The organism is endosymbiont of unidentified scaly snail isolate Monju (genome assembly GCF_000801295.1).
Taxonomy (GTDB): domain Bacteria; phylum Pseudomonadota; class Gammaproteobacteria; order Chromatiales; family Chromatiaceae; genus MONJU.
On record NZ_AP012978.1, the window covers coordinates 1 to 55645 of the forward strand.

Consider the following 55645-nt stretch of genomic DNA (forward strand, 5'->3'; position numbering starts at 1 on the left):
AAGTAGGTGCTCACTCCTTCTTGTACGGTTCAACAACCTGTATCACGCACCAGACGCTACCTGTGGATAACTCAGGCTTCTGGCGCTAGAATCGGACACCGTTCAGACCCATGCCATGGGCTGTTTCCATCACGACAAGACGACCGGCGGCACGCCCGACCGGACGCGCGAACAGGCACGCTTCGGATCTTGACCATCGATACCTGGAACAATCTTCTGGAACGGCTGAGCAGGGACATCCCCGAACAGCAGTTCAACACCTGGATCCGCCCCTTGCAATGCGTGCAACAGGATGGCAAGTTGCGCTTGATGGCACCCAATGCCTTCGTGCTCGACTGGGTACGCAAGCACTACCTGGCACAGCTGCAGGCCCATCTTGACGAGCTGAGCAACGGCGAGCCGATGGAGATACACCTGGAAATCGGCAGCGCACCCAGGCAAACCCCGATCGTTGCCGGTTCGGTACGAGAGACACCACGACCAGGCTCCGGCGGCGCGACGGGCGCGCGCACTCCCCCAAGGGAACGCCCGTTAGACGACGATCTGCCGACCACCAACCGCGACTTCACCTTCGACACCTTCGTCGAGGGCAAGTCCAACCAGCTCGCACGCACCGCGGGTATCCAGGTGGGCGAGAACCCGGGTCGCATGTACAACCCCCTGTTCATCTACGGCGGGGTCGGCCTCGGCAAGACCCACCTGATGCACGCGGTCGGCAATCTGATCAAGCAGAACGACCCATCCGCACGTGTGCTCTACATGCACTCGGAAGGCTTCGTGGCCGAGATGGTCAAGGCCTTGCAACACGGCACCATCGAGCAGTTCAAGCGGCGCATGCGCGGGGTCAATGCGTTGCTGATCGACGACGTGCAGTTCTTTGCCGGCAAGGAGCGTTCGCAGGAAGAGTTCTTCCATACCTTCAACGCCCTGTTCGAGACCCGCCAGCAGATCGTGCTTACCAGCGACCGCTTTCCCAAGGAAGTCGATGGCTTGGAAGACCGTCTCAAATCACGCTTTGGTTGCGGATTGACGGTGCACATAGAACCCCCCGACCTGGAAACCCGGGTCGCCATCCTGATGAGCAAGTCGCAGCAGCTGTTCGATACGGAGCTGCCCAGCGAGGTGGCCTTCTTCATTGGCAAGCACGTGCGCTCCAACATCCGTGAACTGGAAGGTGCGCTGCGGCGCATCAACGCCAATGCCCAGTTCACGGGGCAATCCATCACCCTGGACTTCGCGCGCGAGGCCCTGCGCGACATGATCGACGCCCAGGCACGCATGGTGACGCTGGAGAACATTCAGAAAACGGTGGCGGAATACTTCAAGATCCGGGTATCCGACCTGCTCTCGAGCAAACGCAGTCGGACCATCGCCCGGCCGCGCCAGATCGCCATGGCACTGGCCAAGGAACTGACCAACCACAGCCTGCCCGAGATCGGTGAGGCCTTCGGGGGTCGCGATCACACCACAGTGTTGTACGCTACCCGCAAGGTGGCCGAATTACGCGAGTCGGATGTGCATGTGGCCGAAGACTACAACAACCTGTTGAGAACCCTGAGCAGTTGATGGGGACAAAACCGAGAGTGGCGCGACATGGAGTCACCGAAGCGATTTATCCACAGGCCGCCAACAGGAGAAAAGGGCTTCCATACCGAATTGACTGACAAGGCAAATCGATGGCAAAGTACCGTCCTGAAAGGAATTTTTTTTGAAGCCAGGACTTATCCCCTGTGCTAATCACAATAATAAGTGAATTAAATAAAAACTTTATTTATAGATAGCGGAGCGTCGGACATGAAGATCAACGCCAACAGAGACGAGCTGCTCGGTCCCCTGCTGAAGGTCGGCAGCGTGGTCGAAAGACGCCAGACCCTGCCCATCCTGGCCAATGTGCTGATCTCGGCCGCACCTGGACGACTACAGTTCACAGCCACTGATCTCGAGGTGGAACTGACCACCTCGGCGAACGCAGACATGGACGGGGAGATGGAATTCACCCTGCCGGCGCGCAAGCTGATCGATATTTGCAAGGCGCTGCCCGAGGGGGCGGCAGTGACCCTGGAAGTCGAGGGCGACAAGGCCACACTGCGCTCCGGTCGTGGTCGTTTCACCATGGGGATGTTACCCGCGCAGGACTACCCGGCCATCGAACCTGCCGCTGCCAGCGAACAGCTGAACCTGCCAGAATCGGTGCTCAAGCGGTTGATTGACAAGACCGCCTTTGCCATGGCGCACCAGGATGTGCGCTATTACCTCAACGGCCTGCTGCTCGAGATCACCGCCAACCGGGTGCGTGCAGTGGCTACCGACGGACACCGGCTGGCCCTCTGCGACGCCGAACTGGACACCGGCGTGGGCGGAGACATTCAGGTCATCCTCCCGCGCAAGGCGGTACTCGAACTGGGGCGGCTGTTGAGCGACGACGACGGAGCATTGCAACTGGAGATCAGCAACAGTCATGCGCGGGTACGCTTTGGCGATACGATCTTTACCACCAAGCTGATCGACGGACGCTTCCCCGACTATGAACGGGTGATGCCCTCGGGCGATACCCAGGAACTACTGGCCGATCGCGATGGTCTGCGCCAGTCGCTGACCCGGACTTCGATCCTTTCCAACGAAAAATACCGCGGCATCCGTTTTCGCCTGGCACCGGGATTGTTGCACCTCCAGGCACACAACCCCGAACAGGACGAGGCCGAAGAGGAGCTGGAGATCGACTATCAGGGCAACGAAATCACCATCGGTTTCAATGTGGGTTATCTGCTCGATGTGCTCAACGTGCTGGATACGGATCAGGTGAGCATGTCGCTGGTCGATTCCAACTCGAGCACGCTGATGACGCTTGCCGGCTCCACGGAGTGCCGTTACGTGGTCATGCCCATGCGGCTGTAGAGCGGCCTGGGCAAGAACATTGCCATTGAAAGAATAAAGGGGCGTTCAGCCCCTTTTTTCTATACTGCGCGTCATGTTTTCGGAACTCTCGATAAGGGACCTGCGCATCATTCGTGATCTGCGGCTTGCATTTTCTCCGGGTATCAACCTGGTGATCGGGCCGAACGGTGCCGGCAAGACCTCGGTTATAGAGGCGTTGTACCTGCTTTCCGTCGGGCGGTCGTTCAGGCACCGGGAGCCGGCACCGCTGATCCGCGAAGGAGCCGAGGCGGCACAAGTGTTCGCGCGTTTCCAAGACCCGGGTGGGGTGCCGCATGCGCTGGGCATGCGTCGTGAACGTCAACAGCTGGTGGTTCGGCTCGATGGGCGCTCCAGCGTGCGACGCTCGGAGGTGCTGCGCTTGCTCCCGGTGCAGTTCATCGGCCCAGACCCTCAGCAAATGGTTCAGGGACCGCCCGAGTATCGCAGGCAGGTGCTCGATACCGGATTGTTCCACGTGGAACCGGAGTACCTCTCGTTGATGCAGCGCTACAGCCGGGCGTTGCAACAACGTAATGCCGCCTTGCGACAGGGCGGTGTACTGGCCCCACAGTGGGATCACGCGCTGGGGGAAGCAGGTACCGCCATCGATACCATCCGGCGTTCCTATGTCGAGCGCGTGATTACCGGGACTGAGGCCCGGCTTGCGGATTGGAAGCTGAATTTGTCCGTGAGTTTTCACTATCGGTCCGGATGGCGTGCGGGATTTTCGTTGCAGGAGAGTCTCGAGGCCCATCGCGAGATCGACGCTCGCCAAGGCTACATGGGTGTCGGTCCCCATCGGGCGGACCTCGTCATCGACACCAATGCCGGGCGGGGAGGCAAGGTCTTGTCGCGGGGGCAGCTGAAAATGCTGGTGGCAGCGTTAATGATCGCTCAGGCGGAGATTCACCGGGAGCGGCTGGGCCGGGCGCCTGTCCTGCTTTTCGATGATCTCCCGGCAGAACTGGACCGCGCCAACCGCGACAAGCTCCTCGCTGGATTGGGCAGTGTCTATCCGCAAATGGTGGTCACATCTTTGGAACTCGATGGCTTGGGGGCCCTCGACGAGGCCAGGGTGTTTCACGTGGAACAGGGGGTGCTGTCCAGGCCCGCGGTCGGTTGAGGCTTTCATGTATAATGATGGCCTGTCCCGCAGCCTGTCTCCGCTTTCATGAACGATTCCAAGATCTACGATTCGTCTTCCATCAAGGTACTCAAGGGCCTGGATGCAGTGCGCAAGCGGCCTGGTATGTACATTGGCGATACCGACGACGGTACCGGCCTGCACCACATGGTGTTCGAGGTGGTAGACAACTCCATCGACGAGGCGTTGGCCGGTCACTGCAAGGAGATTCAGGTCATCATTCATGACGACGGATCGGTCACCGTCGCCGACGATGGCCGAGGCATCCCGGTCGGTATACACGAGGAAGAGGGACGCTCGGCAGCCGAGGTCATCCTTACCGTGCTGCATGCGGGTGGCAAGTTCGACGACAATTCCTACAAGGTCTCCGGCGGTCTGCACGGGGTCGGTGTCTCGGTGGTCAACGCCCTGTCCGAGACCCTGGACCTGGAGATCCACCGCGATGGCCATGTCCACCGGCAGGTCTATCACATGGGGGAGCCCGAAGCGCCGCTGGCGGTGGTCGGCGAGTCCGACCGCACCGGGACCATCATCCGCTTCAAGCCCAGTGCCGAGATCTTTACCAATACCGAATTCCATTACGAAATCCTCGCCAAGCGCCTGCGCGAGCTGTCATTCCTGAACTCGGGAGTGCGTATCTCTCTGCGCGACGAGCGTAACGAAAAGTCCGATGTCTTCGAATACGAAGGCGGCATTCGCGCCTTTGTCGAGCACCTCAACCGCAAGAAAACCCCGCTGAACGAAAAGGTCTTTCACTTTTCGGCCGAGCGCAATGGCATCGTGGTCGAGGTGGCCTTGCAATGGAACGAGTCTTACCAGGAAAACATCTTCTGTTTCACCAACAACATCCCGCAGCGTGATGGTGGCACCCACCTGGCCGGCCTGCGCGCGGGCCTGACCCGTACCCTCAACAACTACATCGAGAGTGAGGGGCTGGCCAAAAAGCAGAAGGTCCACACCACCGGCGACGATGCCCGCGAGGGCCTGACCGCGGTGCTGTCGGTGAAGGTGCCCGACCCCAAGTTTTCTTCGCAGACCAAGGAAAAGCTGGTTTCCTCCGAAGTCAAGTCGGTGGTGGAATCCCTGGTGGTGGAGAAGCTCGGCGAGTTCCTCATCGAGAACCCGACCGAAGCGAAGATCATCGCCGGCAAGATGATCGACGCGGCGCGCGCCCGGGAGGCGGCGCGCAAGGCCCGCGAGATGACCCGGCGCAAGGGTGTGCTGGATGTCGCCGGTCTGCCTGGCAAGCTGGCCGATTGTCAGGAGAAGGATCCGGCACAATCGGAGCTCTACCTGGTAGAGGGCGATTCCGCTGGCGGTTCGGCCAAGCAGGGGCGTGATCGCCGCACCCAGGCCATCCTGCCGCTGAAGGGCAAGATCCTCAACGTAGAGAAGGCGCGCTTCGACAAGATGCTGGCGTCCGCCGAAGTCGGCACTCTGGTCACCGCCCTGGGTTGCGGTATCGGGCGCGAGGAGTTCGACCCGGACAAGCTGCGCTATCACCGCATCATCATCATGACCGATGCCGACGTGGATGGTGCGCATATCCGCACCTTGCTGCTGACCTTCTTCTACCGGCAGATGCCCGAGCTGATCGAGCGCGGTCACATCTACATCGCCCAGCCGCCGCTGTACAAGGTCAAGAAGGGCAAGCAGGAGACCTACCTGAAGGACGATCTGGCACTCAACGCCTATCTCTTGCGCACCGCGCTGGACAATGCCGCACTGCACGTGAATGCCGAGGCGCCGCCGCTGTCGGCGACTGCGCTCGAGGCTCTGTCCAACGACTATGTGACGGTGGCCGTCATCCTCAAGCGCCTGAGCCGGCGTTATGACGAGCGCTTCATGCAGCGGCTGCTGTACATGCCGCGGGTGGACGATGGCTTGCTGAACGATCGCGCGGCCTTCCAGGAATGGATCGACGAACTGCAATTGCGCTTGCAGGCCGACAGCGGGGTATCCGACCAGTTCAAGCTGCGCCTGGTCGAAGGCGAAGAAGAGGGGCAGGGCGAGGCCCTGTTGCTGGAGCGCTGGACTCACGGCATTACCAACGAGCGCCGGGTGCCGCTGGAATTCTTCCGCAGCGCTGACTATCGCAAGATTGCTGACCTGGGCGAGCAATTGATCGGCTTGATCGGCGAGGGCGCCTTCGTGCGTCGCGGCGAACGCAAGAAGCCGATTGCCAGCTTCGAGGAGGCCTTTGCCTGGTTGATGGAGGAGGCGCGCCGTGGCCAGCACATCCAGCGCTACAAGGGCCTGGGCGAGATGAATCCCGAGCAGCTCTGGGAAACCACCATGAACCCGGAGACTCGCCGCCTGCTGCAGGTGAGCATCGAGGACGCCGTCAGTTCCGACGAGATCTTCACCACCCTGATGGGCGACCTGGTGGAACCGCGCCGTGAGTTCATCGAGCGCAATGCCCTGACTGTCGAGAACCTCGATATCTAGCCCGAATATTTCACCGGCCGAACAAGGCTCCACCTCCAAGAGGTTGAATGATCGGACAAAAATGGCAAAAAAGAGGCCAATCCTTTGTCCCCCCGCGTTGTTCTATCCCGATTCCGGCGGGTTCTCGCTCACTGTGGCTTGGTTTTCACTCAAGCGATAGCTTGGGCTATCGCTTTCGTACCAAACCGGTGCCACAGCGGCTGCGAATTCCGCCGGCCATCGGGATGCCGGTGAAACATCCGGGCTAGTCCGAAGGCCGGTGAGCCCCACCGGCCTTATCCCCAGAGTTATCCCCAGAGTTATCCACAGTTCGTTCCACAAGCCAGCGTCGGGTCAGCCTGGTGTACCCGTGCTGTTGCGCGACGGATGAAAATTACCGGAGAGTATCGAAAGTGAGTGATCGCATCGCTATCGAGGTAATTGCGAAGGGAGTTTTTCTACCTCGCCTTCGATCCAATCCTCGACCTCGGCGATGATCTGCTGGGCCTTCTTGCCGGTACTGGCGATGGGCGCGCCGACACGCACCTCGATGGTGCCGGGGTACTTTTTCACACCCCGTCGTTTCCAGTAGACACCGGCATTGTGCGCCACCGGCACCACCGGATAGCCGGACTTCTCGGCGAGGATGGCGCCGCCGATACCGTACCGGCGCCGCTCGCCCGGTGCGGTGCGGGTGCCCTCGGGGAAGATCACCACGACGCGACCGTCGTCCAGAGCTCGCTTGCCCTCCTTGACCACCTGCAGCACGGCCTTGCGCCCGGCCTTGCGGTCGATGGGGATGGCGCGGCAGAAACCCAGGGCCCAGCCGAAGAAGGGGATTTTCAGCAGCTCCTGTTTCAGCACCCAGGACTGGTGCGGCGCCAGCAGACCGCGCAGGGCGATCGTCTCCCAGGTGGATTGGTGCTTGGCCATGAGAATGGCGCCACCCTGGGGCAGGTGCTCCGCGCCCTCGATGTGGACACGCAGGCAGCAGATCCAGCGTTGCAGGCTGATGTTGAGCCGGCCCCAGTGTGTGGCCACCCGGTCGCTGAAGCGGGTACCGAGGAAACGGCCCAGTATCGCGATAGTCAGGCCGTGGCTGACCACGGTCAGCGACATGAGCACGAAATAGATCAGGGAACGTGACAGGATCATCGTTGTGTGAGTATCCAGGAAACGGCATGATCGAGGTCGTCGAAGGCCGGGACCTCGGGATAATCTGCCCGAGTCGCTATCCCGTGGCCTGTGAGCACCAGCAGCGGCATGGCGTTCGCGGCGCGAGCCGCCTCGATATCGGCGGTGTCGTCGCCGATCACCGTGACCGTCTCGAGCGGGGTGTCCAGCCGATCTGCGATCTCGCGCAACATCCCGGTACCGGGCTTGCGGCAGTCACAGTTGCTCGCCTCGGTATGTGGACAGGTGAGCAGGGCGTCCAGGTGCCCGCCGACGCGTGCCAGACCCTCGGCCAGGCGCGCGTGAATGGCGTTCAGTGTCTCGATGTTCAAGCGTCCCTCGCCAAGGGCCGGCTGGTTGGTCGTCAGCGCTACCCGATAGCCGGCGTGGTTGAGTCGGGAGACGGCCTCCAGGCTGCCGGGAATGATGCACAGCCCGCTGACCGACAGCAGGCCGCCGGCGACAGGCTCCAGCAAGACGCCATCACGACCCAGGATGATCAGTGGCTGCATGGCTGTCGTTCACTCCATGTCGCGAAACTCGGAGACGCGAATACGCCCGTTGACCATGCGTGACTCGCGCTGCATCAGCTTGTCCATCTTCTCCCAGAAGGCCTGCTTGAGATCGAAGTCGGCCGCGATGCCGGTGCCCATCAGCAGGATCAGAAGGTCGGCGACCTCCTCGGCCAGGGCCGCAGTGCTCTTGCCCTTGGTCACGCAACTGGAGATCTCGCCCAGTTCCTCGGCCATCAAGGCCACCCGGTAGCCGAGTTCCTCGCCCCCGGTGTTGCGGAAATCATGCTTGTCGTGAAACGCCTGTACGGCCGCCAGCATGGCGTCCCAGGAATCGCGATCCATCGTGTTCATGCGGATTCGCCTCCACCGGCCTGCAAGCGCCCGATGTCGGCCACCTGGAGGAACAATTCCCGCGCGCGTCGCAACAGGGCAAGCCGGTTGTTGCGCACCAGCGGGTCTTCGGCCATCACCATCACCTCGTCGAAGAACCGGTCGGTCGGTTCGCGCAGGCGGGCCAGGGTCTCGAGCTGCTTGATGTAATCGTCGGTGCGCAGGAGCAGGCCGCCTTCGACCGTCTTGATCTCGTCGAGCAGCACCTGTTCCGCCGTTTCTTCGAAGCGCTCGGGATCGACGGTCCGGGGGATGTTCTCACCGGCCTTTTTCAGGATGTTGCCGATGCGCTTGTTGGCGGCGATCAGGGCCTCGGCCTCGGGCAGTTTCAGGAAGGCCTGCACCGCCCGGATGCGTTGCTCGATATCGGCCAGGTCCGGCGGCGCCACCGTGATCACGGCCTCGAAGATGTCGGCCGAGACGCCGGCGTCGGCATACAGCCGCCGCAGACGGTCGCGCATGAACTGCCATACCGTCTCCACGACGCCATTGTCATCCAGGCGGTCACCGAGTTGCTCCCGGGCCTGATCCAGGAGCTCCAGTACATTCAATGAAAGTGAATGCTCACGCAAGATGCGCAGGGCGCCGAGTGCGGCACGCCGCAGTGCGTAGGGATCCTTGTCGCCGGTGGGTTTCATGCCGATGCCGAAGATGCCGACCAGGGTGTCCAGGCGCTCGGCCAGGGCCACCGCGATGCCGGTGCGGGTCTCGGGCAGACGGTCGCCGGAGAAGCGCGGCATGTAGAACTCGTCCAGCGCATGCGCCAGCTCGGGGTCCTCGCCGTCGCGCAGTGCCTGGTAGCGGCCCATGATGCCCTGCATGTCCGGAAATTCGTAGACCATCTCGGTCATCAGGTCGCAGCGACTGAGCATGCCGGCGCGCCTTGCCTTCTCGACATCACCTCCGATCTGTTCCGCGATGCGCGCGGCCAGCGCTGCCACCCGCTCGGACTTCTCGTACATGGAGCCCAGGCGCTTCTCGAACACCACGTCTCTGAGCGAGTCGATGTGATCCTCGAGGCGCTTCTTGCCATCCTGCTCCCAGAAGAAGCGGGCGTCGGCCAGGCGCGGGCGGATCACCCGTTCGTTGCCGGCACGGACCATCTCGGGCTCGCGGCTTTCGATGTTGGCGATGGTAATGAAGTGGTTCAGCAAGCGGCCCTCGGCGTCGAACACCGGGAAATACTTCTGGTTGCCCTTCATGGTGCTCACCAGCGCCTCGTGCGGTACCTCGAGGAAGTCCGCATCGAAGCTGCCGGCAACCGGTACCGGCCACTCGTTGAGCGCGGTCACCTCGTCGAGCAGGGCCTCGTCGATGTCGGCTACCCCGCCGAGTTTCTTTGCGGTGGCCTCGACCTGCGCACGAATGCGTGAGCGACGATCCGGAAAGTAAGCGATCACTTTTCCCACATTCTCGAGAATGGCGGCATAGTCGGCCGGGTCATAGAGGGTGATGCCCTCGGGATGATGGAAACGGTGGCCGCGGGTGACGCGGCCGGCCGGGGTATCCAGCAGGGTGCACTCGACCACGGCGTCACCATGCAGAAACACCAGCCAGTGTACCGGGCGCACGAACTGGGCCTCGGAGTCGCCCCAGCGCATGCGCTTGGGGATGGGCAGGCGCTCGAGCGCACGCTCGGCAATCGCCGGCAGCAGCTCGGCCGCGGGCTGGCCGGGCTGGTGCGAACGGAACACCAGCCATTCACCCTTGTCGGTCTCCAGGCGCTCGAGCTGGTCCACGGTGGTCCCGCAGGAGCGCGCGAAACCCTCGGCGGCCTTGGTGGGCCGGCCCTCGGCATCGAAGGCGGCCTTCACCGCGGGCCCGCGGCGTTCCACGTCGCGGTCGGGCTGGCGTTGCTCGAGATCGCGCACCAGCAGCGCCAGGCGGCGGGGCGTGGCATAGGCGATCACTTCGCCGTGTGCCAGTTGTGCCTCGGACAGGCCGGTCAGGAAACCTTCCTCGAGGGCGCTGGACAGGCGCTTGAGGGCGGTCGGCGGCAGTTCCTCGGTGCCCAGTTCGAACAACAGATCGGCGCGATCACTCATGCGCTGGCCTCCTTCGCTTGACGCTCGCGGAGCATGGGGAAGCCCAGGCGCTCGCGGGCTTCGTAATAGGCCTGGGCCACGGCTCGGGCCAGGGCGCGTACGCGCAGGATGTAGCGCTGGCGTTCGGTCACCGAGATGGCATGCCGGGCATCCAGCAGGTTGAAGGCGTGTGAGGCCTCGAGCACCCGTTCATAGACGGGCAGGGGCAGTCCCAGTTCGATCAGGCGTTGCGATGCCTTTTCGCACTGGTCGAACAGGCCGAACAGGAATTCCACGTCGGCGTGTTCGAAGTTGTAGGCCGATTGTTCGACCTCGTTCTGGTGGAACACGTCGCCATAGGTCACGGTGCCCTGCGGGCCGCGGGTCCAGACCAGGTCGTAGACCGATTCCACGCCCTGCAGATACATGGCGATGCGCTCCAGTCCGTAGGTGATCTCGCCGGTCACCGGTCGGCAGTCGAGCCCGCCAACCTGCTGGAAATAGGTGAACTGGGTGACCTCCATGCCGTTCAGCCAGACCTCCCAGCCCAGGCCCCAGGCGCCCAGGGTGGGCGATTCCCAGTTGTCCTCGACGAAGCGGATGTCGTGCACCAGTGGGTCGATGCCCAGCAGTTGCAGCGAACCCAGGTACAGCTCCTGGATGTCCTTGGGTGAGGGCTTCATCACCACCTGGAACTGGTAGTAGTGCTGCAGGCGGTTGGGATTCTCCCCGTAGCGCCCGTCAGTGGGACGGCGCGACGGCTGTACATAGGCGGCGTTCCACGGCTCGGGACCGATGGAACGCAGGAAGGTCGCGGTGTGGAAGGTGCCCGCGCCCATCTCCATGTCGTAGGGCTGCAGGATCACGCAGCCCTGATCCGCCCAGTAGCGTTGCAGGGCGAAGATCAGCCCCTGGAAGGTCGATACGTCCGTATCCTGGCTCATGTCTGATGTTTCTCCGCCGGCCGGCGCCGGACCCCGGATAAAAACCGGGGATTATACAGCCTCTGTGTCTGTCCACTCCTTATAATGTCCCGTTTCACGACATCGACAGGCATCTCCATGACCCGGCAACGCAAGGCACTGGCGCTCATCTCCGGCGGACTCGATTCGCTGCTCGCGGCGAAGGTGATCCAGGAACAGGGCATCCACGTGGAAGGCGTGAATTTCTTCACCGGCTTCTGTGTGGAGGGGCACACCCATGCCATCCGCAAGAAGGACCGGGCGAAGCCGAAACGCAACAACGCCCTCTGGGTGGCCGAGCAGCTGGGGATCAAGCTGCATATCATCGACATCGTCGAGGAATACAAGGACGTGGTGTTCAATCCGAAGTACGGCTACGGTGCCCATCTCAATCCGTGCCTGGACTGCAAGATCTTCATGGTGCGCAAGGCCGCGGAGTGGATCGAGGAGCACGGCTTCGATTTTGTCATCACCGGTGAGGTGGTCGGCCAGCGACCCAAGTCACAGCGCAAGGACACCATGCCGGTGGTGCAGCGTGACTCCGGCATTGGTGACCGCCTGCTGCGCCCGCTGTGCGCGAAGAACCTGCCCCCCACCCTGCCCGAGCGCGAGGGGTGGGTCGACCGCGAGAAGCTGTTCGATTTCTCCGGCCGTTCGCGCAAGCCGCAGATGGCACTGGCAGCCAGGTATGGCTTCACCGACTATGCCCAGCCGGCTGGCGGCTGCTGTTTCCTGACTGACGAACAATACTCGGTAAAGCTGGCCGACCTGTGGAAGGCCCGAGGTGATCGCCAGTACGAGCTCGACGACATCCTGTTGCTCAAGGTCGGCCGGCACATCCGCCCTGCCCCACACTATAAATTGATCGTGGCACGCGAGGAGGGTGAGGGGAATTTCCTGCAGGGTTACCGCAAGCAGTACCCCCACCTGCGCACCGTCAGCCATGGTGGTCCCTTCACCCTCATCGACGGCGAGCCCGGTGAGGAAGACATCGAGCTGGCCGCGCGCATTGTCGCCCGTTACAGCCAGGGCAAGCAGGCCGATGTGGTGGAGGTGGAGTACACCGATCGCCAGGGTGTGGCTCACACCCTGCAGGTGAAGCCGTTGGCAGCCCACGAGATCCCCAGGGCCTGGATACTGTGACAATTTCCCACCTTTGCTAGACTGCCTGCATGCAGGAAGCCCTGGATCGTCTGCCGACCGTCGTGATGGGCGCCGTCAGGCGTTTGTTGCGTCCGCTCGTGCGCCTGATGATCCGTCATGGCATCACCCTGCCTTCCATCGTCGAACTGCTGAAGCAGGTGATGGTGGAGGTTGCCATCGAGGATTTCCCGGTAGAAGGCAAGCGCACCACCGACAGCCGGGTCAGCGTGCTTACCGGGGTTCACCGCAAGGATGTCAAGCGTTTCCGTGAACAGGGATTTCAGCGCAACGACGTGCCCAAGAAGGTCTCGCTGGGCATGCAGCTGGTCAACGCCTGGATGACCGAACCGCGCTGGCTGGACGAACAGGGCCGGCCCAGGGTATTGCTGCGACTGGCCGACGGAAGCGGTCGGCCCGATTTCGAGACCCTGGCCAACCACATCAGCAGCGATGTGCGTCCACGTGCGATCCTCGACGAACTGGTCCGCGTGGGTGTGGTGGAAGAGCGCGACAATCGTGTCGCCCTGCACACCGAGGCCTTCGTGCCAAGATTGTCCGAGGAAGAGAAGCTCTATTATTTCGAGCGTTCCGGCCATGCACACTTGATGGCAGGCGTGCGTAACCTGGAAGGTACCGAGCCACCCTTCTTCGACCGCGTGGTGCAGTACCACAATATTCCGGAGACTGCCCTGCCCCGCTTGCGTCAGATGGTGGAAGAACAAGGCATGACGCTGTTGCGCGAGATCAACCGTGCGGCACGCGAGGTCAACGATTCGCAGGCATCGAAGCGGCACTCCTTTCTGGTCGGGCTCTACTGTTACCACGAACCTTCGATGGGTAACGATGACTAGACCGGAGATGTCGCGCGTCGAACAGCGCCGGGATAGCAGGCGCTTGGCTGCTCGAGGGCAAACCTCGGGCACGCGCGGCAGTGGCCGGCTACCGTTTGTACCTGGTGTACCTGGCGCTGTTCTCTCCCGATTCCGCCGGCTGTCGGGATCCAGGCGACATCTCCGGGCTGGGATCTGGCGTCGTTGCGTCCTGGTCTGCTGCCTGGCGTTCTGGCCTCTGCTGGTCGATGGTGCAGCTGCCGCGCGCAATGTCTGTGCCCTGCCCGGCCTGGCACCGATCCACGACGGTCTGGGTGGGACCGGTCACACGGGTGGCGACGGGGAAGAAGGTCTGGGTGGCACGGGGCTGGTACCCGGCGATGGTGTCGGTGGAACCGGTCGTCCCTTGGCCGGCCTGCACGATGGTTTGGGCGGAACCGGGCACAGCGGCGATGGCCTGGGCGGGACCGGCCGTCCATACGAGACCTTGCGTATTCGCGGTGTGGTCACCGGCTTCGGCAGTGTCTGTGTGGATGGTCTCGAAGTGCAGTATTCGCCGGCAACCCCGGTGCATATCGACGGCATGGAGGCCACCGCCGGCGCCCTGGCCGTCGGTCAGGTCGTGGATATCGAGGCCCGTCTGCAGGGCGGCAGCATTCATGCCGAGCAGATGCGGGTATTGCGTCAGCTCGTGGGCACGGTGGAACAGGTCGATGTCTTCGGCGGGCGTGTGCGTGTGGCCGGTACCCTGGTCGACATACCGGAGCGTGTTGCCGGACTGCGGATCCCGGATCTGCGTTCCGGCCAGCCGGTGATGGTCAGCGGCGTGTGGCGTGCGGATGGCGCCCTGCACGCCACGCGCATCGAAGCGGCTCCACGGCACGACATGGTGACCGAGCCGCCACGGCCATTGCGCCATGGCCTGGCGGTACTCCAGGGCGTGGTGGCACAGGTACGGGAAGGATACATTCGACTGGTGGATGGACCCTCGATTCGCCTGCCGGGCGAGGTTCCGGCCCTGTCCCGGGGTTCCCTGGCCACGGTGGTGGTCGAGGTGAATGGGCGGCCGGACGTCGTGTCGCGCGCCCTGGCGGTCACCGACATTGACGATCTGCACCACCTGACGGGACGCCCCGAGCCCGAAGTCCCGACCCTGGCCGACCAGCCGGGCCGGGCCGGTGACGACGAACGGGGGACTCCGTCACATACAGAGTACAATGCGGCAGACACGGCAGGGATGCACCTCGACACCGAGTCTGGTTCACACGAGGTGGAACTCGCCGACCAACCGGATTCCACCGAAACACCCGAGATCCCGGAACTGCAGGATGAACCCGATGAGCCGGATTTTCCCCAGGCCCCGGAGCCCCCGGAGTCACCAGATGAACCCGAGGTGCCCGAGGCACCCGATCTTCCGGAGCAGCCCGAAGTACCCGATGTACCGGAGCCTCCGGACGAAGTGGACTAGTCAGGATGTTTCACCGGCCGAACAGCGTTTGAAGTCCGGGCTGTTGCGTGATCGAACAAGAATGGCAAAAAGGGACGCCAAGCGACGGTCACGGTTTGTACTCCACGTTGCTCTATCCCGATGCCAGCGGTTTATCACTCGTTGTGGCCTGTTTTTCACTCGAGCGATAGCTCCGCTATCGCTTCCGCTCCAAATCGGCGCCGAAGCGGCCGCGAATACCGCCGGCTCTCGGGATGCCGGCGAAACATCCGCACTGGCCGGACGATTCCCGAGGGAACAAGCCCGCTTTCTTCTCCCGGATGGCAACAAGTAGAACCTCCCATGCGAATCGCCTTGCCACTGATGCTGTTGTCTCTGCCGCTGGTTGCCGTGGCGAAAGACGGTACCCGCCTGTCGTTGAGCGTCTACGAGGCCACCGGCCACTATGGAAGTCCCGTCCGGACCACGATCCAGAGTGTGGCACTGGGTCTGCGTCATCGCACGGGACACTGGACCTTGCGGGCCAGCATCCCCTGGCTGTACATCCGTGGTGCGGCCAACGTCCTGCCTGACGGAGCGACCACCGCGGGGAGCACGACACGCCGCTCGCGCAGAGGCCTGGGAGACGTGAACCTCTCGGTAGCTCGCCGCCTGTTCTACTACGACCAGGAACTGCGAGCCGGCCTTTCGGCCCGGGTCGCCGTGAAGCTGCCGACCGCCAGTCGCAATCAGGGCCTGGGTACTGGGGAACCGGATTTCACCATGGAGCTGGCACCTTATGGTTATCTGGGCAGCCATACCTGGTTCGCGGCCCTCGGCTATCGCAAGTACGGTGATACGCCGACGACCGACTATCAGGACGGGTGGTTGCTGCGACTGGGGCTGTCGCGCCCCTTGAGTGACTATCAGGCCATGGGTCTGAGCCAGCGTTTTCGCCAGAGCAATCGGGCGGGTCGTGACGATCAGCAGAGCCTGATGTTGTTTCACGACCTGCGCCTGGAGCAGGGCTGGCGGACCCAGACCTATCTCATTCGGGGCTTCTCGGATGCGACCGCCGAATGGGCTGGCGGGCTGTCGTTGATCAAGGCGTTCTGATCTATTCTCCTTCCTTACGCAAAACGTGACCTGGGTCTCTTTTCTTCCATTACGTGGGAAAATATCACATATATAATGAACGACCAGGTACTGGAGAAAAAACATGTCGGTGGAAGTCATCAATCCCGGAGCCAACAGCGGGCGGAAGCAGCAACTGCTGGATCAGGAACGCCTGCTTCGGGCCAAGCGCGGTTTTTCCACACGTCGTTTTGATCCGGCGTCGGCGCATGGCCTGTCGAGCAGGAACTATCGTCCTCGTGCAGGCGATCTGGTGTTGGCGCAAGTGGTCCATGTCGGCCACCACAAGCGCATCGAACAACCGGATGGACGGCGAGCGCACCTGTTTGCCGGCGACGAGATTCTGCTGGCCTATGGCAACCGTTATGCACCCGATCAATTCGAGGTCGTGGTGCCTTCCGATCTCGGTGAATGTGACCTGGTAGCCGCTGGCGGCATCGCCGCCCAGGTGGTCTCGCAGCACCGCAATACCTCGGAGGCCACGCGTATTCGCCCGTTGGGGGTGTTGCTGGATGCCCGAGGCAAGGTGCTCAACCTGCGGCGCTATGGGCTGCGTACGGCGACACCCGCGCCGTCGTATCCGCCAGTGATCGCGGTACTCGGCACCTCCATGAATGCCGGCAAGACCACCGCCCTGTCACGCCTGGTTCTGGGGCTGCGACGGGCGGGTCTGCGCGCGGAGGCCTGCAAGGTCACCGGGACCGGGGCTGGTGGAGACTACTGGATGATGCGTGATGCCGGCGCGGTGCTGGTCAGTGATTTCACCGACATGGGCTACGCGACGACGCATGGTCTGAACGGACAGGAGATCGAGGCCATCCTGGAGGGCCTGGTCAGCCATGCGGTGACGGCCGTTCCGGATGTCATCCTGCTGGAAGTGGCCGATGGCCTGCTGCAACCGGAGACCCGCCAGCTCGTGGAAAACCCCCGCTTCCGGGAACGGGTCGACGGTGTGGTATTCGCCGCCAGCGATGCCATGGGAGCGGTAGCGGGTGCGCAACGCCTGCAGGATAAAAAACTGCCGCTGCTGGCGGTGACCGGCAGCTTCACCGCCTCGCCGCTGGCGGTTCAGGAAGTGGTGCCTGTGCTCGAGGTGCCGGTACTGCTGAAGACAGAGCTCTCCGACCCGCAGGTGGCCGGGGGACTGCTCGACCTGCTGAGGTCCGAATTGCAGGGACATGAGGCTACCGGTCCTCTATAAGGGGCGCCGCCGGCGTCACCTGTTGGCGTTGTTCGGCAATGGTCTGCTCCAGGCCCTGCTGGCCACGGCTCTGGCCTGGCAGGCGCAAGCCATGTTCGATGGGCAGGTGCTGGCACCGGCTGGGGATTACCGGTCGGCCCTGGAATACGCCGCCCGCCTGCTGTTGCTGTCGGTCTTGATCGCGCTGTTGCGTCGGCGCGAACGCATCGACGCCGAACTGCTCGGCCAGCTCTATGTGCGCGATCTGCGCAAGCGCCTGTTTGCCCGATTGTTACGCAGTCAACACGCGAGCATCGTCGCGCAGCGCCGTGGTCAATTGCTGATCCGCTTTGTGAGCGACCTGAATGCGGTGCGCCAGTGGGTCAGCCTGGGGCTTGCGCGCCTGGGTGTCGCTGCGATCGTGATTTCCCTGGTGATGGTGGCCCTGTGGTGGCTGCATCCCCTGTTCATGCTGACGGTCGGCGGCAGTCTCGTTTTGACTACTGCCGCCTTGTGGCGCCAGGGTGTCACCTTGCGCCAGGCGATCGCTGAGGTAAGGCGTCGTCAGGGCTACCTGGCTGCCAACATGACCGAGAAGATCGCCGCAGTCTCCACCATCCAGTTGTTTGGGCAGGCAGAACGTGAACGTCGCCGGTTGGCGCGGCAGAACCGTCGGGTGATCCAGGCGGCTGGCGAGAAGGCCGCTGCCATCGGCAGCCTGCGGGCGATCACCGAGATCGGCGCCGGGCTCGCGTTTGCCGCCGGGTTGCTGGTGACGGCCCTTCTCGTCTCGGAGGGGCAGGCGAGCGCCGGCACCTTCGTCGCCGTGTTCGCCCTCATCGGTTTTCTCTCCACGCCCCTGCGTGATATCAGCCGGGTGCACGAGTACTGGTTGGCCAACCGGGTGGCGCTGGCGAACATCCAGCGACTGATGTGCCGCATCCGCCCGCTGCAACTCGCCGAGGTTGCCTACCGGGACAGCGCGTTTTCCGGGACCCTGGTGTTCGACGAGCTCTCTCTCGAGGGCAGCCTGACCTCCTTCAGCGCCAGTGTCGAGGTCGGACGGCGGGTCGCTCTGGTGGGTCCCAATGGGGCGGGAAAGACCTCCCTGCTGCATGCCATCGTGCGCCTGCGCGAGGCCGACGGGGGCGACATCCGTATCGACGGGGTGTCGATCCGCGATCTGCCGCTGGAACAGCTGCACGGTCTTGTGGCCTATGTCGGTAACGATGTCCCCCTGTTGCGGGCCACCTTGCGTGAAAACCTGTTGTACGGGACGAGGCAGGTGTCCGAGGACGCCCTGCCCTGCAGGCGGTCATTCGCTGTTGCGGTATCGACGAACTGGTTCGACGCCTGCCCGAGGGCCTGGATGTGCGTCTGCAGGAAGGTGGCGTCAATCTCTCGCAGGGCCAACGTGCCCGCGTGGCCCTGGCGCGGGCCTTGCTGAGGCGACCATGTATCCTGCTGCTCGACGAGGCCGATGCCCATCTGGATCTGGTCGCGGTCAAGGCATTCAATCAGGTGCTGGCGGATTTCCCGGGTACGGTGATCATGGCGACGCACCGACGCGATGCCGTCCGCCAGGCGGATATCGTCTAGCACCTGCAGGACGGGCGCTTGGTGGCACGTGGTTGTCCGGACGAACTCCTGCAGGGCGATGGCCCGACCCGTCAGCTGTTCAGTGGACCCCGTCCATGGCGCGAGACCCATGAAGGTTCGGGGCAGCGTCGCAGGAGGGACCGGAAATGAACGGCATCATTCATTGTCGACCCCCCCAGGAGGTTTCTGGAGAATGCAGTGGCACGACCTTCCAGTACATTGCCGATACGCAACCGCCCCTGCCCTGCCTGGTCCACCGTCCGCCGGGGGACGAGGCCCCGCGCGGCCTGCTGCTCCCGCTGTTCTCGCAACGGGATTATTCCGACTACCAGCGTCTCGGACGAAAGGGGCGGGGGCCGCGGGCGGATCTCGCCTTGCTGAAGGCCATCGAGCAGGCCCGGGCCTACCTGGCGTTGCGTGACGAGCGCTTCGATCTCCTGGGATATTCGGGCGGTGCCCAGTTCGCGCACCGTTTTGCCCTCCTGCACCCACAGCGCGTGCGGCGCATCGGCCTGGGAGCAGCCGGCTGGTACACCTGGCCCGATCCGCGGGTCCCCTACCCCAGGGGGACGGGCGCCACCGCCGCCATGCCGGGCGAGCGATTCGATCTCGCGGGACTGCTGCGTACCCCCATACTGGTCTGGGTCGGCGACCGGGACCGCGAGCGCGATTCGGCATTGAATACCAGTGAGCGCATCGATCGGATGCAGGGCGGTCACCGCGTCGCCCGTGCCGTCAACTGGGTGAGGGCCATGCGTCAAGCCGGCCTCCGCCTCGGCATCCGCACAGAAATCCGCCTGCAATTGTTGCCGGGCGTCACCCATGCCTTCGTGGAGGCGGATCGGATCGGCGGCATCGGCCGGCTGGTGTTCGACGACTTCTATGATTCTCCGACTGGCGAGGACACGACATGAATCGAAATTTCCTTTGGACGATGGGTTGGCTCGGGTGCCTGGCAGTCGCCGGTGCCCCGGCCTGGGGGGCACCGGCACCAGGCACCATCGCGGTGTATTCCGATGGCCGGGTGGTCAAGCTGCTGGAAACCAGGCAGAAAGCCACGGTCTGGCAGGACCATCGCCTGCGCCGCATCACCTATCCCGCCAATCCGGTGCTGCCGCCGCGTCAGCGCATCGGGCTGGATGGTCGCCTGCAATACCGCGAGATCCTCGACCAGGGCAATCCGGCCGGCCTGCTCGAGGCAGCTCCGGGCACCACGGTGGACTTCCGCACGCAACGGGTGAATGCGAAGGGCGTGACCTCGTCCCGCAACTACCAGTGCACAGCCCTGGGACCTGACCGTGTCCGCGTACTGGGTCGCGACGAACCGGTAAGGCGATTTCGCTGCGAGCGCTATACCGTGCACCACAAGCTCTGGACCCGGCAGGTGAAAGAGATCCGCGAACTGGCCTACAGCCCGCGCCTGCGCCTGATTGTCGATCAAGTGCGGCGTCGCCCCGCCAAGGGCACGGTGCGCGAACGCCGTCTGGTCGCATTGATCCCGCCGGGCAAGTACCGCTACGCCGATCTGCGATCGCTGCTTGCTGCACAACACGGAGGTACCGCCCAATGAAACGCGTGTTGCCCTGGATCGCCGCCGCGCTGCTCGCCGGTTGCATGAGTTCGGTGCCGTCGTTGCCCTCGTCGCCGCAACGTCTGGATGCCAGTGCAGTGCGTGCCTTGTTCGCGGACCACACCGTGGAGTCCTACAACCGCAACAACCAGCTCACTTCCTTCACCTATTACCACCCCGACGGCCGGGTGCTGCAACAACGCTTCTGGTCGTATCGCGCCGGCAGCTGGCGCGTGTTGCCGGACGGACGCATCTGCCTGAAATTCACCCGCGAGCGTTGCCGTCCCATCGAGCGCGTGGGTGGCGTCTATTACAAGGTGGTTCCCAGGAAGGGACGGGCTGTACGCTATCGCCAGTTCCTGCCGGGCAACCGCCTGCTGGCGAAGGGGGCCTCCTGGCCGCGAGGGCCGCAATTCCATCCCTGAACTACCGATGCCCCGCGCATGCGGGGCGCGATCGGCCGGCTATAATGCGCGCAGTCCCAGCACCCGGTCCTGCGCCATGTCCCAACGCCATGTCCTCGATTGCCACCGCCTACTCTGTCCCCTGCCCGTGATCCGGGTGCAGGATCGGGTGGCGCAGCTTGCCCCCGGCGACGAGCTCGAGGCGGTGTGCACCGACTCCGGTGCGCTCAGCGACATTCCGGCCTGGTGCCGGCTCAACGGCCACCAGGTGCTCGAGACCCGCGAGAACGACGGTGAATACGTGGTGGTGCTGCGTGTAGGGGGCGACCCGGCATGAACGGTGTGACCACACCCATGCTCGAGGAGCGCACCCGGGCCAGCCAGCGGGTCACCCTGGTTGGTGCGGTGATCAACCTGCTGCTCTCCGTGCTCAAGCTGGTGGCCGGCTGGCTGGCGGGATCCGCGGCCCTGGTCGCCGACGGCATCCATTCACTGTCCGATCTGGTGTCCGATGCCCTGGTCTGGTTCGCGGCGCACCATGCCGCACAGGAACCCGACGAGGAACACCCTTACGGTCATGGCCGCTTCGAGACGGCGGCCACCCTGGGCCTGGGGATCCTGCTCGGCCTGGTGGCCCTGGGGATCGTCTGGGACGCGGTGCAACGCGTCTCCAAGGGCGACTATCCCTCGCCTGGTGCACTGGCGGCGGTGTGGGCGGCGGCGATCTCCATACTCGCGAAGGAGGCGTTGTACTGGTACACCATCCTCACCGCGCGCCGGGTGAACTCCAGGATGCTGGCGGCCAACGCATGGCATCACCGCAGCGATGCGATCTCCTCGATCGTGGTGCTGCTCGGTATCCTCGGCGCAATGGCCGGCTGGCCCTACCTGGACGCGGTGGCCGCGGTGGTGGTCGGCGCCATGGTGGCCAAGATCGGCTGGGACCTGGGCTGGGAGGCCATGCAGGAGCTGGTGGACGCCGCGCTGGACCCCGAACAGGTGCGTGCGGCCGAAGTCGCGATCTGCTCGGTGGACGGGGTACGCTCCATCCACATGCTGCGCACCCGCCGGCAAGGGCACCAGGCCGCGGCGGATGTGCACGTGCAGGTGGATCCCCGGCTCTCGGTATCCGAGGGGCACATGATCAGCATCGCCGTGGAAGAGCGCCTGAAGGAGGCCGTCGAGGCGATCAACGACGTGACCGTGCACATCGACCCGGAAAACGACGAGGTCGGCCCGCCCTGCTGTAATCTGCCCCTGCGCAGCGAAGCGTTGCGCCTGCTGCGAGGCTACTGGCCCGATCTGCCCGAGGGACATGACATCGTGTTGCACTATCTGTCGGGCCGGATAGACGTGGACCTCGAGCTGCCCCTCGCTCGTTGTGACCGGGACGAGGCGGTGGCGCTGCGTGAGTACCTGCAACAGGCTCTCGAAGTCGATCCCCGTTTCGGGGATGTGCATGTCAAGTACCGCCTGGATGCACCAGAATAGCGCGTTCCTGTCGCATTGGCACCATAACGGTGCGACTATCGCCGAGGTCGGGCGCGGAGGCGACGAAAATGCCCTGCCATGGGCATGCCATTTCGTGCCGGATCCTCTATAGTTCGCAGCCATATCGGCAACGATGACCGGCTGCAGGGGTTGTTGCCGCAAAGCATCCGTCTGGTGGCATATTGTTTGCCTTTATACTGAACACCCTGTCGGTCTTGCACCGATCAGGACCGGAATTTTGAACAGGCTGCCTGAAGACAGCCTTCCCCTAACCTTCTTGGAGAGATCGAGATGGCCGCAAAAAACGTCCTGAAGATGATCAAGGACAATGACGTCAAGTACGTCGATTTCCGTTTCACCGATACCCGCGGCAAGGAGCAGCACGTCACCGTGCCTGCTTCCACCATTGACGAGGACCTGTTCGAGGATGGCAAGATGTTCGACGGTTCCTCCATCGCCGGCTGGAAGGGTATCAATGAGTCCGACATGATCCTGATGCCGGATGCGGATACTGCCGTGATGGACCCGTTCACCGACGAGTCCACCATGATCCTGCGCTGCGACATCCTCGAGCCCTCCACCATGGAAGGCTACGAGCGGGATCCGCGCTCGGTGGCCAAGCGCGCCGAAGCCTACCTGAAGTCCACCGGCATTGCCGACACCGCCTACTTCGGTCCCGAGCCGGAGTTCTTCGTGCTCGACGACGTGCGCTGGAGCGTGACCATGGCCGGCTCCATGGTGCAGATCGATTCCGAAGAGGCCGAGTGGAACTCGGAGAAGGTCTACGAGGACGGCAACATCGGTCACCGTCCGGGTGTCAAGGGTGGCTACTTCCCGGTGCCGCCGGTCGATTCCCTGCACGACCTGCGTTCGGCCATGTGTGACGCCCTCGAGGAGATGGGCGTGACCGTCGAGGTGCACCACCACGAGGTGGCCACCGCCGGTCAATGCGAGATCGGCACCCAGTTCAACACCCTGGTCAAGCGCGCTGACTGGAATCAGATCCTCAAGTACTGCGTGCACAACGTCGCCCATGCCTACGGCAAGACCGCGACCTTCATGCCCAAGCCCATCGTGGGCGACAACGGCTCCGGCATGCACGTCCACCAGTCGCTGGCAAAGGACGGCGAGAACATCTTCGCCGGTGACCAGTACGGCGGCCTGAGCGAGACCGCGCTGTACTACATCGGCGGTATCATCAAGCACGCCCGTGCGCTGAATGCGTTCACCAACGCCTCGACCAACTCCTACAAGCGCCTGGTGCCTGGCTTCGAGGCCCCGGTGATGCTGGCCTACTCGGCCCGTAACCGCTCCGCCTCCATTCGTATTCCCTGGGTCGCCAGCCCCAAGGCACGCCGCATCGAGGTGCGCTTTCCCGACCCGACCGCCAACCCCTACCTGGCCTTCTCGGCCATGATGATGGCCGGTCTGGACGGTATCCAGAACAAGATCCACCCGGGCGACGCCGCCGACAAGGATCTCTACGACCTGCCGCCGGAAGAGGCAGCAGCCATCCCGACCGTGTGCCACAGCCTGGATCAGGCCCTGGAGGCCCTGGACGCCGACCGTGACTTCCTGAAGGCCGGTGGTGTGTTCACCGACGACCTGATCGACGGCTACATCGAGCTGAAGATGGAGGAGGTCACGCAACTGCGCATGACCACCCACCCGATCGAGTTCGATCTGTACTACAGCCTGTAAGCCAGGCACCCGTACACGGGTCGTAGCAGGCCCGCAGCCGTCAGGCTGCGGGCCTTTTTCGTGGTGTGGTGGTGTCATCGTTCGCGACGGAGGCGCCGCTCCCATGTGCAGGAGGCCCGTCCCCGGGCCGAATGCCCGCCGTCTCCGGGGACAAACGGTCTGCCGCTTGGCAGTGGGCGGGGACTGCTCTATGCTCGGAGCATGTCCAGGTATTCCCTCCTGTTGCTGCTCCTCCTGCCGTGGTCCGCGCAGGCGGTGATCTGCAAGTCGGTGGACGCCAAGGGTGGGGTCGCCTATTCCGATGTGCCGGCAGCCGAATGCAAGCATCCGGTCAGGTTGCCGGAGGTCTCCCGTTACGCACCGCCCCCTGTCGGCGCCGAGCCGCCGGCCGATAATGGCACGACCAATGTCGCGGTATACCGAGATGCGCATCGAGCAGCCGGCCGCCGGTGGCACGGTACGCAGTAACGAGGGCAAGGTTCCGGTGGCGACCCTGGGCTCCACCCTCACAGGGGTCTCTCCAGGCACCCACAGCCTGGGGGCTCGCATCGTGGACGCGGCGGGGCGCGTGCTGTATTCGACCGGATCCATCCCCTTCACCCTGCATCGCGAGGCGAAGGAGACGACCATTCCCACGACACCGCCAGAAGGTGCCTACCAGCCACGTTACGTCCCTCCGTCGAACGGCAAGACGGATTTTCAGCCGACCAATCCCGTACAGCCGTTCAAGCCCAGCCCCGAGAAACCCGACTACTCTTCCCAATCGCAACCGGATTACGCACCCAGCACCACACCCATCCCGCCGTCGTCGGGCACGACCCACCCCGCCTTTGCCCCCAACTATCGCCCATGAGACATGCACCATTCTGGTGCATGTCCGTTCGCAAAGTGTCAGAATCGGAGCCGGACGTGGTGACGTGCCCCGGCCGTTCCATGAACCGTCATTGCAGGGGCTGATGGCGCTGGATTCAGGGTCATGAGCCGTTCAGGATGTCCTCGTTACGCCAGGCCGGATCGCAGCACAGCCCGTGCTGGCCACGGTGGCCCGAAACTTGCTCTCTCTTTGCATATGAACGCCGTCCCCTGTCCCGAGACCCGCATTCTCGACAACCTGGTCACCGGAGTCCTGGTCTTCGACTCGGAAGGCCGGGTGCTGTATCTGAACCAGATGGCCGAGGCCATGCTGGGCCTGAGCGCACGCCACGTGATCGGGCAGCGGCCGGAGCCCCATATCTGCTGCGACGGTCAACCGCTCATCGATCTGGTCGGCAGCGCGCGTGAGGGCGAGGTGATCGGCAAGCGTGGCGCCACCCTGGTGCGTGCCGACCGTGAGCTGATCACCGTGGATTGCACCATTACTCACGCGCCCGAGGAACCGCCGCGCACCATTGTGGAACTGCAGCAGGTGGACCGGCAGTTACGTATACGTCGCGAGAACCAGCTCATCACCCAGCAGGCGGCAACCCGGGACCTGTTGCGTGGTCTGGCACACGAGATCAAGAACCCCCTGGGTGGCCTGCGCGGGGCAGCACAGCTGCTGGCAGCCGAGTTGCCCGAGCCGGGACTCGAGGAGTACACCCGCATCATCATCGAGGAGGCCGACCGCCTGAAGTCCCTGGTCGATGCCCTGCTGGGACCGAACCGCCGACCCGAGTATCGGCCGGTGAATATCCACCAGGTCCTCGAGCGGGTACGCAGCCTGGTCCTGGCCGAGGCCGGTGACCGCGAGCTGGTGATCGAGCGTGACTACGATCCCAGCATCCCCGAGCTGATCGGTGATGCCGACCAGCTCATCCAGGCCGTGCTCAACATCGTGCGCAACGCCGTACAGGCGCTGCAAGGCGTCGAGCGCCCGCGTATTCGTCTGAAGACGCGTATTGCACGAAATTTCACCATCGGCGCGGTACGTCACCGCCTGGTGGCCCGTGTGGAGATCCGTGACAACGGACCGGGCATCCCCGAGGCCATTGCCGACACCCTGTTCCTGCCGATGGTCACCTCCGGCAGCGGCACGGGCCTGGGCCTGTCCATTGCCCAGTCACTGATCACCCAGCACAGGGGGCTGGTGGAATGCAGCAGCCGGCCGGGAGAGACCGTATTCACCCTGTTGCTGCCCTTGCCCGGCAACCGCAATGCGCAGGAGGCTTGAGATGAACACCCCGAACACCGTCTGGGTTATCGACGACGACCGTTCCATCCGCTGGGTACTCGAGAAGGCCCTGCAGAAGGCCGGTATGACGGTGCGCAGCTTCGAGCGCGCCGATGGTGTGCTCGAGGCCCTGGAGCGGGAGAAACCCGACGCCATTCTCTCCGACATCCGCATGCCCGGCATGGACGGCATCGCCCTGCTGGAACAGATTCAGGCGCGTCACCCCGAGATTCCGGTGATCATCATGACCGCGCATTCCGATCTCGACAGCGCCGTGTCCGCCTACCACAGCGGTGCCTTCGAATACCTGCCCAAGCCGTTCGATGTCACCGAGGCGGTCGATCAGGTCAGGCGCGCCTGCCGCCTGCGTCGAGAGCGCCTGGCCGATGCCAGCAGCAGCGAGGAGAGCGGCGCCGAGATCATCGGCGAGGCCCCGGCCATGCAGGAGGTGTTTCGCGCCATCGGTCGCCTGGCGCGCTCCAATATCACCGTACTCATCAATGGCGAGTCGGGCACCGGCAAGGAGCTGGTGGCACATGCACTGCACCATCACAGCCCGCGCGCGAGTGGCCCCTTCATTGCGCTGAACATGGCTGCCATCCCGCACGATCTGCTCGAGTCCGAACTGTTCGGCCACGAGAAGGGGGCCTTTACAGGAGCGCAGGCACGCCGCCCCGGGCGTTTCGAGCAGGCGAATGGAGGCACCCTGTTCCTCGACGAGATCGGCGATATGCCCTTCGAGTTACAGACCCGCCTGCTGCGGGTGTTGGCCGATGGCGAGTTCTACCGCGTGGGTGGGCACGAGCTGGTGAAGGTCGATGTGCGCATCATCGCCGCCACGCACCAGGACCTGGAGCGCCTGGTCGCCGAGGGGCGTTTTCGTGAAGACCTGTTCCACCGTCTCAATGTCATCCGTATCCACATCCCGGCCCTGCGCGAGCGACGCGAGGACATCCCCCTGCTGATGCGGCACTTCCTCAAGCAGGCGGCACGTGAGCTCGATGTCGAGGCCAAGCGCCTGCTGCCGGAGACCGAGGCCCTGTTGCGCAGGCTCGACTGGCCGGGCAATGTGCGCCAGCTCGAGAACACCGCGCGCTGGCTCACGGTGATGGCCTCGGGCCGCGAGATCCACCCCGACGATCTGCCGCCCGAACTGCGCGAGGCCACGTCCCAGGCCCCTGGCGGCGGCGATTGGCAGGACGCCTTGCGTGCCTGGGCCCGTGCCGAACTGGCCAGCGGTCGCCGCGATCTGCTCGAAGAGGCCCTGCCGGCCTTCGAAACGGTGATGATCCGCGTCGCCCTGGAGCAGACGGGGGGGCGGCGCCAGGAGGCGGCGCGCCTGCTGGGCTGGGGCCGCAACACCCTCACGCGCAAGATCAAGGAGTTGGGTCTGGAAGAGGATCTGAAGGACGCCAGCTGAGCCCCCAACCCGGGGGAATGCAGCGGAATCACCGCGGCCGGCGACCCTATAATGCGCGCAGCATCTCTGTCTCAATCACGAGGGGAATCCATGGACAGCACCAGTATCGACCTGGTTGGGTCGAAGATCAGCCAGGTGAAGATCGAGGGTGACACCGTGGCCATCCGTTTCGAACCGGCCTATCTCATCAAGACCATGACCGGCTCGGTGGAGCGTACCCGCTGGTGGCAGAATGGCTGGCTGGTGTTCGAGGGCGCCGAGTTGGAGGACAGCGCGGTGCTCGATGCCCTGCCGGCCGAGTGCGCCGGGGGAGATGTGGGCGAGAACATCTACACCTACCGTGACATGTTGCCGGTGCCGTTGGAGAGTCATGGACAGGCGCATTGCGCGTTGAAGCTGGCCGGCAGCGAGCACCTGTTGAAGGTGAACGCAGCGGCGGTGCGTCTCGACCTGGAAGACGTCGCCAGGTACATCGAGCACATCCGTCCCGAATAGGGCCGGCGGGCAAGCTTCCCGCTCAGCCTTCCAGAATATGGTTGGCGCCATTCAGTGCGCCGTTGGCCGCTTCCATGATCCGCAGACTGATCTCCGGCGGCGCGTCGCGCAGGCCGAGCCGCGCCACAGCGGGCATCTCGTCCAGCGAAGGGCCCTGGAGCAGGGCGCCCTGGCCGATGTCGGCATGGCGGTCGGCGACGATCACCACGTCGGCATAATCCGCGGGTCCGTTGTGATCGCGCATGGGATCCAGGGCATCGTGCAGCGCATGGCGCAACTGAAATCCGAGAGGCCACATCGAGGCGATCAGCCGCGTGACCTCGTTGGCGTATTCGTCGATGGCCTGTTTCAGGCTCCGGGCGTCGATCTTGCGGTCGGTGCGATTGACATAGGTGAGCAGCACCGGTACCCCCAGGCGATGCAGCAGGCCGGCGCTGGCGGCCACATCGGGATCCAGGCGTTCACCGAGACGGGCCAGCACATAGGCGATCGCCGAGACGCGCAGGCTGCGTTCCCACCAGCTGCGCATGGCCGCCAGGATGGCGGGGGTGCGGGAGCGCAGCGTCTCGCGCAGTACGCAGCTGAACACGATCGAGATGGTCCTCTCGTACCCGAGTTGGCGCACTGCCTGGCCGACGTGATCGATGCGGTCCCTGCCTGTCGCGTGGTTGGCGGCGCGGATCAGCTTGGCCGAGAGTACCGGTTCCACCATCAGTGCCTGGGCGATCTGCTCCGGATCGTTCTCCATGTCCAGGATGGCGCGTCCGATCATGGCGCCAACTTCCGGTGGTGACTCCATGGCCAGGCGATCGGCCTCCAGATCGGACAGGATGCTACTGATGAAGAGCGTCTCCGAGCTGCTGTTCAGGAGGGTCTCGCTTTCCTCGACCAGGTAGTTCTCGTCCACGATGATCGAGGACGCACGCTCGAATTGCAGCAGGTCTTCGAGAAGCTGATTGGACACCCGGATGTACTTGACCGGCGTGCGAGCGGTTACCCGGTAGAGCGATGGCCGCAGGCGGCTGATGGGCATGCGCGCCGCCGGGTCGTCGGCGGAGATGATCCGGGTATGGCCATCGCTGGCGCGCAGTTCAACCTCTCCTTCCAGCAGGTACAGGGTGGTATTTTCGGTGCTGCCGAGTTCCAGCAGGCGGGTGCCGGCCTTGGCCGTGCTTATCCTGAGTTGTCGCGCCAAGTCTTCACGCTCGACCGGGCTGAGGGCCTGGAAGCGCTGAAAATGGGCGAGCACGCTGGGGCTGGGGTGGATTCCTGGTTCAGGCATGAGCGTCCTTGTACTCCTCGTGGCCCGCTGGAAAACGCGATGGTCATCACGGATCACGTTTTTCCGTAATCTTATTGAACCACAAGCCCTCTCGAGCAGAGTGGATTTACATGTAGGAATTTTCTGAAAGTTGTCGTTTTCCCGACTCAGTCACCGAGCAGTTCCAGCAGATCAAGCACTTCGCGTCGTGCCTCTTCGAGCAAGCCGGCGAGTGCGCCGGGCGAACAGTCCGGCAATTGCAGGCGCTCGCAGGCGGCCGTCACCCTGGGTGTATCGGTAGCCGGCGAATCGAGTCGGCTGACCGCGATCAGCAGGAGGTCGCCGTATTCGCTGGCGGTTTCGGTGTCTGCCTGGGTCAGGGCCTCGGTGGCGGCCACCAGGGTGTACTGAAACTCCCAGCGCGACAGGATGGTGGTGGTGAGGCGTGGCCCCAGCCGGCGGAGCAGGCCATCCAGGCGGACGGCGTCCTCGATCAGTTCCGGGAAGTCCCGCGCGTAGGCGAGGAGCGCCACCTCGCCGAGGTTGTGTACCAGGCCGACCAGCAAGGCGATTTCAGGGTTCAGGCCAGAACAACGTTGGGCCAGGACGTGGCAGACGGCCGCCACCTGGCGGGCGCGTCCCCAGCATTGCTGCATGCGCCGGGCCAGCGAGGGGGCATGGCAGCGAAACAGTTCACGCAAGGCGAAGGAGACTACCAGCCGGTGGGTCGTCTCCAGTCCGATGCGGGCGATCGCTTCCGGCAGGGTGGCAATCGGCTGTGTGCCCCCGTAGCGGGCACTGTTGGCGACGCGGATCAGTTTGGCGGTGATGGCGGGATCGTTCTCGATCACATGGGCCACCCGACCGGCATCGGCCAGTTCGTGTTGCACGGCCTGGCCCACGCGGATTGCCACATCGGGCAGGCTGGGCAGCAGCAGTTGCTGGCTGTTGAGGTCTTCGTAGAGCTGGTAGGTCAGCTGATCTTCCACTTCGTCGCCGCCAGTAGGTGCCGGTTCGATGATTTCGTGGACCTGATGGTGGGCGGTGTCTCTGGCGGCTGTCCTGCCGCCACCGCATCGGCAGGGAGCGTCACGTAGGTGACCGGGGTTTTCGCCACCACGCGATAGCGGCTGGGACGCAGACGGGCGATGGGTACTTGTCCCGAAGGCTCGTCGTGGCGGATGTGCCGGGTGCCGCCGTCCGCGGCTTGCAGCTCGATCTCGCCCTCGAGCAGGTACAGCAGGTGGTCGTCGGTCTCGCCCAGATCGAGCAGGACACTGCCCCGGGGAGCGTGTTGCAAGGGGGTGACGGCCGCCAGCGCGGCGAGGGCCTCGGGCTCCAGCCGGTCGAGCAGTTGCAGACGCGCAAGCTGGGTGGTCGTGGGATGGGTGTCGGGGATGACGGTTTGCAGCATGGTGCCGGGACCTTGGGACTCTTCCTGTTTCGTCTAGCGACCATGACGCTGCAAACTTGAACTCCCGGACACGAAAAAACCCGCCATAGGCGGGTCTTTTTCAGGCGAAATGCCCGGGGCCGATCAGGGCTCGGAACCCACGATCTGGTGCGACAGCTCCACCACGCGCATGGCCTTTTCCATGTACACCTGGCGGTAGTCCTTCAGCAGACCGTCCTTGCTTGCCCAGTAGTCCTTGCCGGAAATGCCCCCGTCGTGCTCGCGCTCGATGAACTTCTTCTGCAGCTCGAGCATTTCGTTGATGAGCTTTTCCTTTTCGGCCTTCAGTGCTTCCACGTCGCTCATTGTGGATCTCCTGAACGTCGTTGCATGCCGTGACCGGGATTGATCACGGAGCGCGAATATAACACGACGCTGATATTCGACAAACCTGCCCGGATGGGATAGTTCCGGGGGGGTGCCGTTATACGGTGGTGTGTCTGGACGGATCCTGCGCCATTTTGTAGCCAAACCAGACCGATAAACTCCGTTGAAAAGCACAATTGAGTCAAACTACAGATGAGCCACCATTGTCGAGGGAGAGGTTCTCTGTGACTTTTGACACGCCAAAACTCGTAAAACGCGCTCCGCTCCGGCAAGTCGGCCCCGCATTGCGGGCTGCCGCGCAGCGGCGCTTGTGTCCGGCCGTGTCAAATGATTGCGCGAAAAGGATTGAACGCCCGTTCAGCAGCCGCAACCCCGTACCGGCGGTTCGTTGAGCCTCAGCGCACCGGTGAGCCGGGAGACCGACTCCAGCCCGTGGCGATCCAGGTAGTCGAGGATGCCCTGGTTGATCTTCGGCAGGATCAGCGGGTCGTAGAACAGGGCGGTACCCACACCCACCGCGGTGGCGCCGGCGAGCAGGAACTCGATGGCATCCGAGGCAGAGGTCACCCCGCCCTGGCCGATGATGGGCACCCCGTGTTCGCGCGCCACCTGGTAGACCTGGTGGGTCTTGAGCACGGCCACCGGCTTGATCGCCGGGCCGGACAGCCCGCCCTGGTTGTTGCCGATGAAGGGGGTACGCGACTCGATGTCGATGGCCATGCCCATCAGGGTGTTGATCACCGCGAAGGCATCGGTCCCGGCCTCGATGCAGCGCCGTGCGTTCTCGGCGATATCGGTCTGGTTGGGCGAGAGCTTGGTGATCAGCGGCTTGCTCGTCGCCTTGCGGCAGGCCTCGACCACCCGCGCCGACATGGCCGGATCGTTGCCGAAGGCCACGCCCCCTTCCTTGACGTTGGGACAGGAGATGTTGATCTCGATCGCGTCGATGGGCGAGTCGTCGAAGCGTTCGGTGACCGCGATGTACTCCTCGATGGTCGAGCCCGAAACGTTGGCGATGAAGCGGGTTTCCGAAAAATCCAGGGTGGGCAGGATCTCGTCCACCACCCGGTCCACCCCGGGGTTCTGCAGGCCGATGGCATTGAGCATGCCACCCGGGGTTTCGTACACCCGGTGCGGCACGTTACCCGGGCGCGGGCTGCCGGTGGTGCCCTTCAGGCAGACCGCGCCGGCATCCCGGTTGGAGAAGCCGGCAACCCGCGTGTACTCTTCGCCGAAGCCCACGCAGCCCGAGAGCAGCACCAGCGGGGTGGCAAAGTCCAGGCCGCAGAAATCGACGTGCAGGCGAGGGTCGGGGGTGGTCATCAGCGGGGTGTCCTCGAGTGTTTCACGTGGTTCTGTATCAACCGGAGATTCCGCCCAACACGGGCAACATCATCCGCCTGTGCGCCAACACCGGCGCGCGCCTGCACCTGGTCGGACCGCTCGGATTCGAACTGGACGACCGGCGCCTGCGGCGTGCGGGGCTGGACTATCACGAGTATGCCGAGGTGGTGCAGTATCCCCGGCTGGACGACTTCCTGCAACGGGTGCGGCCGGCTCGGCTGTTCGCCCTGAGTACCCGCGGCGAGGAGCGTTTCGACGCGCCGGCCTATTGTCCGGGCGATGCCTTCCTGTTCGGTCCCGAGACACGCGGCCTGCCCGATGCGGTGCTCGACGGCGTGCCCGCGGAACACCGCTTGCGCCTTCCCATGCGCCCGGGACAGCGCAGTCTGAACCTGTCGAATGCGGTGGCGGTGATGCTGTTCGAGGCGTGGCGTCAGCAGGGTTTCGTGGGGGCGGCGGAGGAATAGCGTGATGAACATCCCGCCCGGACCGGGTGGGATGGGGCGAGCTGATTTCTCGGTTTCAGGCGGGTTTCCCCGTCTCGATACGATCGACCCAGCAGGCCATGCAGAACAGCACCCGGGGGCGTACGCGCTTGCGCAGTGCCTCGGGCATCTGCCGATTGGGCAGGCAGACCATCACGCGGTTGCGGAAGCGGAAGGAGAAGGTGCGGCGGATGGCCTTGAGCATGGTGGGGACCCTGAGGTTGGTTTTAATCATTAGAACATTCTAATATTCAGAGGTCAATGTCCTGACCTGGCACCATCTCTTCCGCCGGGGGCTGGGTCTCCTGTACGGGAAGCCAGGCTTCCTGTGCGCAATCACCGTCGAAGCTTCCTCTATAATTCGGCTTTCGTTCAATCTTTCACGGATCGCCGCCATGCGCCTGTTGTCCCTCCTGTTGCTGAGCCTCGTGCTGCTGAGTGCCTGTGGCCAGCGCGGACCCCTGTACCTGCCCGACCGTACGGACGCCCCCCAGGAGGCGCGCTGAGATGGACCACTTCGCGTACCGCGACGGCGAGCTGCATGCCGAAGAGGTCCCCTTGCGCGCGATCGCCGAGTGCCATGGGACCCCGGCCTACGTGTATTCCCGCGCTACCCTGGAACGTCACTGGCGCGCCTTCGACGCGGCCTTTGCCGACCGGCCACACCTGGTCTGCTACGCGGTGAAGGCCAATTCCAACCTGGCGGTGCTGAACGTGCTGGCGCGCCTGGGTTCGGGTTTCGACATCGTCTCGGTGGGCGAGCTGGAGCGGGTGCTGGCCGCGGGCGGCGATCCGGACCGGGTGGTGTTCTCCGGCGTGGGCAAGCGCGCCGACGAGATGGCGCGCGCGCTGGAGGTCGGCATCCGCTGCTTCAACATTGAGTCGGTCTCCGAGCTGGCGCGCCTGGAAGCCGTTGCCGCGGCGCACGGGGTACAGGCCCCGGTGGCGCTGCGTGTCAACCCGGACGTGGATGCGAAGACCCACCCCTATATCTCCACCGGCCTGCGCGAGAACAAGTTCGGCATCGACATCGCACAGGCCGGGGACATCTATCGGCGCGTCGCCGACAGCGCCTACCTGGAGGTCTCGGGCATCGATTGCCACATCGGCTCGCAGCTCACCGAGCTGTCGCCCTTTCTCGACGCCCTCGACCGCGTGCTGGAGTTGCTGGGACGCCTGCGCGATGCCGGTATCGCCATCGACCACCTGGATCTGGGCGGCGGTCTCGGGGCGCGCTATCGCGACGAGACCCCGCCCGAGCCCGGCGACTATGCCGCGGCGCTGGCACAGCGCCTGGGTGATCTCGATTGCGAGCTGTTCGTCGAGCCGGGGCGCGCCATTGCCGCCAACGCGGGCGTGCTGCTCACGTGTGTCGAATACCTCAAGCGCACCGAGGCACGAAACTTCGCCATCGTGGATGCGGCCATGAACGACCTGCTGCGCCCCGCGCTGTACCAGGCGTGGCAGGAAATCGTCACCGTGGAACAGCACCCCGAGGGCGAGACCGACACCTGGGACCTGGTCGGCCCGGTGTGCGAGACCGGCGACTTCCTGGGCAAGGACCGCCGGCTCACCCTGCGCGAGGGCAGCTTGCTGGCGGTGCGTTCGGCCGGTGCCTATGGCTTCACCATGGCCTCCAACTACAACAGCCGGCCGCGCCCGCCGGAGCTGCTGGTCGATGGCGAACGGGTGCATGTCGCGCGCCCGCGCGAGACGCTCGACGACCTGTTCGGGCGCGAGGCCGTGCTCCCCTGATGCAGCGCGTGCCCGAACCCGAGGAGCTGATGGATGACCCGGCGCAGGCCGCCGCCTATGCCGGGGCCGATTTCAGCGAGGCCAACGAGTTGTTCATCCGCCTGTTGCGGCAACTGGTGCCGCAGGGCCTGCGCGGACGTGCACTGGACCTGGGCTGCGGTCCGGCCGACATTCCCATCGCGCTGTTGCGCGAGTACCCGGCGCTGCGTATCGACGCGATCGACGGCGCGCCGTCGATGCTCGAACAGGCTCGCCAGCGCCTGGCGCTGCACCCTGGGGTGGGCGAGCGCCTGCATCTCTCCTGCCAGCGCATTCCCAGCGCCGAACTGCCCGCCGGCGGTTACGATTGCGTGATGAGCAACAGCCTGTTGCATCACCTGCGCGAGCTCGGGGATCTGTGGCTGAACATCGCGCACTGCGCGGCGCGCGGCGCGGCCGTGCTGGTGATGGACCTGGCGCGCCCGGAGTCCCCCCTGGCGCTGGATGCCCTGGTCGAGACCTATGCCCTGAATGCGCCGGAGATCCTGCGCCGCGATTTCCGCAACTCGCTTTGCGCGGCCTGGACGGTGGACGAAGTGCGGGAACAGATTGCCGAGCTCGGCCTGCGCGGGCTGGAGGTGAGCATGGTCAGCGACCGGCACTGGGCGGCGCGCGGCCATCTGGCCGGAGCGGACTGAGTGGAGGAAAACATGCGACTGCACTTCAGCAAGATGCAGGGTCTGGGCAACGATTTCGTGGTGATCGACGCCACGCGCCGCCCGGTCGAACTGGATCCCGGGCAGCTGCGTCACCTCGCCGATCGTCGCTTCGGCGTCGGTTGCGACCAGATCCTGCTGGTCGAGCCGCCACGCCTGCCGGGTACCGATTTTCATTACCGCATCTTCAACGCCGATGGCTCCGAGGTGGAACAGTGCGGCAACGGCGCGCGCTGCTTCGCCCGTTTCGTGCGCGACCACGGGCTCACCGACAAGGACGTGATCCCGGTCGGCACCGCCGGTGGTCCCATCACGCTCCAGGTGCTCGACGACGGCCAGGTGCGGGTGGACATGGGAGCACCCTCCCTGGAGCCGGCCGATCTGCCCTTCGAGGCAGAGGAGCGCGCCTCGACCTACACCCTGGCGTTGGATAACGGCGAAGCGGTCACCCTCAGCGCGGTGTCGATGGGCAACCCGCATGCCGTGCTGCTCGTGGACCAGGTGGCAGATGCCCCGGTCGAGACCCTGGGCCCGCGAATCGAGCATCACCCGCGCTTTCCCCGGCGGGTGAACGTGGGTTTCATGGCGGTGCGCAACCGGCACGAGATCGACCTGCGTGTCTGGGAACGCGGAGCCGGCGAGACCCTGGCTTGCGGCACCGGGGCCTGTGCTGCGGTGGTCGCCGGCCGCCTGCGCGGACTGCTGGAGGAGCCGGTGACGGTCCACCTGCCGGGTGGGGATCTTGTGATAAGCTGGGACGGAGAAGGCCAGCCCGTCTGCATGACCGGTCCGGCCACCGAGGTATTCGAGGGCGACATCGCGTTATGAGTCTGCAGCACGACGACAAGCCGGCGGACACCGATTTCGAGCAGGTGGTTGCCGACTACCTGATCGCTCACCCGGACTTCCTGGTCCGCCACCCCGAGGTGCTGGCCGAAATCGACATCCCGCACCCCACTGGTAGCGCGGTCTCGCTGATCGAGCGCCAGGTGCGCATCCTGCGCGAGCAGAATCACCACATGCGCGACCAGCTCGCCGATCTGGTCGCCATCGCCCGCGAGAACGATACCCTGGCAAGGCGCCTGCACCGGCTCACCCTGGCGCTGATCGAGGCCCGTGCCTTCGACGAGGTCCTCAACACCCTGCAGGACGAGCTGCGCAACCTGTTTCATGCCGATGCGGTGGAAATGAAGCTCTTCTCTGCAGAGGAGCTGGCCGCGCACAAGGCCGAGCATGGTCCGGCGATGTTCACCGACTTCATTGAATGTGAGCGTCCGACCTGCGGCAAGCTGCCGGCCGAGCAGCTGGAGTACCTGTTCGGTTCGCAGGCCGCCGAGACCGGCTCGGTGGCCCTGATCCCGCTGCATGCCCCGCCACTGGTCGGCGTGCTGGCGATCGGCAGCCACGATCCGCAGCGTTTTCATGCCGAGAAGAGCGTGGATTTCCTCAAGCGCCTGGCGGATATCGTCAGTGCCACCCTGAGTGCCGTCTCCAGTCCAGGATCATGAGTTCCCAGGCGGAAGACACCTGGCTGTTGGACTACCTGGACCACCTCCGTTACGAGCGCCGCCTGTCGCCGCGCACCCTGGATGCCTACCGTCGCGATCTGGAAGACTACCTCGCCTGGTGCCGGGACCAGGGGTGCCCGCCGTGGGAGGGTGCCGATGCCCAGCAGCTGCGCCGTTATGCCGCGGCCCGTCACCGACAGGGCCTGTCGGCGCGCAGCCTGTCGCGCCGGCTCTCGGCGTTGCGTGGCCTGTTCACCTTCCTGTTGCGCGAATCCCGGGTGCGTATCAATCCCGTCGCCGAGGTACGCGCGCCGCGGGCTGTCCGCCGTCTGCCCGCTGCCCTCGACGTGGACCAGGTTGGCCGCCTGATGGATGTTCCGGGCGAAGACCCGCTGGCGAGGCGCGACCGCGCCATCCTCGAGCTCTTCTATTCCAGCGGGCTGCGGCTGTCCGAGCTGGCGGGGCTGGATGTCGGTGACCTGCCCGGCCCGGACGCGCTGTTGCGGGTGACCGGCAAGGGCCGCAAGGACCGCCAGGTGCCGGTGGGCAGACAGGCGCGCGAGGCTATCGAGGACTGGTTGCAGGTCCGTGAACAACTGGCGCACAAGGGTGAGCCGGCGCTGTTCGTGGGCCGACATGGCCGCCGCCTGAGCCCGCGTGCCATCGAGCAGCGGGTCGCCCTGCATGCTCGCCGACAGGGGCTGCCCGTACACGTTCATCCGCACATGCTGCGACACTCCTTCGCCAGTCATCTGCTGGAATCCTCGGGCGAGTTGCGCGCGGTTCAAGAACTGCTCGGGCATGCCGATATCGCGACCACGGAAATCTACACGCATCTCGATTTCCAGCACTTGGCTCAAGTCTATGACCAGGCGCATCCGCGCGCCCGCAGGCGGAGCGACTGAAGCACCGGGAGAAGCGCAAATGGCTCTCATCGATACTCGCCGTTGCCGCCGACTCGTGACGGGCCTGCTGTTGTTCTGCCTGAGTGTCCCGTCCCTGGCCGGGACCCTGCGCCTGGGCGTCTTCCCCTATTTCTCCGCCGAGCAACTGGTCGCCCTGCACCGCCCGCTGAAGGACTACCTGGCGAAGACCACCGGGTTGCACATCCGCCTGGTGTCAGCACCGGACTTTCACACGTTCAAGCGTCGTACCCTGGAAGGCCACTACGACTTGCTCATCACCGCCCCCCATCTCGGACGGGTGGCCGAGCAGCGGGCGGGTTATCGCTGGCTGGGGGTGACGATCAATCGCTCGGAAGCCGTGTTTGTTGCCCCGCGGGACACCGATATCCGACAGCTCGCCGATCTGCGGAGCAAGCGCCTGGCTCTTCCGCCGCGCCTGGCGATCATTCACCAGATGGCGCTCGAGGCCCTGGAGGGCGTGGGGCTGAAGCCGGGCAGGGATCTCACCATCATGCCCCGCCGCACGCACGACCAGGCCCTGTACGCGGTGATTCGGGGCGATGCCGATGCCGCCGCCATCGCTCGCCCCACCTGGCTGCGCTACAATGCCCCTGGAAAAGAGCGCCTGCAGGTCATCGGGCGCTCCGCCTCCATCCCTGGTTTCGCTGTGATGGCCCATTCCCGACTCGCCCCTGAACTACGCGAACGCCTGCGCAAGGCGCTTCACGCCTTCGCCGGCACGCGCGAGGGCAAGGCCTATTTCAGCAGCACGGGGCTGGGAGGGGTGCGCGCGATCGAGACGGCCGACCGGGCACTGCTCGATCACTACCTGGCGCGTATTCAGGCAGCGCTCAAGGGGGAGTGAGGTACGCATGGCCCGTTCTCTGACCCTGCGCATCCTGCTGCCGGTGATCGGGGTCCAGTTGCTGGTGTTCACGGTGGGTGGCTGGGTGCTCGATTCGAGCATGAAGCACCACGCCGAGCGCCAGTTCGAGACCCAGATCCAGCCGATTCGCGCCCTGATCAATACGGTGCTCGCGCCGCCCCTGTTTGCCGAGGACATGGGGTCGCTCAAGCGCCGCGCGAACGAAATCATGGAGGCCAACCCCTCACTGGCCTGGCTGGTGGTGGACGATACCGAAGACCGGGTGCTGGTCGAGCTTGGTCCGGCGCCGCACATCGAGCCCGAACCCTCCGCTACCCTGGACCAGGGCTTTGCCGACGGGACCTATCGGCTGGGCTTCCCGTTGCGCCTGAGCGGCGAGGACGTCGGCTTCGTCCATGTCGGCGTGCGCCTGGACTCTCTGCATGCTTTCGTGCAATCGTTTGAACGCACCCTGGTGGGCATCGGCCTGGTCAGCCTGGCCTTGTCGGCTCTGCTCACCGGTCTCACCGTGTGGAAACGCACCCGCCAGTTGCGCGAACTGGGCGAGGCCACCGAGGCCCTCACCCGCGGCGAGGTGCCCGAGGTGGTGACCCACGGGCACGACGACGAGGTCGGGCGCCTGGCCCGCGCCTTCAATACCATGGCGCACGTGATCGAGGAACGCCGCCAGGCCCACGACCGCGAACGCAGCCGGCTGCGCGCCATCGCCGACTATACCTTCGCCTGGGAGATCTGGATCGATCCCGAGGGCCGGTTGATCTGGACCAACCCCTCGGCCCTGCGGGTCACTGGCTACACCCCGGAAGAGTTGCTGGTGATGGAAGACTTTCCCCGCCCGCTGATGAGCGACGATGCCGCCTGCGACAAGGCGACCTGGCAGCGCATCCTGCGTGAACCCGAGGGCGGCGACGTGGAATGCCCGTTACTGCGCCGTGACGGCAACTGTATCTGGGTGTCCATGTACTGGCAGCCACTGCTCGATGCCGATGGCCATTTGCTCGGCAAGCGGGCCTCATTCATCGACGTGAGCGAGCGACGGCGTGCCCAGGAGTCTCTCGAGGCCTCGTTGCGTGAACTGCGTGCCGTCGAACTGCGCCAGCAGGAACTGCTGGCCCGCTCCGAGCGTCAACAGGCCCGCTTCCGCGCCCTGCTTTCGGCCATGAACCTGGGCATCCTGTTCGAGACCCCCGAAAAACGGGTGGAATACGTCAACCCCGCCTTCATCGACATGTGGGCACTGGATCCCGAAGTCAGCCTGGTCGGACGCCCGGTGAACGAGGTGCTGGAACTGTCCCGCTATAAGTTCGCCCATCCCATGCGCGGTTCGCACGGCGTGCTGCATGTCGAGAACACCCACGAGGTGAGCGAGCAGTTCGAGATCCATCTTGGCGACGGCCGTATCCTCACCCAGGTCTCCTATCCCGTGCACGACAACGAAGGCCGCACCATCGGTCGCCTCTGGCTGTACGAGGATGTGACCAACGAGCGCCAGACCGCCGAGCAGCTCATCTACCTGGCCGAGCGTGATTCGCTCACCGGCCTGTACAACCGGCATCGTTTCCAGATCGAGATGGAACGCATGATCGGCATGTCGCAACGCTTCGGCCACCGCTTCGCCCTGCTGTATTTCGACCTCGACGAGTTCAAGTACATCAACGATACCTTCGGCCACCGCGAGGGCGACACCGTGCTCACGCGCATTGCCGGCGAACTGGCCCAGGTTGTGCGCAAGAACGACGTGCTGGCGCGCCTGGGCGGCGACGAGTTTGCCATTATCACCCTGGTCAACAAGGACCTCGACGAGGTGAAGCAACTGGCGCACCGCATTGTCAACGCGGTCGCGCGCATCCCCTTCCGCTTCCACAGTCAGAACATCCGCATCACCACCAGCATCGGGATCTCGGTGTATCCCGATCTGGCGCGCGACATCGAGACCCTGGTGGCGCAGGCCGATGCGGCCATGTACCAGGCCAAGGCGCAAGGCAAGAACACTTGGTCGATGTACGACCGCTCGCGCGACGCCACCTCCACCATGATGGCGCACATGACCTGGGCGCAGCGCATCGAATACGGCCTGGAGAGCAACCTGTTCGAGCTGCATTTCCAGGGCGTCTACCGCGTGCCCTCGCGCGAGCTGGCGCACCTCGAGGCCCTGGTGCGACTGCGCGACAGCGACGATCCCGACAACCTCTACATGCCCGGCCAGTTCATCCCCATCGCCGAGAAGAACGGCAAGATCCTGGCCATCGACCAGTGGGTGGTGCGCCAGGTGATCCGTCTGCTGGCCAAGCATCCGGCCATGCCGCCGGTGGCGGTCAACATCTCTGGCCGTTCCTTCGACGACCCCTCGCTGCCGCAGCGCATCCGCCGGTGGCTCAACGACGCGGGCGTGGCTCCCGAGCGCCTGCTGGTGGAGCTCACCGAGACCGCCGCAGTGTCCGACATCCAGGACGCGCAGCGTTTCATCGAAGGCCTGCACCAGGCCGGCTGTCGGGTGTGCCTGGACGACTTCGGCGCCGGCTTTTCCTCCTTTGCCTATCTCAAGCACATCACCGCGGATATCCTCAAGATCGACGGCCAGTTCATCCACGACCTGCCCAACAATCCCGAAAACCAGATCTTCCTGCGCGCCATGCTCGACGTGGCCACCGGGCTGCACAAGACCACCATCGCCGAGTTCGTGGACAGTCCGGCCGTGTTCGAGATGCTCGCCCAATTCGGTATCGATCTGGCCCAGGGCTACTACCTCGACAAGCCCCGGCCCGACCATCCCGCCATCCCGGGGAGAGAGGCCTCGGCCGAGAATTCGAGCTGATTCTCCCTGTCCGCGCCTCGTGGCGCAGGTCCTGCGGGTCGAGTCGCGGTAGAATCCTCTCTTCTTCAACCGGCTTCAGGACATTCCCGTGCAGGAGATTCGTGGAACCACCATTCTCTCGGTCCGTCGAGGCGGCCGTGTCGTGATCGGCGGCGACGGCCAGGTGTCGATGGGCAACACCGTCATGAAGGGCAATGCGCGCAAGGTGCGGCGCCTCTACAAGGGGCAGGTGCTGGCCGGTTTCGCCGGAGCCACCGCCGATGCCTTTACTCTGTTCGAGCGTTTCGAGGGCAAGCTCGAGAAACATTCCGGCAACCTGGTGCGCGCCGCCGTGGAACTGGCCAAGGACTGGCGCACCGACCGCATGTTGCGCCGCCTGGAGGCCCTGCTGGTGGTGGCCGATGCCGAGGCCTCGCTGATCCTCACCGGCACCGGCGACGTGGTCGAGCCCGAGGACAGCCTGATGGCCATCGGTTCTGGCGGCAGTTACGCCCAGGCCGCAGCGCGCGCCCTGCTGGACAACACCGAGCTGTCCGCGCGCGAGATCGTCGAGAGAGGCCTGAACATCGCCGCCGACATCTGTGTGTACACCAACCACAACCTGGTTATCGAGGAACTCGACAGCAATGTCTGATACCACTCCCGAAGAGATCGTCCATGAGCTCGACAAGCACATCGTTGGCCAGCAGGAGGCCAAGCGCGCGGTAGCCATCGCGCTGCGCAACCGCTGGCGGCGGATGCGTGTCGATCCGGCACTGCGCAACGAGATCACGCCAAAGAACATCCTCATGATCGGTCCCACCGGGGTGGGCAAGACCGAGATCGCGCGCCGCCTGGCGCGCCTGGCTGATGCGCCCTTCATCAAGGTCGAGGCCACCAAGTTCACCGAGGTGGGCTATGTGGGCCGCGAGGTCGATTCCATCATCCGTGACCTCGCCGATTCGGCGGTGAAGATGGTGCGCGAGCAGGAGATGGAAAAGGTACGCGACGTGGCCCGCGAGGCCGCCGAGGAGCGGGTGCTCGACGCCCTGCTGCCGCCACCGCGCACCACCAGCTGGGAGGCCGAGGCCGCCACCCCGCCGGCCTCGGGCACGCGCGAGAAGTTCCGCGAGAGGCTGCGTGCCGGCGAGCTCGACGAACGCGAGATCGAGATCGAGGTAACGGGGCCGCAGCTGGGCGTGGAGATCATGGCCCCGCCCGGCATGGAGGAGATGACCAGCCAGTTGCAGAGCCTGTTCCAGAACATCGGCAGCGGTCGCAGCAAGCGCCGCAAGCTGCGCATCCGCGATGCCATGAAGCTGCTCACCGACGAGGAGGCCGCGCGCCGGATCAACGAGGAAGACCTGAAGCTGCGCGCCATCGAACGGGTCGAGCAGCAGGGCATCGTTTTCATCGACGAGCTCGACAAGGTCACCAGCCGCGCCGAGGCGCATGGCGCCGATGTCTCGCGCGAGGGCGTGCAGCGTGACCTGCTGCCGCTGGTCGAGGGCTGCACCGTCACCACCAAGCACGGCATGGTGCGAACCGATCACATCCTGTTCATCGCCTCGGGCGCCTTCCACCTGAGCAAACCCTCGGACCTGATCCCCGAGCTGCAGGGCCGCCTGCCGATCCGCGTGGAGCTGAGCGCCCTGTCGGTGGAAGACTTCGTGCGCATCCTCACCGAGCCCGATGCTTCGCTCACCGAGCAATACCAGGCGCTCATGGCTACCGAGGGGGTGGACCTGGAGTTCACCGAGGACGGCATCCGGCGCATCGCCGAGATCGCCTGGCAGGTCAACGAACGCACCGAGAACATCGGTGCGCGTCGCCTGCACACGGTGATGGAGCGGCTGCTCGAGGAAGTCTCCTTCATGGCCCCGCGTTACCAGGGGCAGACCATCACCATCGATGCCGCCTACGTGGACCGTCACCTCGAGGCCCTGTCGGAAAACGAGGATCTCAGCCGCTACATCCTCTGAAGGGCCTGCTGGGCCAGGCGCAGCAGGCAAGCTTCCCAGTCATTGCCGAGACCGAGCAGCACCAGGCGTGGCGGCAACAGGCCCAGTGGCTGCGCCAGTGCCAGCGCCTCACTGACCCCCAGTGCATGCGCGGAGCCGGTGACGGGGGCGGTCAGCAGGTCGTGGTCACGCAGCAGCCGGGAAGCGGTGGCGCCGGGTGGCAGCGCATCGAGCAGCAGGGCCGCATCCACCTCACGCAGCGCGGGCAGCAGATCGAGCCCGGGATGGAGGATGCGGCGATGCACCCCCTCCCAGCCGCTGTCAGCCGGAGGCCATTCCTCCAGCCGCTTCAGCGCCTGCCAACCCGCGCGGTCTCCCGGATGGTGCGATCCGATGCCCGCCAGCAGCAGACGTCTCATCGCTGGTGCACTTTCAGCCGCAGGAAATGGGTGGCGCAAGAGATGCAGGGATCGTAGTTGCGTATCACCTGCTCGGCGTGATGGCGCAGATCCTCCGCCGGGTGTCGCAGGCCGAAGGCCTCCAGGCTCAGGCGCAGGTCTTCTTCGATCCGTGCCTGGTTCTGACTGGTGGGCGGTACGGATCCGTGCCTGTCGTACCCGTCCCGCGTCATCGAACTGGTAGCGATGCCACAACAGGCCGCGCGGCGCCTCGGTGGCTCCGAAGCCCACGCCCTCGCGTGCCCGCCAGGGCTGTGCCGGTGTATGCGGCTGGTAGTCTGCCAGCAGGCGGGCCGCTTCGTGCACGGCCAGCAGGATCTCGACCGCGCGCGCGACGATACCGTGAAAGGGGTTGGCGCTGGGAAAGGACAGGCCGGTGGCGCGCAGGCCGGTGGCGCGCAGGGCGGCGGCCACCGGCGGCGGCAGGCGGTCGTGGTTGAGGTTCAGGCGCGCCAGGGGTCCCACGAGGTAGGGTCGCCCGTGCAGGTGTGCGTGCAGGGCCGTGGAGTACGGCTGCTGGCGCTCGCTGAAATGCGCCTCGAAGTCGGCGGCATCGATCGCCAGGCCGTCGCTGGAGACGATGCTGCCGGCGTACAGCGGGTATTCTTCGGGGTGGCGCAGGGCCACGCTCACGAAGGCCTGGCGTATTTCGGGGAGAGGCAGGGTGGCGCACCAGGCGAGCAGTGCCTCGGCTTCGTCCCGCGCATCCAGCAGGCGTTCGCGCAAGGCCGCCACGGCTGCGGCCGCCGGCGCGCGCGCGAAACCGCCGGGCACCACGCCCACGGGGTGTACCGAGCGGCCACCGAACAGGGCGATGAGGTCGTTGCCCAGTGCCTGCAGGCGCAGCCCGCGCCGCAGCACCTCCGGGTGTTCCCCGGCCATGGCCATGGCGTCATCGAAGCCGAGAAAATCCGGGAGCGCCAGCAGGTGGATGTGCAGGGCGTGGCTCTGCAACCATTCGCCGCAATAGAACACGCGGCGCATGGCGGTGATCCACGGATCGGGCACCATGCCGAAGGCCTGTTCGATGGCCTGGCTGGCACTCATCTGGTAGGCGACGGGGCAGATGCCGCAGATGCGCGCCACTGCGTCCAGCAACTCGCCGGGATCGCGCCCCTCGAGCAGTTTCTCGAAATAGCGCGGCGGCTCGAAGATGCGCAGCCGGAGTTCGCGGATGCCGCGGTCGTCGATCTCCAGCTCCAGCGCCCCCTCGCCCTCGACACGGGTCAGCGCCGGCACCCGGATACTGATGCGTCGTCCCTCACCCATCCTTCACCTCGTCGCGCAATGCCAGGCCGGGTGTGCGGAAGGCCTCGGCCTGGCTGTGGAAGAACAGCAGCCTGCGTGCCAGGGTTTCGGGGGGTTGGCCCTGTACCCGCAGGTAACGTGTCAGGCTGGTGACCTCCGCCGAGCTGGCGACCGGACCGGAGCACCACCCGTAACAAGGACGACCGAGGCCCGGGCACAGGGCGCCACAGCTGCTGCGCACCACCGGCCCGAGGCAGGGTTTGCTCGCGCTTGCCAGTACACAGACGTGGCCGGCGCGCTTGCAGGCCTGGCACAGGATCTCGGTTTCGGCCGGCGGCGGCACGCCACGCACCAGGCTGGCCAATGCGGACACCACCTGACGGGTGGTCACGGGGCAGCCCCACAGTTCGAGATCGACCTCCACGTGCGCGCGCACCGGCTCGGCCTGCGCCAGACTGTCGATGAACTCGGGACGGGCATAGAGGGCGGTGCGCCAGGCGGCCTCCCTTGCATCGAGATTGCGTAGGGCCTGCAGGCCACCGGAGGTGGCACAGGCCCCCATGGTCACCAGCCAACGGCTGTGCTGGCGCACCTGGCGGATGCGCGCGGCCTCCTCGGCGGTGGAGATGCTGCCTTCCACCAGGGCGATGTCGACTTCGGCTTCCGGGGCATTCGGTCCTGCCTCGAGGAAGTGCACGATCTCCACCGTACTGGCCAGCTCCAGCAGGGCCTCGCCCGCGTTCAGCAGCGCGAGTTGGCAGCCGTCACAGGAACTGAACTTGTGCACCGCCAGGCGGAGTCGGTCCATCACAGCCCCCGAATGCCCAGCAAGGGGCGCAGCGTCGGCCAGGGCAGAACCGGGCCGTCGCGGCACACGAACAGGGGGCCGAGCTGGCAGTGGCCGCAGTGTCCGACACCGCAGTGCATGTTGCGCTCCAGACTCAACCAGATGTCTTCGGCCGCCACGCCGTGCTGCTCCAGTGCCCGGGCCACGGCGGTCATCATCGGTTCGGGACCGCAGATCATGGCCAGCGCGCCGGCGCAGCCACCCGGGAGGCGGTCCAGCAATTCGGTCACCAGCCCCTGGTGCCCGGGCCAGCCGGGGCCTGCCACATCGGCAGCCAGCAGCACCCGGGTGTCGGGTTGCTGTGCCCAGGCCTCGTACTGTGCGCGCCACAGCAGGTCGTCGCTGTGACGCACGCCCTGCAGGATGGTGAGCCGCCCGTAATGTGAGCGGCGCCGCATCACATGGCGGATCACCGAGACTGCCGGGGCGCATCCAAGGCCGCCGGTGATCACCAGCAGGTCGCGCCCGCCGGCGGCATCCAGGGGCCAGCCCTGTCCGAAAGGGCCCCGCAAGCCCAGCCGGTCGCCGGGGCGTAGCTGTGCCAGGGCGCGGGTCACCCGCCCCACCGCGCGCACTGTATGTGCAAGCGATTCGCGCTCGTCCACGTCCGAGGCGATGGAGATCGGTACCTCGCCCACGCCCGGCAGGTACAGCATGTCGAACTGTCCCGGAGCGAAACGCCAGTTCGTGCGTTGTGCCGGATCGGTGAAGCGCAGTCGCAGGGTGAAGATATCGCGTCCCTCGGCGATGTGCTCGACCACTTCTACCTCCGCGGGTGGGGTCTCAGGCATGGGGCGGCTCCATCAGGGTCGTCGCCTCGCTGACGAGATCGATGCCGACCGGACACCAGCTGATGCATCGTCCGCAGCCGACACAACCGCTGCGTCCGTACTGTGCGACCCAGGTATCGAGTTTGTGGGTGAGCCATTGCCGGTAGCGCATGGCCACCTGGGTGCGCAACGGCCGGCCGTGCAGCAGGCTGTGACCGTCGGCAAAACAGGAGTCCCAGAGCCGCCAGTGTGCCGAGGTGTCCGCTGCCAGGGCCGGGCGCTCCTCGTGCCGATGGCAGAAGCAGGTGGGGCAGACGGCGGTGCAGTTACCGCAGGCCAGGCAACGTCCCTCAAGAGCCTGCCAGCGTGCGTCCTCGGCGAGTGCCAGCAGGCTTCCGGGCAGGTCCGGCGGCAGTTGGCGGTGTTGCGCGGCGCGCGCGGCCTCGTGCTCGCGGTGCGCGGCCTGGCATTGTTCGGCACTTGCGGCGGGCAGCGCCAGGGTGTGCATCAGGTGCCGGCCGGCCGCGGAACCGGCCTGTACCACGAAGCCGTCGTCCAGTTCGTGCAATGCCAGATCGAAACCGCTTTGGCATTCCGGGCCGTCACCGGTATCGGCGCAGAAGCAGGTGGTTGCGGGATGGGAGCAGTGCATGCCCACCAGGAACAGGGCCTCGCGGCGTGCGCGATAGTCGGTGTCGGCGGGTTCGCGGAGGAAATGCCGGTCGAACAGGTCGAGGGCGGCCAGGTCGCAGGCGCGAACACCGAGTACGGCCAGCGGCTCTGCGCGCGCCTTCGCGGCGGTGAAATGCAATCGGCCATCGGCATCGCGGCCGACCTCCCACATCGGCGCCTCGGGCGGAAGCAGCAGGGGTTTGAGGGCCCCGGGGCCATTGGCCCAGGCGAAGCATCGTGGTCCCTCGTCCCGCAGCAGTCGGTAACTGCCGGGCCCCTGGCGATCGTGCCAGCCGACGGGCAATTCGGTGGCCCGCATGATCTCGCGGTAGACGATGGCGCCACCCTCTGCCACGGGGCCGATACAGCGTCCATGCTCCGCGCGCAGACGGTCTATCAGTGTCTGCAGCTGCTCGCGCGGCAGGAAGCGTGGTTGCGCCATGTCGATCTCCCGGGGTCTGTCTCCCGGTATAGCACAGGCCCGGGCGAGGCACCGGTCTGAACACCATCGGCTTGAGCAGGAGCAAGAAAGTCCCGGGAATGCGTGGCGGCAGGTGACTACCTCCCCTTGCGGGGGGTGAAAAGGTGGCGGGGTCTCGCCACAATAGACGGGTTTCCAATTCATCGTGGATCAATGAACATGCTCAACACGCCCAATCCCACCGAACTCAACCTGCACCGCTTGTCGCGCGTGCTGGAAATCAGCTTCGACGACGGCAGCAACTTCAAGCTGCCGGCCGAGTACCTGCGCGTCTATTCGCCTTCGGCCGACGTGGCCGGGCATGGCCCGGGCCAGCGCAAGGTGCCGCTGGGCAAGGAGGGCGTCGGCATCGACCGCCTCGAGCCGGTGGGCAACTACGCCATCCAGATCGTGTTCGATGATGGTCACGACACCGGCATCTATTCCTGGGAAACCCTGTACAATCTGGGGAAACACTACGACGCCCTTTGGGCGGCCTACCTCGAAGAACTGAAGGAGAAGGGCTATACCCGCAAGGACCCGTCGTCCTGAAACCCGACGCAGGAACCAGGGCATGAGCGAGCAGGACACCACCCATTTCGGCTTCCGCCAGGTACCCAAGCAGGAGAAGGCGCGCCTGGTGCGCGGGGTCTTCGACTCGGTGGCCGAAAAATACGACATCATGAACGACCTGATGTCCTTCGGTGTGCATCGGCTGTGGAAGCGTTTCGCCATCGAGCTGGCCGGGGTGCGTCCCGGGCAGACGGTGCTGGACCTGGCCTCGGGCACCGGCGATCTCGCCGACCGCTTTGCCGGCCTGGTCGGTCCGCAGGGGCTGGTGGTGATGTCCGACATCAACGCCAGCATGCTCTCGGTGGGCCGCGACCGCATGCTCGACCGTGGGCACGCCGGCAACATGGCCTTCGCCCTGATCAATGCCGAGCAACTGCCGATCGCCGACGCCAGCGTGGACCTGGTGACCATCGCCTTCGGGCTGCGCAACGTCACCGACAAGGAGTCGGCACTGGCCGAGATGTACCGGGTGCTGCGCCCCGGTGGGCGCGCCCTGGTGCTGGAATTCTCCCACCCCACCAGCCGGCCGCTGGAGAAGCTCTACGATATCTACTCCTTCGGCGTGCTGCCGCGCATGGGCCAGCTGGTGGCCAACGACGCCGAGAGTTACCGCTACCTGGCCGAGTCCATCCGCATGCACCCTGACCAGGAGACCCTCAAGGGGATGATGGAGGCGGCCGGTTTCGAGCGCTGCGACGTGCACAACCTCACCGGCGGCATCGTCGCCATCCATCGCGGCTTCCGGCTCTGAGGGCGGGCGCCATGAGCGTGCGCGAGCTTGCCCTGCAGGCCATCGAGACGGCGCTCAACGCGCTGATCGAGCGCGATCCCGAAGCGCGCAAACGGCTCGCTGCCTGGCACGGCCGCGTGATCGCCATCGCCCTGCGCGGCACCGGGCTCACCTTCTACTTCGTGCCCGATGCGGCCGGCCGCCTGCAACTGCTCGGCCGCTACGAGGGCGAGCCCGACGCGCTCATCGAGGGCAGTCCGATCGACCTGATGCGCGCCTCGGACAAGCGCGAGGGCCTGGCGCAGCTGTTCGCGGGCCATGTGCGCCTGCACGGCGACACCGAGCTGGCGCGCATCGACTGGCTCGAGCAACGCCTGCGGGATCGCGAATCATGATGCCGTTGCGCGAGGCCCTGCGCGTGGTGCATATCGCCTGGGTGCTGGCGCGCCACGGGCTCGACGAGATCCTGCTCGCCACCCACCTGTTCCGACCGATCCGCTTCCTGCGCTATCTCTCGCCCTTCTGGCTGGCCAGCCTGGGCCGGCGACCACCGCGCGGGGTGCGTATCCGCCGCGCGCTCGAGGACCTGGGTCCCATCTATGTCAAGTTCGGGCAGATCCTCTCCACCCGTCGCGACCTGCTGCCCGACGACATCGCCGAGGAACTGAGCAAGCTGCAGGACCAGGTGCCGCCCTTCCCCGGCGAGCAGGCGCGTGCCATCATCGAGCAGTCCCTGGGTGCGCCGGTCTCCGAGCTGTTCGCCGAGTTCCAGGTCGAGCCGCTGGCCTCGGCGTCCATCGCCCAGGTACATGCCGCGCGCCTGCACGACGGCTCCGAGGTGATCGTCAAGGTGGTGCGCCCCGGCATCGAGAAGACCATCCGGCGTGATGTCGAACTGCTCTACACCATTGCCCGGCTGGCACGGCGCTACTCGCGCGAGGCGCGTCGCCTGCGTCCGGTAGAGGTGGTCGAGGAATACGACCGTACCATCCACGACGAACTGGACCTGATGCGCGAGGCGGCGAACTGCGCCCAGCTGCGGCGCAACTTCGAGCGCAGCGAGATGCTCATCGTGCCGCAGGTGTACTGGGACTACACCCGGCGCAATGTCATGGTGCAGGAACGGGTCTACGGCATCCCGGTGGACCGGGTCGAGGACCTGAAGCGCGCCGGTATCGATCTCAAGCGCCTGGGTGAGTATGGGGTGGAGATCTTCTTCACTCAGGTCTTCCGCGACAACTTCTTCCATGCCGACATGCACCCGGGCAACATCTTCGTAACGCCCGAGGGACGCTACATCAGCGTGGACTTCGGCATCATGGGCACCCTGACCACCGAGGACCAGCGCTACCTGGCGGAGAACCTGCTGGCCTTCTTCCACCGCGACTACCGCCGGGTGGCCGAGCTGCACGTGGAGTCCGGCTGGGTGCCGCCGAACACCCGGGTCGAGGAGTTAGAGGCGGCGATCCGCACCGTCAGCGAGCCCATCTGGGAGAAGCCCATTGCCGAGATCTCCTTCGGCCAGTTCCTGCTGCGCCTGTTCCAGACCGCGCGCCGCTTCGATATGGAGGTCCAGCCCCAGCTGGTGCTGTTGCAGAAGACCCTGCTCAACATCGAGGGCCTGGGGCGCATGCTCTACCCCGACCTGGACCTGTGGAGCACCGCCAAGCCCTTCATGGAACGCTGGATGGCGCAACAGGTCGGTCCGCGCGCGTTCGCCCGCCGAGTGAAGGAGTCGCTGCCGCAACTCTCCGAGGAACTGCCCGAGATCCCGCACCTGGCCTGGCGATTGCTCAAGAAGGCCAACGAGGGCGAACTGGAGATCCGCTGGCGCTCCGACGAGCTGGAGCGCCTGCGCCGCGAGCTGCATGCCGGTCAGCGTGCTACCCGGCAGACCATCGTCGGTGGCAGTCTGCTGCTCGGCGGCCTGCTGCTCAACCTGGGGACGGCACCGCTGTTGCCGAGCATCGGCAACCCGCCGCTGGCCCTTGGCCTGAGCGGCGTCGGACTGGCGCTGTTGCTCCGCCAGTTACTGAGACAACCCTAGTAAAGCAACGCTCAGAGCGCTCCCCGTGGGCGGGCCTCAGGGCGTCCATCCACGGTGTTGCGCTGGCTTGACATGGAAAATGGCCATGCCTGCTGCCTGCTGCCTGCTGCCTGCTGCCTGCTGCCTGCTGCCTGCTGCCTGCTGCCTGTGCGCCTTGTGGCTGAACGCCCTGAGACCCGCTGAGGGTCGCTTTACTTCGGGTTTTCTCTGTTACTTCGCGGGGACTGAACGCACACCGGAGTCGGGCGTCCAGGGCACCTTGATCTGCTCTTCCACCTCGACCGATTCGATCTCGCGCAGCGGCACGTAGGCTTCCACCGTGCCACCGGGTACACGCTGCTCGAGCTGTGCTTCGCCGTTGACCACCGCGATCAGCACCCCTTCACGGGACGGCTGGCCACGCGGCCGGATACGTACTTTCTCTCCCAGGTGGTCGCCCAGGCGCGCGACCGAGGTCGGCCGGTAACGCCGCTGGATGCGATAGCCGGCGTGCGGCCTCCCCGCAGCGGATTCGGGGGCGTCGACGGTCGCGGACGGCGTCGTGGCGCGGGGGCGGGGTCGGAAGTGGATCTCGAGTGGCAGCACGGGGCGCCCGTTGACCACCAGGCTCATGCCCAGGCGACCGACGATCTGCTCCGGCGGAATAGCCGCCAGTTGCAGCGGGGCCAGGGGTTCGGGGGGGCGAAGCTCCAGTTCGATGCGCCCCCAGTGGCGCTGATAGTCGGCCAGCGCCCGTTGCAGGGCCTCGCCGACCTCGATGCCGGCCGCTGCCAGTTGTGCCCGGGTCTGCGCAAGCGACACCTCGGCATAGGCTTCGGGCCCGGACAGGCCGAGTCGTTCGGCGCAATGGCGTGCCAGTTGCTGGCCGAAATCGGGATCGATCTCGAACGCCAGGCGCGCGCCATCGAGCCGCGCCCGCGCCACGCGGTGGTCTTGCAGGTCTTCCGGCACCAGGCCGAGCAGCCGCATCTCCAATTCCACCCGCTCGATGTCGTGGAGATCCAGCGTCAGCCACATTGCCAGTCGCTCGGCGGCGCGGTCGAAGGCGTAGCGACTGTGTATGTCCAGGTGCAGGGCGTTCATCCCCAGTGCCTGCAACAGCTGGGGGTCGAGGGTGAAGGTGGCACAGGTGGATTCCGGGGCCGTGGCGGCCTGACGCGTGTTGCGGCGTTGATGGGCGATGATCTCCTCGAGCGGCACGCTCACGTCGAAGGCGGTGAGCGCCAGCTGCTCGGGCAGGGGTTGCGTGCCCGCGCCGAACCCGTTGCGAAGATCGAACAGGAAGGCAGGGTCTCCGGTCTCCCGGCGGACCCGCTCGATGGTGATGGCGCGATCGAAGGCCCGCGGTCGGAGTCGGATGTCGATGACCGAGGTGGCACCATCCCAGTCGGTTTCGTGTTCTACGGCGCACCTTCATTCCCTTTGGTTCGTGGGCCGACAGTGTTCCGCTGGCCGGGTATCAGGGACGGACCAGGGCCTGTTCCACTTCTTCGCGTTTTGCCCGCCCTTCCAGTGCCTCGATCAGTTCGAGGGCAAAATCCATGGCCGTGCCCGGTCCGCGCGAGGTGATGATCTGGCCATCACGCACCACCGGCCGGTCGAGCACCTGAATGCTGGGCTGTTCGACGGCCGCCAGCACCCCCGGGTACGCCGTGGCCTCACGCCCATCCAGCAGGCCGGCGCTGGCCAGCACCTTGGGCGCGGCGCAGATGGCGGCGGTGAAGCGCCCCTGTTCGGCCATGTCGCGCAACAGACGCTGGATGCGCGGATCGTCGTTGAGATGATCAGCCCCGGGGAGGCCACCGGGCAACACGATCATGTCGAAGGACTGGTCCAGCACATCATCCAGGGTGGTGTCGGGCATCAGCACGGTGCCGCGGCTGCAGCGCACCAGGCCGTCGTCCAGGCCGGCGGCGACCACCTCGACACCGGCGCGGCGCAGCAGATCGATGATGGTTACGGCTTCGAGCTCTTCGCAACCTGGGGCAAGGGGGACGAGGACGCGTGCCATGTTTCGGGACTCCTCTGGTAAGCGATCACACGGGAAACCGGCTGCAGTTCGATCCCCTGTTCGCGCAAGCGGGGCAGTTCACGCCGCAGCACCTCGAGGGTCTCGGGGTAGGGATGGCCGATGGCGATGGCCGAACCCTTGAGCCGGGCCAGCCGCGCCGCCTGGTACAGGCTCTCGCGGATTCGTACAGGGTCGCGCATGTTGTCGAGAAAGACGTCGCGGCGTGCCGTGGCGATGCCCATGGTGCGCGCCGTGCGTTGCGCCACGGAGCGGGGATTGGTGCGGCTGTCCACGAAGAAGAGATTGCCGTGCCGCCGCAAGGCCTCCATCAGCCAGTGCATGCTGGCGTGCTCGCCAGTGAGCAGGCTGCCCATGTGGTTGTTGACTCCCACGGCATGCGGCACCGAGCGCAGGTTGGCCGCCAGTACCGCCTCCAGGTCGACCCGGGTGTGGTCCAGGGTGAGCCCGCCCGGCCCCAGGGCGCGGTGAGTCACCGAGTCCATGGGCTGATGCAGCATCACCTCGTGGCCCAGCCGCGAGGCCGCCTCGGCGGTCTGGCGGCTGGCACTCAGGCGCGGCAGGATGGAGAGGGTGACCTCGGGCGGCAGTGCCAGCACTTCGCGGGCCACCTCGGCGTTGTTGCCGACATCGTCGATGATGATCGCCAGCAGCCCCGCAGCACGCGCCAGGCCGGTGGTCAGGATCAGGCCAGGCGAGCAGCAGCGAGCGCATCAGGTGCCGTCCTGGATGCGCAGAATGGCCACGCCCTTGAGCAGGAGCAGCGCCTCGCCGAGAGGGTAGTCCTTCTCGATCAGCGACGGGTCCCTGGCGGTCGCGCCGTCTGGCTGTTCTGCCTTGTCGGGATGGCTGGTGGGATTGTCCAGATGGTGCGCCAGCTGTGATTCGCGCAGCAGGGTCTGGTCCTCGGCCGCGCGTTTGAGCTCCACCGTTTCGAGCGGGATGTCGGGCACGATGCCCTCGGCCTGGATGGAGCGCCCCTTGGGGGTGTAGTAACGCGCGGTGGTGAGCTTGATCGCGGTCTTGTCGTTGACCGGCACGATGGTCTGCACCGAACCCTTGCCGAAGGTCCGCTGGCCCATCACCACCGCGCGATGATGGTCCTGCAGGGCGCCGGCCACGATCTCGGAGGCCGATGCCGAACCGCCGTTGACCAGCACCACCATGGGGGCGCCGTCGAGGATGTCGTCGGGTGCGGCCTCGAAGCGCAGCTGCGAGTCGCGTACCCGGCCCCGGGTGTAGACGATGGTCCCTTCCGGCAGGAAGGCGTCGGCCACGGCCACCGCGGCCTGCAATACGCCACCGGGGTTGTTGCGCAGATCGAGCACCAGGCCCTTGAACGGCCCCTTGTTCTCGCGGCGCAAATTGCGAATGGCCTCGCGCATGTCGTCGGCGGTGTTGGCCTGGAACTGCGCCAGCCGCACGTAGGCGAAGCCGGGCTCGAGCAGGCGTGCCTTGACACTACGGGTCTTGATGATGGCGCGTTCGACGGTGACGGAGAAGGGGGCCTCGCGTCCCTTGCGCACGATCTGCAGGGTGACCCGGGTACCCGGCTTGCCGCGCATCAGCTTGACCGCCTCATTGAGGGTCAGCCCCTTCACCGCCTGGTCGTCGATGCGGATGATGATGTCGCCGGCCTGGATGCCGGCGCGCTGGGCGGGGGTGTCGTCGATGGGGGCGATAACCTTGACGAAGCCGTCTTCCATGCCGACCTCGATGCCCAGGCCGCCGAACTCGCCACTGGTGCCCACCCGCAATTCGTCGAATTCGTCTTCATCGAGATAGGCAGAGTGCGGGTCCAGGCCACTGAGCATGCCGCGGATGGCGTCACGCAACAGCTCGCGGTCGTCCACCGGCTCGACATAGTCCTGCTTGATGCGGCCGTAGACCTCGGCGAAGACCCGCAGCTCCTCCAGCGGGATACCGCTTTCCGCCTTGTCTTGCGAGGGGGGTTGTGGCGAGCGTGCCACTACGGGAGAGACGAGGCCCGCCAACAGGCAGAACAGTCCGGTCAACGCAATGCGGCTTCTTTTCATGCTCTCCTCTCTGCCCGGCGCAGCCTGCTCAGCTGACGCGTCGTCCCCTGGGTCTGCGGCACCAGCGTATCGGGTCCACCGGTTTGCCGTTGTGACGGATCGCAAAATAGACACCGGTCTCCTTGCGCCCGCCCGTGTTGCCCGCCGCGGCGATGGGCTCGCCCGCTTCGACCCAGTCGCCCGCTTCCTTGAACAGGCTCTGGTTGTGCCCATAGAGGGTCATGTAGCCATTGCCGTGGTCGATGATGATCAGCAGACCGAAGCCACGCAGCCAGTCGGCGAAGGCCACCCGGCCGGCGTGGATGGCA

57 protein-coding genes and 1 pseudogene (1 of these 58 cut by a window edge) are annotated in these 55645 nt (G+C 65.3%); 37 read left to right on the forward strand and 21 right to left on the reverse strand.

Translation table 11 applies throughout. The annotated features are described in order from the left end of the window. Positions 1-189: 189 nt before the first annotated feature. The 4 genes from dnaA to gyrB all read left to right on the forward strand — a co-directional run bounded on the left by dnaA (position 190) and on the right by gyrB (position 6508). Positions 190-1566, forward strand: coding sequence for a chromosomal replication initiator protein DnaA (gene dnaA, locus EBS_RS00005; RefSeq protein ID WP_408065673.1), 1377 nt, complete (start codon positions 190-192; stop codon positions 1564-1566). A gap of 228 nt (positions 1567-1794) precedes the next feature. Next, the gene (dnaN, locus tag EBS_RS00010; protein WP_043106724.1) at positions 1795-2895 is read left to right on the forward strand and encodes a DNA polymerase III subunit beta; all 1101 of its coding nucleotides are present in this window, start codon (positions 1795-1797) and stop codon (positions 2893-2895) included. A 73-nt stretch (positions 2896-2968) separates the two neighbouring features. Further along, the gene (gene recF / locus EBS_RS00015) at positions 2969-4039 is read left to right on the forward strand and encodes a DNA replication/repair protein RecF (RefSeq protein WP_043106725.1); all 1071 of its coding nucleotides are present in this window, start codon (positions 2969-2971) and stop codon (positions 4037-4039) included. A gap of 48 nt (positions 4040-4087) precedes the next feature. Continuing rightward, positions 4088-6508, forward strand: a complete 2421-nt coding sequence (gene gyrB, locus EBS_RS00020) for a DNA topoisomerase (ATP-hydrolyzing) subunit B (protein WP_043106726.1) — start codon at positions 4088-4090, stop codon at positions 6506-6508. Between the two features lie 408 nt (positions 6509-6916). Here the strand turns inward: gyrB and EBS_RS00025 are convergent, their stop codons facing one another. The 5 genes from EBS_RS00025 to glyQ are packed head-to-tail and all read right to left on the reverse strand — an operon-like array spanning position 6917 to position 11533. Next, the gene (locus tag EBS_RS00025; protein WP_043106727.1) at positions 6917-7642 is read right to left on the reverse strand and encodes a lysophospholipid acyltransferase family protein; all 726 of its coding nucleotides are present in this window, start codon (positions 7640-7642) and stop codon (positions 6917-6919) included. Further along, positions 7639-8172 carry a D-glycero-alpha-D-manno-heptose-1,7-bisphosphate 7-phosphatase gene (locus EBS_RS00030; protein WP_043106728.1) on the reverse strand — a complete coding sequence of 178 codons (534 nt, stop codon included), beginning with the start codon at positions 8170-8172 and terminating at the stop codon, positions 7639-7641. The genes EBS_RS00025 and EBS_RS00030 overlap by 4 nt, the downstream gene beginning before the upstream one ends. A gap of 9 nt (positions 8173-8181) precedes the next feature. Then, positions 8182-8526, reverse strand: a complete 345-nt coding sequence (locus EBS_RS00035; protein ID WP_231892816.1) for a nucleoside triphosphate pyrophosphohydrolase family protein — start codon at positions 8524-8526, stop codon at positions 8182-8184. Further along, complete coding sequence (gene glyS, locus EBS_RS00040; RefSeq protein WP_043106729.1) at positions 8523-10610, reverse strand: glycine--tRNA ligase subunit beta; 2088 nt, start codon at positions 10608-10610, stop codon at positions 8523-8525. The genes EBS_RS00035 and glyS overlap by 4 nt, the downstream gene beginning before the upstream one ends. Further along, positions 10607-11533 (reverse strand): glycine--tRNA ligase subunit alpha, encoded by a 927-nt coding sequence (gene glyQ / locus EBS_RS00045; protein ID WP_043106730.1) that lies wholly within the window; start codon positions 11531-11533, stop codon positions 10607-10609. The genes glyS and glyQ overlap by 4 nt, the downstream gene beginning before the upstream one ends. 117 nt (positions 11534-11650) lie before the next feature. Here glyQ and EBS_RS00050 point away from each other — a divergent pair, with 117 nt between their 5' ends. The 18 genes from EBS_RS00050 to EBS_RS00130 all read left to right on the forward strand — a co-directional run bounded on the left by EBS_RS00050 (position 11651) and on the right by EBS_RS00130 (position 28093). Next, positions 11651-12694 (forward strand): tRNA (5-methylaminomethyl-2-thiouridylate)-methyltransferase, encoded by a 1044-nt coding sequence (locus EBS_RS00050; RefSeq protein WP_052199145.1) that lies wholly within the window; start codon positions 11651-11653, stop codon positions 12692-12694. A 29-nt stretch (positions 12695-12723) separates the two neighbouring features. After that, positions 12724-13545, forward strand: coding sequence for a DUF6502 family protein (locus EBS_RS00055; protein WP_043106732.1), 822 nt, complete (start codon positions 12724-12726; stop codon positions 13543-13545). Positions 13546-14011: 466 nt separating this feature from the next. After that, on the forward strand, positions 14012-14992 hold the full coding sequence (locus EBS_RS12580) for a DUF5666 domain-containing protein (protein WP_148307585.1): 981 nt from the start codon (positions 14012-14014) through the stop codon (positions 14990-14992). Between the two features lie 321 nt (positions 14993-15313). Further along, complete coding sequence (locus EBS_RS00065) at positions 15314-16066, forward strand: transporter (RefSeq protein WP_043106733.1); 753 nt, start codon at positions 15314-15316, stop codon at positions 16064-16066. 103 nt (positions 16067-16169) lie between these two features. Then, the gene (locus EBS_RS00070; RefSeq protein WP_070104694.1) at positions 16170-17285 is read left to right on the forward strand and encodes a P-loop NTPase family protein; all 1116 of its coding nucleotides are present in this window, start codon (positions 16170-16172) and stop codon (positions 17283-17285) included. After that, positions 17263-18711 (forward strand): ABC transporter transmembrane domain-containing protein, encoded by a 1449-nt coding sequence (locus tag EBS_RS13235; RefSeq protein WP_081999729.1) that lies wholly within the window; start codon positions 17263-17265, stop codon positions 18709-18711. The genes EBS_RS00070 and EBS_RS13235 overlap by 23 nt, the downstream gene beginning before the upstream one ends. Continuing rightward, a complete protein-coding gene (locus tag EBS_RS14710) occupies positions 18636-18863 on the forward strand; it encodes an ATP-binding cassette domain-containing protein (RefSeq protein WP_171816149.1) in 228 nt (75 codons plus the stop codon). The genes EBS_RS13235 and EBS_RS14710 overlap by 76 nt, the downstream gene beginning before the upstream one ends. Positions 18864-19009: 146 nt before the next feature. Further along, positions 19010-19777, forward strand: coding sequence for an alpha/beta fold hydrolase (locus EBS_RS12590; RefSeq protein WP_052199148.1), 768 nt, complete (start codon positions 19010-19012; stop codon positions 19775-19777). Positions 19778-19797: 20 nt separating this feature from the next. Continuing rightward, positions 19798-20433: a hypothetical protein gene (locus EBS_RS00090; protein ID WP_043106735.1), complete on the forward strand. Its 636-nt coding sequence runs from the start codon at positions 19798-19800 to the stop codon at positions 20431-20433. Then, complete coding sequence (locus EBS_RS00095) at positions 20430-20858, forward strand: hypothetical protein (protein ID WP_043106736.1); 429 nt, start codon at positions 20430-20432, stop codon at positions 20856-20858. Before EBS_RS00090 ends, EBS_RS00095 begins: the two co-directional genes overlap by 4 nt. Positions 20859-20934: 76 nt before the next feature. Beyond that, the gene (locus EBS_RS00100; protein WP_043106737.1) at positions 20935-21174 is read left to right on the forward strand and encodes a sulfurtransferase TusA family protein; all 240 of its coding nucleotides are present in this window, start codon (positions 20935-20937) and stop codon (positions 21172-21174) included. Further along, complete coding sequence (locus tag EBS_RS00105; protein WP_043106738.1) at positions 21171-22328, forward strand: cation diffusion facilitator family transporter; 1158 nt, start codon at positions 21171-21173, stop codon at positions 22326-22328. Before EBS_RS00100 ends, EBS_RS00105 begins: the two co-directional genes overlap by 4 nt. 291 nt (positions 22329-22619) lie before the next feature. Further along, positions 22620-24029 carry a glutamate--ammonia ligase gene (gene glnA / locus EBS_RS00110; RefSeq protein WP_043106739.1) on the forward strand — a complete coding sequence of 470 codons (1410 nt, stop codon included), beginning with the start codon at positions 22620-22622 and terminating at the stop codon, positions 24027-24029. 201 nt (positions 24030-24230) lie between these two features. Further along, the gene (locus tag EBS_RS14910; protein ID WP_081999731.1) at positions 24231-24497 is read left to right on the forward strand and encodes a DUF4124 domain-containing protein; all 267 of its coding nucleotides are present in this window, start codon (positions 24231-24233) and stop codon (positions 24495-24497) included. Then, a complete protein-coding gene (locus tag EBS_RS13785; protein WP_043106740.1) occupies positions 24436-24882 on the forward strand; it encodes a hypothetical protein in 447 nt (148 codons plus the stop codon). The genes EBS_RS14910 and EBS_RS13785 overlap by 62 nt, the downstream gene beginning before the upstream one ends. Positions 24883-25098: 216 nt before the next feature. After that, the gene (glnL, locus tag EBS_RS00120; protein ID WP_043106741.1) at positions 25099-26178 is read left to right on the forward strand and encodes a nitrogen regulation protein NR(II); all 1080 of its coding nucleotides are present in this window, start codon (positions 25099-25101) and stop codon (positions 26176-26178) included. A gap of 1 nt (position 26179) precedes the next feature. Next, complete coding sequence (gene ntrC / locus EBS_RS00125) at positions 26180-27598, forward strand: nitrogen regulation protein NR(I) (protein ID WP_043106742.1); 1419 nt, start codon at positions 26180-26182, stop codon at positions 27596-27598. Positions 27599-27688: 90 nt separating this feature from the next. Further along, positions 27689-28093: a hypothetical protein gene (locus tag EBS_RS00130; RefSeq protein WP_171816151.1), complete on the forward strand. Its 405-nt coding sequence runs from the start codon at positions 27689-27691 to the stop codon at positions 28091-28093. A gap of 22 nt (positions 28094-28115) precedes the next feature. On the opposite strand, the gene EBS_RS00135 is transcribed toward EBS_RS00130, so the two are convergent. The 5 genes from EBS_RS00135 to EBS_RS00155 all read right to left on the reverse strand — a co-directional run bounded on the left by EBS_RS00135 (position 28116) and on the right by EBS_RS00155 (position 32457). Then, positions 28116-29375, reverse strand: coding sequence for an HDOD domain-containing protein (locus EBS_RS00135; protein WP_081999732.1), 1260 nt, complete (start codon positions 29373-29375; stop codon positions 28116-28118). A 146-nt stretch (positions 29376-29521) separates the two neighbouring features. After that, positions 29522-30343 (reverse strand): HDOD domain-containing protein, encoded by an 822-nt coding sequence (locus EBS_RS00140; protein WP_043106746.1) that lies wholly within the window; start codon positions 30341-30343, stop codon positions 29522-29524. Beyond that, on the reverse strand, positions 30328-30768 hold the full coding sequence (locus EBS_RS00145; protein ID WP_043106747.1) for a cyclic nucleotide-binding domain-containing protein: 441 nt from the start codon (positions 30766-30768) through the stop codon (positions 30328-30330). Before EBS_RS00145 ends, EBS_RS00140 begins: the two co-directional genes overlap by 16 nt. Positions 30769-30891: 123 nt before the next feature. Beyond that, the gene (locus tag EBS_RS00150) at positions 30892-31113 is read right to left on the reverse strand and encodes a hypothetical protein (RefSeq protein ID WP_043106749.1); all 222 of its coding nucleotides are present in this window, start codon (positions 31111-31113) and stop codon (positions 30892-30894) included. A gap of 378 nt (positions 31114-31491) precedes the next feature. Then, positions 31492-32457, reverse strand: coding sequence for a dihydroorotate dehydrogenase (locus tag EBS_RS00155; RefSeq protein WP_043106750.1), 966 nt, complete (start codon positions 32455-32457; stop codon positions 31492-31494). A gap of 17 nt (positions 32458-32474) precedes the next feature. Between EBS_RS00155 and trmL the strand changes: the two genes are divergently transcribed. After that, entirely contained in the window at positions 32475-32945 is a 471-nt protein-coding gene (gene trmL, locus EBS_RS00160; protein WP_043106751.1) for a tRNA (uridine(34)/cytosine(34)/5-carboxymethylaminomethyluridine(34)-2'-O)-methyltransferase TrmL, read from the forward strand. A 55-nt stretch (positions 32946-33000) separates the two neighbouring features. Here trmL and EBS_RS14120 read toward each other — a convergent pair whose 3' ends face one another. After that, the gene (locus EBS_RS14120) at positions 33001-33168 is read right to left on the reverse strand and encodes a hypothetical protein (protein ID WP_171816152.1); all 168 of its coding nucleotides are present in this window, start codon (positions 33166-33168) and stop codon (positions 33001-33003) included. A 190-nt stretch (positions 33169-33358) separates the two neighbouring features. On the opposite strand from EBS_RS14120, the gene lptM reads away from it, so the two are divergent. The 10 genes from lptM (at position 33359) to hslU (ending at position 43488) form a co-directional block, all read left to right on the forward strand. After that, positions 33359-33469, forward strand: a complete 111-nt coding sequence (lptM, locus tag EBS_RS13345; RefSeq protein ID WP_081999734.1) for an LPS translocon maturation chaperone LptM — start codon at positions 33359-33361, stop codon at positions 33467-33469. A 1-nt stretch (position 33470) separates the two neighbouring features. Further along, the gene (lysA, locus tag EBS_RS00165; protein ID WP_043106752.1) at positions 33471-34718 is read left to right on the forward strand and encodes a diaminopimelate decarboxylase; all 1248 of its coding nucleotides are present in this window, start codon (positions 33471-33473) and stop codon (positions 34716-34718) included. Continuing rightward, positions 34718-35395, forward strand: coding sequence for a class I SAM-dependent methyltransferase (locus EBS_RS00170; RefSeq protein ID WP_043106753.1), 678 nt, complete (start codon positions 34718-34720; stop codon positions 35393-35395). Before lysA ends, EBS_RS00170 begins: the two co-directional genes overlap by 1 nt. Before the next feature lie 12 nt (positions 35396-35407). After that, positions 35408-36241: a diaminopimelate epimerase gene (dapF, locus tag EBS_RS00175; protein WP_043108986.1), complete on the forward strand. Its 834-nt coding sequence runs from the start codon at positions 35408-35410 to the stop codon at positions 36239-36241. Beyond that, on the forward strand, positions 36238-36921 hold the full coding sequence (locus EBS_RS00180; RefSeq protein ID WP_043106754.1) for a DUF484 family protein: 684 nt from the start codon (positions 36238-36240) through the stop codon (positions 36919-36921). The genes dapF and EBS_RS00180 overlap by 4 nt, the downstream gene beginning before the upstream one ends. Then, a complete protein-coding gene (gene xerC / locus EBS_RS00185) occupies positions 36918-37826 on the forward strand; it encodes a tyrosine recombinase XerC (RefSeq protein ID WP_043106755.1) in 909 nt (302 codons plus the stop codon). Before EBS_RS00180 ends, xerC begins: the two co-directional genes overlap by 4 nt. A 19-nt stretch (positions 37827-37845) precedes the next feature. After that, on the forward strand, positions 37846-38691 hold the full coding sequence (locus tag EBS_RS00190) for a phosphate/phosphite/phosphonate ABC transporter substrate-binding protein (protein ID WP_171816153.1): 846 nt from the start codon (positions 37846-37848) through the stop codon (positions 38689-38691). Between the two features lie 7 nt (positions 38692-38698). Next, positions 38699-41527: an EAL domain-containing protein gene (locus EBS_RS00195; protein WP_052199151.1), complete on the forward strand. Its 2829-nt coding sequence runs from the start codon at positions 38699-38701 to the stop codon at positions 41525-41527. A gap of 88 nt (positions 41528-41615) precedes the next feature. Further along, positions 41616-42161, forward strand: a complete 546-nt coding sequence (gene hslV / locus EBS_RS00200) for an ATP-dependent protease subunit HslV (protein ID WP_043106756.1) — start codon at positions 41616-41618, stop codon at positions 42159-42161. After that, positions 42154-43488: an ATP-dependent protease ATPase subunit HslU gene (gene hslU / locus EBS_RS00205; protein ID WP_043106757.1), complete on the forward strand. Its 1335-nt coding sequence runs from the start codon at positions 42154-42156 to the stop codon at positions 43486-43488. The genes hslV and hslU overlap by 8 nt, the downstream gene beginning before the upstream one ends. Here the strand turns inward: hslU and EBS_RS00210 are convergent. From EBS_RS00210 to EBS_RS00230, 5 genes and pseudogenes are all read right to left on the reverse strand, one after another. Further along, positions 43476-43886, reverse strand: a complete 411-nt coding sequence (locus EBS_RS00210; protein ID WP_043106758.1) for a hypothetical protein — start codon at positions 43884-43886, stop codon at positions 43476-43478. The genes hslU and EBS_RS00210 overlap by 13 nt on opposite strands. Then, positions 43883-45194 (reverse strand): annotated as a pseudogene (locus EBS_RS00215) (Ni/Fe hydrogenase subunit alpha). Before EBS_RS00215 ends, EBS_RS00210 begins: the two are co-directional and overlap by 4 nt. Continuing rightward, positions 45187-45981 (reverse strand): NADH-quinone oxidoreductase subunit B family protein, encoded by a 795-nt coding sequence (locus tag EBS_RS00220; RefSeq protein WP_043106759.1) that lies wholly within the window; start codon positions 45979-45981, stop codon positions 45187-45189. Before EBS_RS00220 ends, EBS_RS00215 begins: the two are co-directional and overlap by 8 nt. Continuing rightward, entirely contained in the window at positions 45981-46811 is an 831-nt protein-coding gene (locus EBS_RS00225; RefSeq protein WP_043106760.1) for an FAD/NAD(P)-binding protein, read from the reverse strand. Before EBS_RS00225 ends, EBS_RS00220 begins: the two co-directional genes overlap by 1 nt. Next, positions 46804-47904: a 4Fe-4S dicluster domain-containing protein gene (locus EBS_RS00230; RefSeq protein WP_043106762.1), complete on the reverse strand. Its 1101-nt coding sequence runs from the start codon at positions 47902-47904 to the stop codon at positions 46804-46806. Before EBS_RS00230 ends, EBS_RS00225 begins: the two co-directional genes overlap by 8 nt. 192 nt (positions 47905-48096) lie before the next feature. Between EBS_RS00230 and EBS_RS00235 the strand changes: the two genes are divergently transcribed. Genes EBS_RS00235 through ubiB form a run of 4 tightly spaced genes read left to right on the forward strand, consistent with a single transcriptional unit; the run spans position 48097 to position 51272 of the window. Beyond that, entirely contained in the window at positions 48097-48474 is a 378-nt protein-coding gene (locus EBS_RS00235; RefSeq protein WP_043106763.1) for a gamma-butyrobetaine hydroxylase-like domain-containing protein, read from the forward strand. Positions 48475-48496: 22 nt separating this feature from the next. Next, positions 48497-49246, forward strand: coding sequence for a bifunctional demethylmenaquinone methyltransferase/2-methoxy-6-polyprenyl-1,4-benzoquinol methylase UbiE (ubiE, locus tag EBS_RS00240; RefSeq protein ID WP_043106764.1), 750 nt, complete (start codon positions 48497-48499; stop codon positions 49244-49246). 11 nt (positions 49247-49257) lie between these two features. Further along, positions 49258-49620 (forward strand): SCP2 sterol-binding domain-containing protein, encoded by a 363-nt coding sequence (locus tag EBS_RS00245; RefSeq protein ID WP_052199152.1) that lies wholly within the window; start codon positions 49258-49260, stop codon positions 49618-49620. Then, positions 49617-51272 (forward strand): ubiquinone biosynthesis regulatory protein kinase UbiB, encoded by a 1656-nt coding sequence (gene ubiB, locus EBS_RS00250; RefSeq protein WP_043106765.1) that lies wholly within the window; start codon positions 49617-49619, stop codon positions 51270-51272. The genes EBS_RS00245 and ubiB overlap by 4 nt, the downstream gene beginning before the upstream one ends. A gap of 210 nt (positions 51273-51482) precedes the next feature. Here ubiB and EBS_RS00255 read toward each other — a convergent pair whose 3' ends face one another. The 5 genes from EBS_RS00255 to EBS_RS00275 all read right to left on the reverse strand — a co-directional run. Next, positions 51483-52478: a hypothetical protein gene (locus EBS_RS00255; RefSeq protein WP_043106766.1), complete on the reverse strand. Its 996-nt coding sequence runs from the start codon at positions 52476-52478 to the stop codon at positions 51483-51485. 253 nt (positions 52479-52731) lie between these two features. Next, on the reverse strand, positions 52732-53283 hold the full coding sequence (locus EBS_RS00260) for a DJ-1 family glyoxalase III (protein ID WP_043106768.1): 552 nt from the start codon (positions 53281-53283) through the stop codon (positions 52732-52734). Further along, complete coding sequence (locus tag EBS_RS00265) at positions 53229-53990, reverse strand: divergent polysaccharide deacetylase family protein (RefSeq protein ID WP_052199153.1); 762 nt, start codon at positions 53988-53990, stop codon at positions 53229-53231. The genes EBS_RS00260 and EBS_RS00265 overlap by 55 nt, the downstream gene beginning before the upstream one ends. A 24-nt stretch (positions 53991-54014) precedes the next feature. Further along, positions 54015-55337 (reverse strand): S41 family peptidase, encoded by a 1323-nt coding sequence (locus tag EBS_RS00270; RefSeq protein WP_043106769.1) that lies wholly within the window; start codon positions 55335-55337, stop codon positions 54015-54017. 28 nt (positions 55338-55365) lie between these two features. After that, on the reverse strand, positions 55366-55645 hold the 3' end of the coding sequence (locus EBS_RS00275) for a murein hydrolase activator EnvC family protein (RefSeq protein WP_148307587.1). It continues 938 nt past the right edge of the window; only the last 280 of its 1218 coding nucleotides appear in the window; its start codon lies beyond the right edge, outside the window — the gene reads right to left on this strand; its stop codon occupies positions 55366-55368.

Excerpts from the sequence above, each read along its gene's own strand:
- dnaN (WP_043106724.1), top strand. The coding sequence starts at position 1,795 with ATGAAGATCAACGCCAACAGAGACGAGCTGCTCGGTCCCCTGCTGAAG.
- recF (WP_043106725.1), top strand. The coding sequence starts at position 2,969 with ATGTTTTCGGAACTCTCGATAAGGGACCTGCGCATCATTCGTGATCTG.
- gyrB (WP_043106726.1), top strand. The coding sequence starts at position 4,088 with ATGAACGATTCCAAGATCTACGATTCGTCTTCCATCAAGGTACTCAAG.
- EBS_RS00025 (WP_043106727.1), bottom strand. The coding sequence starts at position 7,642 with ATGATCCTGTCACGTTCCCTGATCTATTTCGTGCTCATGTCGCTGACC.
- EBS_RS00030 (WP_043106728.1), bottom strand. The coding sequence starts at position 8,172 with ATGCAGCCACTGATCATCCTGGGTCGTGATGGCGTCTTGCTGGAGCCT.
- EBS_RS00035 (WP_231892816.1), bottom strand. The coding sequence starts at position 8,526 with ATGAACACGATGGATCGCGATTCCTGGGACGCCATGCTGGCGGCCGTA.
- glyS (WP_043106729.1), bottom strand. The coding sequence starts at position 10,610 with ATGAGTGATCGCGCCGATCTGTTGTTCGAACTGGGCACCGAGGAACTG.
- glyQ (WP_043106730.1), bottom strand. The coding sequence starts at position 11,533 with ATGAGCCAGGATACGGACGTATCGACCTTCCAGGGGCTGATCTTCGCC.
- EBS_RS00050 (WP_052199145.1), top strand. The coding sequence starts at position 11,651 with ATGACCCGGCAACGCAAGGCACTGGCGCTCATCTCCGGCGGACTCGAT.
- EBS_RS00055 (WP_043106732.1), top strand. The coding sequence starts at position 12,724 with ATGCAGGAAGCCCTGGATCGTCTGCCGACCGTCGTGATGGGCGCCGTC.
- EBS_RS00065 (WP_043106733.1), top strand. The coding sequence starts at position 15,314 with ATGCGAATCGCCTTGCCACTGATGCTGTTGTCTCTGCCGCTGGTTGCC.
- EBS_RS00070 (WP_070104694.1), top strand. The coding sequence starts at position 16,170 with ATGTCGGTGGAAGTCATCAATCCCGGAGCCAACAGCGGGCGGAAGCAG.
- EBS_RS13235 (WP_081999729.1), top strand. The coding sequence starts at position 17,263 with ATGAGGCTACCGGTCCTCTATAAGGGGCGCCGCCGGCGTCACCTGTTG.
- EBS_RS12590 (WP_052199148.1), top strand. The coding sequence starts at position 19,010 with ATGAACGGCATCATTCATTGTCGACCCCCCCAGGAGGTTTCTGGAGAA.
- EBS_RS00090 (WP_043106735.1), top strand. The coding sequence starts at position 19,798 with ATGGGTTGGCTCGGGTGCCTGGCAGTCGCCGGTGCCCCGGCCTGGGGG.
- EBS_RS00095 (WP_043106736.1), top strand. The coding sequence starts at position 20,430 with ATGAAACGCGTGTTGCCCTGGATCGCCGCCGCGCTGCTCGCCGGTTGC.
- EBS_RS00100 (WP_043106737.1), top strand. The coding sequence starts at position 20,935 with ATGTCCCAACGCCATGTCCTCGATTGCCACCGCCTACTCTGTCCCCTG.
- EBS_RS00105 (WP_043106738.1), top strand. The coding sequence starts at position 21,171 with ATGAACGGTGTGACCACACCCATGCTCGAGGAGCGCACCCGGGCCAGC.
- glnA (WP_043106739.1), top strand. The coding sequence starts at position 22,620 with ATGGCCGCAAAAAACGTCCTGAAGATGATCAAGGACAATGACGTCAAG.
- EBS_RS14910 (WP_081999731.1), top strand. The coding sequence starts at position 24,231 with ATGTCCAGGTATTCCCTCCTGTTGCTGCTCCTCCTGCCGTGGTCCGCG.
- EBS_RS13785 (WP_043106740.1), top strand. The coding sequence starts at position 24,436 with ATGTCGCGGTATACCGAGATGCGCATCGAGCAGCCGGCCGCCGGTGGC.
- glnL (WP_043106741.1), top strand. The coding sequence starts at position 25,099 with ATGAACGCCGTCCCCTGTCCCGAGACCCGCATTCTCGACAACCTGGTC.
- ntrC (WP_043106742.1), top strand. The coding sequence starts at position 26,180 with ATGAACACCCCGAACACCGTCTGGGTTATCGACGACGACCGTTCCATC.
- EBS_RS00130 (WP_171816151.1), top strand. The coding sequence starts at position 27,689 with ATGGACAGCACCAGTATCGACCTGGTTGGGTCGAAGATCAGCCAGGTG.
- EBS_RS00135 (WP_081999732.1), bottom strand. The coding sequence starts at position 29,375 with ATGCCTGAACCAGGAATCCACCCCAGCCCCAGCGTGCTCGCCCATTTT.
- EBS_RS00145 (WP_043106747.1), bottom strand. The coding sequence starts at position 30,768 with ATGCTGCAAACCGTCATCCCCGACACCCATCCCACGACCACCCAGCTT.
- EBS_RS00150 (WP_043106749.1), bottom strand. The coding sequence starts at position 31,113 with ATGAGCGACGTGGAAGCACTGAAGGCCGAAAAGGAAAAGCTCATCAAC.
- EBS_RS00155 (WP_043106750.1), bottom strand. The coding sequence starts at position 32,457 with ATGACCACCCCCGACCCTCGCCTGCACGTCGATTTCTGCGGCCTGGAC.
- EBS_RS14120 (WP_171816152.1), bottom strand. The coding sequence starts at position 33,168 with ATGCTCAAGGCCATCCGCCGCACCTTCTCCTTCCGCTTCCGCAACCGC.
- lptM (WP_081999734.1), top strand. The coding sequence starts at position 33,359 with ATGCGCCTGTTGTCCCTCCTGTTGCTGAGCCTCGTGCTGCTGAGTGCC.
- lysA (WP_043106752.1), top strand. The coding sequence starts at position 33,471 with ATGGACCACTTCGCGTACCGCGACGGCGAGCTGCATGCCGAAGAGGTC.
- EBS_RS00170 (WP_043106753.1), top strand. The coding sequence starts at position 34,718 with ATGCAGCGCGTGCCCGAACCCGAGGAGCTGATGGATGACCCGGCGCAG.
- dapF (WP_043108986.1), top strand. The coding sequence starts at position 35,408 with ATGCGACTGCACTTCAGCAAGATGCAGGGTCTGGGCAACGATTTCGTG.
- EBS_RS00180 (WP_043106754.1), top strand. The coding sequence starts at position 36,238 with ATGAGTCTGCAGCACGACGACAAGCCGGCGGACACCGATTTCGAGCAG.
- xerC (WP_043106755.1), top strand. The coding sequence starts at position 36,918 with ATGAGTTCCCAGGCGGAAGACACCTGGCTGTTGGACTACCTGGACCAC.
- EBS_RS00190 (WP_171816153.1), top strand. The coding sequence starts at position 37,846 with ATGGCTCTCATCGATACTCGCCGTTGCCGCCGACTCGTGACGGGCCTG.
- EBS_RS00195 (WP_052199151.1), top strand. The coding sequence starts at position 38,699 with ATGGCCCGTTCTCTGACCCTGCGCATCCTGCTGCCGGTGATCGGGGTC.
- hslU (WP_043106757.1), top strand. The coding sequence starts at position 42,154 with ATGTCTGATACCACTCCCGAAGAGATCGTCCATGAGCTCGACAAGCAC.
- EBS_RS00210 (WP_043106758.1), bottom strand. The coding sequence starts at position 43,886 with ATGAGACGTCTGCTGCTGGCGGGCATCGGATCGCACCATCCGGGAGAC.
- EBS_RS00220 (WP_043106759.1), bottom strand. The coding sequence starts at position 45,981 with ATGGACCGACTCCGCCTGGCGGTGCACAAGTTCAGTTCCTGTGACGGC.
- EBS_RS00225 (WP_043106760.1), bottom strand. The coding sequence starts at position 46,811 with ATGCCTGAGACCCCACCCGCGGAGGTAGAAGTGGTCGAGCACATCGCC.
- EBS_RS00230 (WP_043106762.1), bottom strand. The coding sequence starts at position 47,904 with ATGGCGCAACCACGCTTCCTGCCGCGCGAGCAGCTGCAGACACTGATA.
- EBS_RS00235 (WP_043106763.1), top strand. The coding sequence starts at position 48,097 with ATGAACATGCTCAACACGCCCAATCCCACCGAACTCAACCTGCACCGC.
- ubiE (WP_043106764.1), top strand. The coding sequence starts at position 48,497 with ATGAGCGAGCAGGACACCACCCATTTCGGCTTCCGCCAGGTACCCAAG.
- EBS_RS00245 (WP_052199152.1), top strand. The coding sequence starts at position 49,258 with ATGAGCGTGCGCGAGCTTGCCCTGCAGGCCATCGAGACGGCGCTCAAC.
- ubiB (WP_043106765.1), top strand. The coding sequence starts at position 49,617 with ATGATGCCGTTGCGCGAGGCCCTGCGCGTGGTGCATATCGCCTGGGTG.
- EBS_RS00260 (WP_043106768.1), bottom strand. The coding sequence starts at position 53,283 with ATGGCACGCGTCCTCGTCCCCCTTGCCCCAGGTTGCGAAGAGCTCGAA.
- EBS_RS00270 (WP_043106769.1), bottom strand. The coding sequence starts at position 55,337 with ATGAAAAGAAGCCGCATTGCGTTGACCGGACTGTTCTGCCTGTTGGCG.